Raw genomic sequence first — 57,671 nt, 5'->3', positions numbered from 1 at the left:
TGTTTTTGCCATTGAGAACGATTTTACGCTAATAGGAATTGATGGAACTCTGATAATTCATGATGATCATGAACTTGACATTGAAAATTTAGAATATCAAAAAGAACATGTTTTTATAAATCATGAATAGTAAGTAAAGAAATAAAATTTCTATTTCAATGGTCCCTTCATTTTAATTTTTCTTTACTGTATTATTGCATTATCAAAAATCAAAATAATATTTATATATGCCGCCAAGCAAAAATGCCCTCATCCGATATAAAGCTCTAGATAATTGTTTTCGAAATACTGGAAGAAGATACAATATTCATGATTTAGTCAAGGCTTGTAATTCTGCCATATCGCTAGATGGGCTCAAGGATATTAAAGTGCAAAAAACGATGGTCTATAGGGATATTATACACATGGAGAGTGAACAAGGATATAGTGTAGAATTGGAGAGGACGAAAGAAGGCACAACAACTTTTTTTCGTTATGAAAACACTTCTTTTTCTGCTTTCACAAAAGAACCCTTAAACGAAACCGAAGCAAATCAATTAAGAGAAGCATTGCTAACATTAGGGAGGTTCAAAGGATTGCCACAATACAGCTGGATAAATGAATTAAGTACAAGGTTGGAAGCCGACTTCAATTTAAAAAAAGAAAGTGATGTTATCATTAGTTTTGATGAAAACGAAAACTTAAAAGGATTAGAATTTATTCCAGAACTTTATAACGCCATCTTGTATAAAAAGGTATTAAGTATAGATTACAATAGTTTCAAAAATGAAGACGCAGTCAATATCATAATAAACCCACATTATCTGAAACAATACAATATGCGATGGTTTTTATTTGGGAAGTCAAATGATTATGAAACTATAACAAATTTAGCTTTAGACCGAATAGATAGTATTAAAATTGCAAATCAGGAGTATATCGATTCTACTATCAATTTTAATATGTATTTTGACGATATTATTGGCGTAACTAAACTAAATGCAAATATTGAGCATATTGTCCTTGATGTAGTAGATAAATCACTTGTACCCTATTTGGAAACAAAAATACTTCACGTTTCACAAGACATTAAGGATGTTGGTGATAAAATCCAGGTACATCTGGACGTCATTCCTAACAACGAATTAGAAGCACTGATACTTTCATACGGTGAAAAGGTTAAAGTATTAGAGCCACAATCACTGGTTGAAAAATTAAAAACAAGAATAGATAAGTTGAAAAATAATTATTAGTGCACATAGAGTGCACTAATGAAGTTTAAGTTTGCACTAAAATAATTTAAATCTCTTGTGTATGTTAAATAATAATGATTCAATTTACGTTAATTTTTGGAAATCACTAAATAAAATAAGTGGAAGTACAAATATAAGTAACTTAAAAAATAATATTTTAAGTTTAGTCTTTTTTAAATACGTTTCTTTAAAAAACAAGGTAGATAATCAATTTGAAATTAAAATTGAAGACCAATTTGATTTTCCGGCTTTGCTGACAATAAATGACTTTATTGAACTAAATTTTCAAATAACTAATAGGCTAAATAATATTGCTCTTAAAAATCCTGTGTTAAATGGAATACTTGACTTTGTAGAGTTTAAGAATAATTTAGATAATTTTGGATCTACTGAGAATAGATTAATGTTATTGACTGGCTTACTGCATTTGATTAATGATTTTGCTGATACTTTAGATATATCTAAAGAAGAAAATAAAAATGTATGGGGAGAATTATTCAATTATATACAAAAATCATTTGAAAATGAAAGCACTAATAGTTCAGCTAGTACTTCTACTCCAGCCAGTATTAATGATTTAATTTCTAGATTAATCGTGACCAAGGATCATGAGAATTTCCTAGTAAATAGTTCCACATGTAGGACTGGTGACTTACTAGTTTTGATTTCAAAAAAAGTAAGTGGGAAAGTTTACTTTTATGCTGAAGACAAGAATGCAAATAATGTTTTTTTTACGAAAATAAATTTAATTATTCATGGAATAACTAATTTTCAAATTGAAAAAAATGACATTTTTAATAAACTTGTTTTTTTTGAGCAGAATAATGAAATAAAAAAATTTGATTTTGTACTTGATAATTTTCCATTAAAAAAAGGCTTGTGGAATTTTCAAAAAGGATATGATAAATTTGACCGGTGGAATGCTACTACAGGTGTTCCTCCGAGCGATAATCCGTTTTATGCCTATATACTTCACATTTTAAAATCATTAAAAGATAACGGTACTGCAGTTGTTGTTGTAACAAATGATAACCTTTATGGAGGTGTTGCCTCAGAAAAAAACATTCGTAAGTATATTATTGAAAACGGTTATCTAAAGGGAATTATAGAATTGCCAACAAATTTATTTGAAAGTGTCTCTGTTCCAACTTCAATAATTATTTTGGAAAACAAACCCACTCCTGATAAAAATGATGTTTTTATGATAAATGCATCAACTGAATTTGAAACAAGCAAGTTTAGTTATTTAAATATACTTTCAGTGCAGAACATTGACAGCATAGTTCATAATTGGTTCAGTCAAAATGTAGTTGCTGAATTTTCTCATTTAGTTTCATACAATGAAATAGTTGAGAATGATTACAACCTAAATGTATCCAGATATATAAATAGTTTAGGTGATTACGAAATTCAACAAGGTTCAAAAATTATTGAATTGTCTTCAATACTGAGATCTGCACCAAAAACTAAGGCTAATAATGAATTAGGTAAATTAATAAAAATTTCCGACTTAGCTACAGACTCATTTTTATATAACATTGATATTGATTCTTTAGATCTAGGGGAGTTAAAAACTAATTTTTTTAAATTAGAAACTCCATCCTTGTTAATTTCTAAAGTTTCGAATAATCTAAAACCCACTTACTGCAATGCGAATAAAGATAACCCAGTTTTAGTCTCGCCTGAGATCGAGATATTTACAATTCAAGACGAAAGTGTTGATTTGTCTTATTTGATTTTGCAGTTAGCATCAGATTTTGTTTTAGAGCAAGTTAAAAAATATTCGCAAGGTTTAATTATACAAAGATTGAATTTAAAGAATATTTTAAAATTAAAAATTATAGTTCCAGATATGGATCTTCAAAACTCTCTAATTCGTCAAAAGGCTTTAGTTGAAGGAGCTAAAATTCAATCTGATAAAAATCAAATTGAAACTTTGCAGCTCCAGTCAACAATTGATACTTTATTAAAAGAAAGAGTCAATGATTTTCAATGGAACTTACATGATATTCGTAATGGGGAGTTGTTAAAACTTGTTGGTAAAGTAGGTGCTTTAGACTGGTTTGCTAATGATAATTCAGACTGTTTTAATCAAGTAATTGATCAAGAAGAAAATAGTACTACTCTTGCTCTTATTAAAGAGATTTCTAGTAGTGTTAAAAAAATGACAACTTTGCTTTCTGAATTGTATAACCCATCTGAAGATTTTTACATAAAAGTAGAATTCGATATTCTCGATTTTATTGAAAACTTTTGTAACAATTGGTCAAATAATAATGAAAAACTGTGTCAAATAGATTATTGTTGTGTTGATAAAGTTAAAATCGATTTTGAAATTACCGAATTAATGATTTTTTCAAATAAAAAGGATTTGGAAAGGATTTTTACAAATATTTTTCAAAATGCTATTAAACATGGAGGTTTTGATAATTCAAATCCAATTAATAAGATTAAAATAGATTTGGATATAAATGTAAATAAACAGGTAGTTATTATAACTATTTTAAATAATGGTAGATCATCGCAAATAAGTTCTTTGAATTATTTTGCTGATGGAGGTATAGCAGGGACTACTTCTAATACAGGAAAGGGAGGACATATTATAAAAACCCTAGTAGAACGAAATAATGGTAAAGTATTTCAAAATAATTATTCGCTTGAAGAAGCAGGTGGTTTTACTTTTGAGGTAGGTATTGAATTTAATTATAAATAATTTTATGAAAAGATATAAAGTTTTATTAATAGACGATAAATGTGAATCTATTGTAGCTTCTATAGGGACTATGGCTAAAATGGCTAAAATTGACCTTATAGGAGAGCGTTTCCATGTGCAAGGGATGGAAATTTTAAAAAATGATTCCAGTTTGGATTATCAAGCAGTAATATTAGACGCTAGAGGTTACAAAAAATCAGACATTGATGAACAGAAGCAAGGTGAAAGTGGTATGATTTACTCTTTGAAATTTTTAAGTGATTTAAAGTCAAGTAGAATAATTCCGTGGTTTGTTTATACTGGAGAAGAGGAAAATAAATCCGACAATCGTTTTAAAGAACTAATTTCTGAATACCAAATTGAGTTAAAATTTGGAAGGAAAGATTTAATCTATTATACTAAAACGGAGGATGAAAAAGAGCTTATAGAAGATATTAAATTTGAAATAGATAAGCTTGAAATAACTAAAATTGAATACCAATATAAAAGGATATTTCAAATCGCAAAAAAAATAGATATTCCAGATGAAGAAATTAGTCACCTTGTCTTCATTATTAAATCTATTCAATCAAATGCTATTAATTTAGAACCATCTTTACATTTTACGCAATTGAGGAAGTATGTGGAATATGTTTTTAGAGGTGCTGCTAAATACAATATTTTACATGAAAAATGTATTCGTACTAATGGAGAAGTTAACTTGACTGATTCTAGTTTATTTTTAGCTGGAGAATCGACCAAACGCTCTATTCCAAACAATGTCAGATGCAGTAAAGCTCATTTTTCCAAAATTATGAGTGAAAACGTAAAAAACTTTTTATTCATTACGGGAGCTGCTTCGCATACTTCTGCTGTGGATGCCTCAACAAACATGGATTATGAGAGATATCGAGAACAAATAAAAACGCCATATTTATTATACAATTTAACATTCCAAATGATGGATGTTCTGATTTGGTTTGATGAGTATGTTAAATTAAACCCCGATCCCGAAGAGAATAAAAAATTATGGAATAAAGATGAGGAACCCGAGCAGATTGATGATAATGCTCCTTGGATTAAAGGAAAATTAGAGAGTATTAATACGTTTAAATATGGAACTTTCATGCCAAATGATGGCTTACCAACTATTAACATGCATCCCATTTTTCATATTGAAAAATATAATTTAATTGTAGGCGATTGTTTAAAAGTTATTACAGAACCAAGTAATGATGGTAAAAAAACTCATATTAAGCACATTCAAAAAATAAACATAGAATAAACAAACTGAACACCCCAAACCTAAATATTATGTTTGGGGTGTTTATGTTTGATCTACTTTCTAAATCGGCTTAACTTCAAAACTACCAAATGCAGAACTTGCAGAAACATTAAAAGTCACACCAAGTGAGAACAGTATGCCGAAGGAACCTGATAAAACTAGCACTAACCCGCCAGTTATCAAAAGTCCGAGCTTAGTTGTAGGTTCTGGATCAAGTATTGCTAGTCGTATGATATAAATACCCATGGTGCTAATCCCTATTCCTGCTAAAACACCAGCAATGCTTTTCCAAGCGGTTAGAGATTTTGATAATGCACCTTTCATACAATGTACAGCCGATTTTAAGTCGTTTTCGTCAATCCCAATACCTGCGTCATCTACAAATGTAAAACCAGTTTTCTCGGTATAGCACTTCACTGCTCTTTCTAGCCAATTTTCCTCGGATGTTTTAATTGTCATATCCATCTTTTTTATTTTAGTATCTGTTTTTGTTAACAGATAACTGTTAGTTAATTAGTTCTATTTCTCGAAATTTGTTAAACGTCGCTATGCATTGAAGAGGGGTTAAATCTTCATTTTTTATTCTTGTTATCAATTAGATTCCTAATTCTTTTATTCTCTTTATTTTCGAACTTTTCATCCTTTGTAAGTTCTCTGTGTGTTGGTTTTGGAATATCACCTAATAACCAATCTAAAAAGCTTTTGCTTGCCATATTTTAAAATTTTTATTGAATAATGTACTTACTGATTTCAGTACATTATTCAAGTTTATACTTGCCATTTTTATAAAAGGAATACTTTTATAAATAGCTTACTTGTTAAAAATCGAAAAAATAGATTTTGCAGCTTCTACTATTACATCCATTAAATCATTGAAGTCAGAATCGCTCATAAAAAAAATATTAGGTTAAAAATTAGTTGTCTTGATTTTACTATTGCAAATGTATCTTGGGTTTGTGCACTCTATGTGCACTCATTATTTTTATCGACTGAATTTTAAATTTTATTGAATAATGTACTCACTGATTTAAGTACATTATTCAAGTTTACACTTACCATTTTTATAAAAGGAATACTTTTATAAATAACTTACTTGTTGAAAATCGAAAAAATAGATTGTGCAGCTTCAGCTATTACATCCGTTAATTTATTGAAGTCAGAATCGCTCATAAAAAAAATATTAGGTTAAAAATTAGTTGTCTTGATTTTACTATTGCAAATGTATCTTGGGTTTGTGCACTCTATGTGCACTCATTATTTTTATCGACTGAATTTTAAATTTTATTGAATAATGTACTCACTGATTTAAATACATTATTCAAGTTTACACTTACCATTTTTATAAAAGGAATACTTTTATAAATAACTTACTTGTTGAAAATCGAAAAAATAGATTTTGCAGCTTCAGCTATTACATCCATTAAATCATTGAAGTCAGAATCACTCATAAAAAAAAATATTAGGTTAAAAATTAGTTGTCTTGATTTTACTATTGCAAATGTATCTTGGGTTTGTGCACTCTATGTGCACTAACTTTTCTTGTTTTAATTCATCATATTATAGAAGTCAAAATCTCCCCAATAATGGCTCATATTGATAGAATATGTTAGTGAAATCTGTATGTAAATGTCTTGTATTTATATGCCTTTTGTAAGATTTACAAAGTGTTATTTGATAAACAGGAGTATTATTTTTAAGAATTATTTGCATCGTATCTCAGTAAGTGAATGGAAGTGATTGTATTAATTGCTGGATTCAAGTTATAAATACAACTTTTTGGTTAAATATATAATGTGTATTGCGACACAAAAACTTTACAACAAGCAATTTTCATTATCATGCAAGATATTGTAGGAGAAAAATCCCTATACCAAAACATCAATTTTATACAATTGGCACAAGCACCAGATAACAAGGAGGGATTGATTAAATTGTACGATTTGCAGTTATACATAGATGGGAAAAATAAATAAAATCGAATAACAAAGGGTTACCTTTTCATGTATCTGTTATTAATATTAAAAGAAGCATTAATTTTTTAATATTAAAATAGATACATCATGGCTTATATCACAAATCATACTAATAAAAAACTTTGTCAAACTTTAGATATTAAAGAAGAAATAAAACTGAATTTGTTCCTTGAACACATCTACAATAATCCCAAAGTATTTTATTTTTTCAACAAAGTAGATATGAAATATCTTTTTTACACAAAAAACATTCTTCAAAATGAGGTGAATTATAAGGTAGAACATTATCAATCTGTTCCAGCAAAAGAAGATTCAAAAACTTTCGTTTTTGAACGAGCTGAAAAGTTAAAATATCATTTAGACCCTAATTGTCCATTATTAAAAAAGGATTACCAAAACTATACTACACCACAAGAACTAAAACAATTAGGAAATAAAGCTGTTGAAAGCTATCGAAACTGGTTCATTGAAAATAATTTTAAAGAAAGATTTGAAAATGGAGAATTAGATAAAACGGCAATCATTTTCAGATACAATGCTAAATTTCCACAATTATTTAATGTGCCAGTATTAAACGAAAAGTATGAATTAATTAGAAATATTGATAATTCCGGTCATGTTTATGTAGAAGAACAGTTTGATTTCCAATAATTTTTAAAAACAATAGAAACATGCATTAAATTAAAAGAAAATAAACTCTAATGTGAAGTAAATCGAAAACTAGCAAAATTTGATTATTTAATTAACAGAAGTGATGCTGAAATTAGTGAAAAAATGAACATATTTTTTCTTCTGTATTTACAGATAATTATGGCGTTGACAACATTCGAGCGTTCTTAAAAGAATATCTAGTGATCAAATTTGAAGTTATGCAAAGTCTCATCAATTATTTCAAATGGTCATACAAATCAAATAATCGAGAATTCGACAATGAAACGCTAGAAGATTTTGGCTTGAAATGTTGTGGTTCATGTCAAAGAAATAATAGTTAATACTACAAACTAAACAGAGGCCAACTTACTGATAAATTGGGACATATAAAATAAATTTTTGAAGGTTGTTTATTTCAATTCGCAATGCCTGCTTCATTAATTTAGAAAAACTATAGAAGTCAATAAATGGTAGTATCAGTACAAAAAAGATAGTACTCTCAAGTATTCATTTATTCATAGTAGCTAGGTAGCATTCACTTTCGAAATAAAAGAAAATCAACTCTTCGACTTTGTTTTTTGTAATGTGTATTTAGATAAAGAAGAAACAAACTTCCTAAATCGTTTGGTGATTGATTATTTTTAGCAATAGATGTTATTCTAACAAAACAATCCCTGCCCAGTAATATGGCGTATATTTTTCTTTCATAATCCTTTGCGTCTTTCTAAATGATTCATTAACACTAAATTTTTCTTCTAATAAAAAATTATAAAAATAGCCAAAGAATTCAACCGTTTCCCTATCAGGAATTTTCCATAAACTCATAATTAATTTATTAGCTCCTGCCAATTTAAAAGCTCTTTGCAAGCCGTTAACTCCTTCTAAATTTGAAATTTCCCCTAACCTAGTATCACAAGCGCTAAGAACTATTAATTCAACCCCGCTCAAATCCATAAATGAAATCTCCTCAGATGTTAATATTCCATCATTATTAGAATCTATAAGTGAATTATTGTTCCAATTCTTATTTGCTCCAGAAAGTATCAATCCAGATCGTAATAATGGATTTTTATGATTAGAAAAAACATTTTTATTTTCAGATTTTAATTCATCTGGGAAAAAATATGCATGAGTGGCTACATGTACTACATTAGTTAATTTTGGATCTATTATCATCTTCTTAAGATTAGGTTCAGTTACCTCAACATCTCTTAAAACAGAAACATTAATTTTATTTTTAATTCCTAATTGTTTTATCCGTTCAATCTCTTGCTTTGTTCCAGGTAAATATCCCCATATTGGAATACTTGAGCTTTCAATAGAATTAGCTAATTGAATACCTCTAGTTTGGTTTGTTGTAAGAATTGAAGATAAATTAGGCATTTTATTATAGTCTATATCTCCGATAAGAATTAAGTTGTCTATTTTTTTTTGTCTTTCATTTTTAATTTTAGGAATATCTGCTAAAGAATTAATAACATGAAGTTTAACCTTTTTATTAAGTTTTTCTTCTAAATAAATAGAGAGTGCGCTAAAATTAATGATATTAGATTTTCCAGAAGGAATTATATAATAAGTATCTATTAAATTTCCATTAACATTTTTAGCTTTAAGTATATCGCTATAAATAAAATCAAAAAAATATGAATTGATATTTTGTTTTTTGTCTAATTTGTAATAATCGTCAAAACCTATTTTACTTAATGAAAGGCTTCTGTTTTTAGACACAAAATTTACAGCAAAATCATTAAACCCTGTTTTCTTATTATTATAACCAATTATGTCAATGATTAATTCATTTTCATTAACACTATTTAAAATTTTATTAAAATCAATAGCACATAATCCTTCATAATTTGATAATAAAGACATTATTAATTTTGTTTTAACCTGTCCGATTTCTTCGTTTAGAAGTTTACTTGGATTTTTATTAAAATCATTTTCTAAATTTTGCAGCTTTATGGCATCGGGATTATTTATAGCTTTTAATTTTTGGATATCTGAATTAATTTGCGAATAGTAGTCTAGCCTTCCTTTGTATAGATTTGAAATAAATTGCACATTAGCTGAAAGCTTAGAATTATAAAACTCACTGTTATTTAATGAAAGTATATTACTAATTGTTTCATCATGTAAAAGCTTATCAATTTTGTTATCATTATCGCTGAAAAATGATTTAAAACATATCTCATCCATAATTTTTTCTGAGAGAGGAATTAGATATTCAATTGCTTTTTGATCTTGTTTATTGGTTATATACAAGTCAACTAAAATATATAATGTATTTATGTCATTAAGATATTCATTTTTAAAACTTTTCTCAAAGAGAGATAGATATTTCTTAGACTCTTCTTTATTTCCTGTCAAATTATATAGTCTTGATAGTTCCAAATATACAAGATCAAAAGTGAGCTGATTCTCTTCTGACTTTTTAATTTGTTTAAATGCAAGTATAGCTTTAGTATTATCACCAAGACAATTGTAAATTCTACCCAATCTATTTTGTAACGCATTACTGTCTGTTGTTTTTGAAATACGAGTAGTTATTTGGTCAAATTTTAAAACTTCATTACTATCAATAAAATTTAATGCCTCTGAACATTTATTTAATTGTAGAAGAATGTTAAGATAGTTTAACACAAATTGATTTCTAGAATGAATAAAATTATCATCTTCAAATTTATTTAAATTCTCTTTAGAAAAACTTAAGGCTTTATCTAGTCTTCCAGTAGATCGGAGATGTTCTTGATAGTCTCTAAGAAATTCCAAATAATATGTAGTTATGGTTTTATCATTCAATAATATTTCTGAATAATTCTCTAATTTATCTAATAGCCATTCGAATTCTAAATTGACTCCAATAAAGTTTCCTAATTCAAAATATGAAAGTCGTCTTATACTTGATATTCTAAATAACGAAGCAGGATTATCCGCATATACTAAATTCTTAGTTAACTCTAATGTTTGAATATATAGCTTATTATAATTCAGGCAATTTAAATAGGCAAACCAAACATCATCACATAACTTTAAATTTTTACAATTTATTTTCTCCTTAATTATAATGGCCTTTTCTAATAAAATCAGCCCTTTTTTATAATCCATTTGATTCAACCTAATACTATATTGATCATAAAGGAGCTGTAAGTATTCTATCGAATCTTCACTAAAAAGTTTTTTTATAATTTGCTCTCTAACTGACGAAATTTTATAGGCTTCTTCATAATCAAACATTTTCAACTTAATTATGTTTTCATATGACCATAATTCTTTTTCGTATTCAACTGAAAATTCACCATGTAAGTATTTTTGGAGTTCAGCATTTTTATAAGCATAAAACTTTGCTTTTTCATAATCCTTTCCAATCTCAAAGTACATTTTAAGTTTATGAATTGTATAGTAGAATAATTCCAAATTTATTTGCTTTAAATTTGGATAATCAGGATTGTTTAATAAGCGCAGAATTTTACTTTCATATAAATCGATATTTTTTTGATCATTAGTTATTATACTAGCTACAACAATATCTGCATATAAAGAATATATGTAATGCGGTTCTAGATAATCAGTATTTTTGACAACTGACAATAACTCTTCTGACACTTTGAGTAATTTATTAGCACTTAGAGTATCAATTATACCATAATTTCCTATATTCTGATAGTAAAAATTATTTAACCAAAACAAAGATTGAAATTTCGTGTAACTATTAAATCTAGTATCTGTCTCAGGAATAGATCTGATATTTAAAAAAATATTTTCTGCGGCTTTTTTATTATTTAAGAATTCTACAGACTTACCATATTGAAAATTTAAAGTGTCTTTTAATAATTTATTAAAATTGATTATTTTCCTAGCCGTCTTCTTAGCTTTTAATGAATCATTATTTTTTTTGGAAATCAAACTGCGGTCTATAAAAAAGGTTTTATTCAATGCTGTAGATTTATATCCATAGAACTTTTCCGGAATGCTTTCAAAATCTATAATTTTAGAATAAGCTTTTTTTGCCTTTAGGTCTTCTTTTTTATCATAATAATATTCTCCTAATAAAAAAGAACTGTAAACCATAGTATCTTCATCAGGATTTGGTGATAAATTATTTAATGAATCTGCTTTTATTAAAAACACTTCTGGATTAAGATTGTTATTATAATATACAAACCCTTTGGCATTATAATAAGCCGCTAATGACTCAATATTCAATTCGTTTTTTACAAGAAGAATACTGTCTATGCTTCTGATTAATTTCAGTGATTTACCATTATCATCAGTTTTTAAATCTGAATAAAAATCTAATAATAAAAAATTTAATTTCTTATCTAGATTTACTTCCTGTGCATTAATGTTCAGATTAAAAATTATTATAAAAAAAAGTTTTATGTACCAAGTTCTCTCCATAGTTCTTCAGCCTTTGTTTCTAATTCTAAATGATAATAAGCAATAGCTTGTATCCTTTTATCACTTGCTTGATTTTGAATCATTTTTGGTAATTCTTTAATTTTTCCAATTGCAGTTTCGGGATTATCCAATAAATCAAAAACACAAGCTAAGTTAATATAAGCAATGGTATAATTTACATCCAGACTAATGACTTTTTCCAAATCATTTTTTCGAATATTTGACATTATAGAACCAGAATACTGCTGCCATTTCTGAGAATAAATAGTAACAGGGAAACAAATAATAAACAGTATAAATGCAATGTTTTTTTTCATATTTATTTTCTTTACTCCAGCAACACAAATCCAGCCCAATAATAAGGTGAATACTTTGATTTCATTTTTATTTGAGCAGTTTGAAATGCTTCAGGGACCGATTTTCCTTCAAAACACTCACTATAAAAAATAGTGAAAAGTTCTGCAGTTTGTGTATCTGGAACTTTCCATAAACTCATAATGATATTTTTAACACCCGCCATTTTAAAAGCACGCTGTAAACCAAAAACACCCTCACTCCCTTTGATATCTCCCAGTCCAGTCTCACAAGCACTTAGCACCACCAATTGACAGGCACTCAAAACCAAATTGGCAATTTCATTTGCCGTCAAAATACCATCATCTGTAGTTAAATTGTCTATTGTCTTTCCCCAATAATTGTTTGCTCCTGCAAATAATAATCCGGAACGCATCATGGGGTCATCTGATGTTTTAAAAATCTTTGACTTATTCATTTCAGAAATTAATTTCATATTATCTTCGGGTAATTCCATTTTAGGATCTGGAAAGAAAAACCCATGAGTTGCCAGGTGTAAAACAAAAGGTGCGGCTCTTCCATCTAATTGCTTAATACTTTCTTCTGTAGCATGAGGACCATTGATAACTGTCGAAGAAAAACCATTTTGCTGACTATTATTTTTTATTTGCTCTACTTCTTTTTTGGTTCCAGCCAAATAGTTCCATTTTGTAATTCCGCTACGCTTGGATGTCTCTGCAAATTCTGGATTGTTATCAATTTCTAAATCATCATTAATTACGGTATTCAATCCTTCTCTTTTATCATAATCGATATCGCCATACAAGAGCAGCTCCAATTTTCTTTTATTGTCCAAAGTAGTTACTTTGTAATTGACAATTTCGGCGCTAGAACCCAAAATATGTACTTTATAGTTCTCTCCTAAAGTTTGCGTAGTCGAGATTGGCAAAGCCGCAAAATTAATTTGATTCCCCAATCCGGCTGGTGACAAATAAATTGTTGTTATATTTTCCAATTCCTTCATCAAAGGTTTAAAAAATAAGTCACTAATGGCTTTTTCAGTATATTGTTTATCAATAACAGTTTTTTCTTTTTCATTTTTTGATCGGGTCGATAAGAATTCCAATTGTTTTTGTTCAAACAGCGGAATGTATTTCGGAGTTTCGAAATCCTTACCCACCACAAATGCACTATACACAATGCTATCTGTCCATTTCTTATTGTAATATTTAAAGGCGACTAAATCTATGGCTATTTCATTAGATTTCAATTTCTCTTGTATTTGTTTCCAGCTTATGGACGAAGCATTCTTAGCATCTGCAAAAGTGCTAGACTCACGTACTAATTCTTTTTCTAGCGTTTCCGTTTCTAAAGAAAGTTGCTCAAAATTTGTTGGTCTTTTATATAGTGGCATCTCGTTCAGCTTATTGATTTGCCTTTTATTGTTCACGAACTTTTGGTACTTTTCTTTTAAGACATCATCATCACTTTTTTGGATACTTTTACTAATTTGTTGTTGATTGCGAAGAGTAAGATTTTTTACCAACAGTTCATTTTCATAACAGCCTATATTAATTTCGGGATATTTGGTGGGATTTTTTTGTAAAAAAGAACATGGTGTATAGTATTTTTGAGTAATCGATTCGGTTAAAAGAAGTAACTCTTTCTGACTAAAATTAGTTTCTATTTCTTCTATTTTGTTTTTAATTAATACAAAATACTTTAATAAAAAATCGTTATTGTACGAAAGAGTACCAATTTTATCATACAAAATAATTAAACTTTTTAAACTGTTTAAAGTATTTGTATTTTCTAAACCATAAATTTCAATTTTGGTTTGGTAAGATTCCAAATAGTATTTTTCTGCATTTTTATAATCATTTAAAACTGCATAAGTACTTGCTAAATTGTAACATGAAGTTGCATACTCGGAACTCTTTTCACCTGTCAGGTTTAAAATAATTTGGTGCGCCCTAAGATTCAGCTCAAGTGCTTTTTTATAATTATTTAACTTGACATAAACATTAGATAATTTATTAAGCATTATTGCTATCGCAATATGATTTTCTCCATATTCATTATAATTTGTGAGATAATTTATAAGATAACATCTTTTAGCATTTTCATAATCATTTCTTCTTATCATTACATCTCCCATATTCCCCATTAAAAGTGCATAAGCAATAGAGTTTTCTCCATATAATTGTTTTGCTAGCGGAATGCATTCTAAATACAAAATATAGGCATTTTCATAGTCACCGAGATCATTTTTTATTGACGCTTTTAAAGATAAAAAACTAAGGTATTTTTCATCATTATCTGTCCTTAATGCTGTTTCATAACCAATTTGAGCATAAAAATCTGCCTTTCCAAGGTCATTTATTGATCTGTAAAATTGGGTAATCCCGTCTATTTCATCAATATAATATTCAGTGTCGCTTGAATATATTTTTTCAATGATTTTATAACTTTTAAGTAGGTTTTCTTCTGCTTTAAATAAGTTACCTGTTCTAAGATATAAAAAAGTAATTTGCTTTAGAAGTGTTGTATATTCTTGGTCGTTTTGTGAATTTATATTGAAATCACTAATTATTTTTTCATAATAGAGAATACCTCTATTCAAATCCTTCCCTTGAGAGTAAATATCCAAACTATCAATTACTTCTTGCCCTTTCATTTGAAAACTGAAAAGAAATAGACTGTATAAAAATATTTTAAAAACTGTTCTCAAATTTTTTTTTCTAATTCTTTCCAAATTTCCTGCGCTTTTCCCTCCATATCTGCATTGTAATAAGCAATCGCCAGAATGCGTTGTGCGGCTCTCTTTTCTTGCTCTACTTTAGGTAATTCTTTAATTTTTCCAATTGCAGCTTCGGGATTATCCAGTAAATCAAAAACACATGCTAAGTTAATATAAGCGATGGTATAATTAGCATCCAGACTAATGGCTTTTTCAAAATCTTTTTGAGCGCTTTTTAGTAAAGTTGTCATTTGTTCTTGCTGTTCTTCATCACTTCCCCGAGTGCCGTTTTGGTTCAATCGGCTAGTATTGTCAACTTCGAAAGGATATAAAAACCGCTGTGGATGATGATATTCTTCACTTGTTAAAACTTTTAACTTTAGAGCTTTCAAAGTTTTCATTACTCCAATATTACTGTAGTTTTCTCTAGAGGGAAAATCTCTATTAACTTCCTCAAACAATTCTATAGCAGTATCAGAATCACTCTTTTCTTTAGCTCTTAATGCCTCTTGAAAAACAGCATATAATTTTTGAGATTTAACCAGGGCGTTTTGGGCAATTTCTTTTCGTTCTGACTTTGAAGGATACCCTTCGTTTACATCCTCTAATTTGTAGTAACTGTAAATAATGTCGAGTATTTTTGGCTGTATTTCAAATGGATTATATCCCGCAATGGCGGCATAAAACATTCCTCTATCATCGGCCTGAGTTTCATAAATTATTTTTTGGCTTTTATTAACGAGTTTTATTGTTGTTGCAAATTCTTTGCTCTTGTTCCTGATGGCAAAAGCAAAATCAGTACAAAAACTATGATCATAGTAATAGTGAGCCAATTCGTGACTTATTACAACCGATAAAGCATTTAAGCTGTCTTTCCCAAAACTTTGACACAGTGAATACAATTGAGCATCTACTTTGATTATTGGTTTTGCATATAAGGCTGGAGTGGTAGATTTTGGGATAGCTTGCATAAATTCCAGTTCTGGTGCAGCTTTTGCACTTCCATAAGCGGTCACTAATCGGTTAAACAAAGCTTTGATTTGAACCTCAGCATTTTCTTGAGCCTGTAAAGAAAAAACACAACTCGTTAAAAATACCACTAGACACACCAAACTTTTCTTTTTAAATATGTAACTTGAGCATTGTTTATTCATTTTCAAAACTAATTTTTTCTAAGATTTCGATTGTTTTCGCATCAGATACTAGATTTAAAGCCAAAGGCGAGCTACTCAATTTTACATTGTAAAATCTATCTCCTTTTTTAAGAAAATATTGTTGGTCTTCAGTTAACAAAAGAGCGTACTGTTCAGAGGTGCTTTTACTAAAAATCGTTAATATATTACCATCAAATATATACTTGTTTTTTTGTCTTTTTAATTTAGCCAAATCAGCTTTATATACATCCGTAATTTTAGAATCAACAGAACTGGTAACTTTACTTTTTTCCAAAAGTTTTTCTATTGATAAAATCCTTTTGGTGACATCTTTAAAGTTAACAATAACTTGTGGAAGATCTGCACTAGAAGCATAACCTAAAGAAGAAGATTCTAATACAGTAATTCTTCTTGAACTTGTTTCTATTTCTGCTAAAACAATAGCGTCATTTTTAGGTGTGTTCTGAGTAGGGACAGAGGTTTCTATACTGTCATTATTGTTATCAGTTGTGACAACAGTATTCTCTAACGGAACAACATCAAGATTTGTATTTTTAAAAAAGAATATCCCAGCAGCAATAATTATAGAAGCGGCAACTGCATACTTCATCCACGATAATGAAATAACTTTGGTCTCGTTTTGACTTTCTTGGTTTTGAAGAGTCCCATTTACACGGCTACCATATTTGTTAGCGAATACAGGTTCCTTAACTTCTTCCAATTCCGCATCCCATTGTTTAAATTTAGCTCTTAAATCTTCACGGCTTTTTTTTTTGATAACATTTTCCACATCGGTTTCTGAAAGTTCAAAAACAAGTCGGTCATATGATTTGGGTAAATCCGTTTTAATTCGCTTCCGCTCAACACTTTTAATGGCTTGTCGCATAGTTTTAAAAAAAACTATTTCTTTGTTAAATTTTTGGTTTTTCGTTTTTAACAAATATTCAGTTGCTCCTGAAGGCTCTCCCAGAACATAAATTTCAGCTAAATCTTTTAAAAAATTTGAATAAAGAACCGGTAATTTGGAAATTAATTTTTCAGCATCGGCTAATTCTAAACTATAAATACTCGCATGAATGGGCTTTGAATCTTCTTCAAAATGCAATAAATCTATAGTAAGTTTTTCCCATAATACAGAATAAACTTTTTGTTCAGAAAACAGAGGGTCTTCCTTTAATCTTGCAAGAAAAATATTTTTTACTATGTCTAAAGCTATTTTCATTTCTAATTGTTCAATTTGTTAAAGGCAATTTTTTCTAATCTTTTTTGGCATTTGCCTTTTTGATTTTTAGTATTATCCGAATTACTATAACCAAAATGTTGGGTCAATTCGTTCATTGATTTTTTATGATACCAAAACAAAGTCAGCAATTCATAACAATGTCCTCCAGCTTCCTTCATAACTGTCAGCGCATTTTCAATAGCCATAAATTGATTTTCTTTAGGATCTTCCACTTCATCCAAACAATCCGATATCGTCGATTTAAAACTCATTGGATTATCATCGCCATCGTCTTTGCCAATGTTTTCATCGTAATCCGAAGACCCTTTTTCTTTTCCTATTTTATTCAATAATTGAAAACGGCAAACCGAATTCAGATAGGTCTGTAATGATGCTGTTAGTTCGAAATTCCCAGCAACAATTTTTTCATACAAAACTAAAATCGAATCGTGAAAAACGTCATCCAACTCATAATCATTTTTGGAACCATTAGTCATTCTATACATAAACTTGATGCAATATGATTTACATCTTTTGTAAACTTCTCCTAAATAATCTTGATTTTGTTGAATGAGAATCACTAATTCTTGATCCGTTAAATGTCCAAACTTTGTAACTGTATTATTCGGCAGCATATCTATATTTTGTAATTGGTATTAAAAACGTCACAAAATAGGCATAAATTTCGATAATTAGGTAGATTATCATGTCAACATTTTTTATTAGCACTCCAAACAACTTTTGCTAAGTATAGAATGTTCTTTTCTAACAACTAGCCTGCATCATACTTACTAATAGGTTTACTATTTAATTATCGTTACCAGTGGCACTATGAACATCTTACTTGTTGCATTGTTAGGATCGCTTTTTATATAATATCAATAATAAAATTATCAAGCTATCAAACAGTGCTATAATGACTTGACCTTTTTGGTGATTTTAAGTCCTTTTAATTTAACTGAAATCAAGGAAGCTTTTAATATTCTAATTACGTGATACGTAGGTCTTATTCCCGTTGCTGTTGATATAATATTGTCCCCCACGTGAACCAGTGTATATTGTTTTACTTGAACTATAACTCGGTGTTGAATAGGAAGCCTTACTTGAGCTATAACTTGGTGTTGAATAGGAAGTATTATTTGTACTGTAACTAGAATTTGTAGAGTAACTATCTCTAGATTTAGTTCCAGCTTCTCCTGTGTAGGGATTAGTATTACCTACTGTACTGTAATTATCATTTCTAGTTGCATTAGGAGCTGTTCTTTGGTATGGTTGAACATAGGTTCCGTTACTACGGTAATATCCTTTTACGGAAACTTGAGCAAAAGTAACAGCAGTTGTAAATAAAAACGCGATAATAAGAAGTAATTTTTTCATGATAATAAATTTAAATGTGTTAATAATTAATTGTTTATACTTATTAATACTGTAACACTAAAAAGGTAACCCTGTATTTTTTATTATTTTTAAAATATTTCATAAAGTATTATCTAACAAGTATTTAAAGCGTTATTTTTTATTATATAATTGTTGTTTTTTATTATTTTGATAATAAAAAAGACCATCATTGCTGATGGTCTTTTCAAAAAAAACAAATAAATTTAAACAATTATATCCTATTTTTATTTTGACCAAACGTACTAGCGTAATTGTTCTACTAAATTAGAACTCATATCGGTTTTCGAACCATTCATTATAAATTTGTAACTAGCAACTCCAGATTGTTTCAGCCATTTTTCCCAGAAGTAAGTAATTTTCTCCGTTTGCAAAATATCGTTGGCTCTCTTTCCCGAAAATCCAGCTACAATCCATTTTGTTTCCTTCTCTAATTTTATAGGTAGCAAACCATATTCTTTTGTCTCCGAAATTTGTTTCCAATCAGCTGAAGTCAATTCATTTAGAAAACGAGTGCTGGTGTATTGGTTTTTATTTTGGATAACATGTGTTTGACTTTCAAAATCAAAGTAACCATCTGTAAGAACCAAAACCGTATTAATATAACCTGGCTTACTCAAACTAACTCCGCCATCATGTAAATAAGCCCAAATATCAACCCCAAAATAAGCCGTGGAAACTTTTCCGAACAAAGCTTCTTTTTTTAGTGTATTAAGTACTAGAGGCAATGATTGAGACAAAGCCAATAACGACTTGTTTTTATCTTTCACGTCGGTTTCGTCCAAGTAAATTTGCAGTAAATCTTCATAATGATCAACATTCAATGGACTATTTTTCTGTGGAATTATTTTAACAGAAAATCGGTTTTTCGATGATAAAACCAAATTACGTCTCGAATTTGCTTCAAAAACTTTAAAATATTTTTCAATCAAATAAAAATCTTTATCCAATTGTGCCGGTATAAGTATACGATCGCTTAAATCCAAAATAACAGTATAGTTGATCGGTTTTTTTTCTATTTTATTTTCCTCTTTACCACAAGAAGTGAACAACAGTGAAATGATAAAAACAAGGATGAGAGTATTTAATAAGTTTTTCATGATTATAATTTTTAGGAATGAAAGCAATTAATATTAAATTAATTAAGAATAGCTACTTGATTAAATTGAGTTTGAATAAATTCATTGAAAGTCCCTTCACATCTGTCTTTCTCTAAGCTCAAATCTGTACCGTTCAGGTATTGACGCCATCCCATATAAAAACTGGTCAGGTTTTGTGACAATGCATCAGGATTAAGCATGCGATTTTCTAAATCCATTTTTAACTGTTCTAATTGAGAAATGATAGTTTTTATTTGTGTTTCCAATTCAATAATCTTGGTTTCTAACATTTCAAGTTCACTTCTTAGGATTTTGATTTCTTCTTTCAATCCTTTGATCATTATAGCCGCCCTAACATCTCCCGTTTTTTTATTCTTTTCTTTAAGCATCATTTCAAACATATAACCCCAAACCAAATAAGCACAGAATCCAAAAAGTAATACCATATAGAAGTTAATACTGGAATAAAAATTCCATTCCGAATCGGCAACACCAGCCATTACCTTCAAATCATGTATTCCTAAATCTATTTTGTAAGCCATCAGCGAATCGGCTATGAAAGCACCAAAAATGACTAATCCAATAAATAAATTTTTATTCTTCCCTTCAATATTATGAGGGATTAATCCTATCGCAAAAAACAGGAAAGCACCTAGATAAACTATAATCAATGCTGGTGAAGCGGTAAAAATTCCTTTGACATCAAAAATACTATCCAAATACAAAGTAATATCATCACCTGCTAATTTCAGTATTGTTCCAGCGTTTCTAAAAAAAGAAGCATAAATTGCTGATGCATAGAAAAAAAGCAAGTAAAAGGACAATACTATAGTTAAACCGGCATACATAATATGCTTTTCTACTTGATATCCAGTTTGAACATTATTCTCTGCCAAATCAATTTTGGTTTGTTGAATCTCATCATTCAATTCCTTGATTCTTTTTTCAATTGAAGGTTTGCTAACTTCAACAGCAGTTCTTTTTTGTCCTTCTATTATTTCTTTCTCGTCATCTTTGGTCAGCATTTTACTTTTTACTTGTTCTTTTAAAAGATATTGCTCATTTTCGTTGTAAGTGTCATCAACTAAATGTCCATCTGTAATCCATTTTAAGTAGGTTTTCAAGGAAAGGTAATCTCCACGATTTAACCCCGCTTTCTCAAAAGCATACTCTCTAAAGCTTTTTACACGTTCTACTTTTTGAGCGGCAATAGCCTCGATTTGCGTTTGAAGATTGACATTTGTAGTTTCAACTGCTACCTGTGTTTGATTGTTTGAAAGTTCCATAGTATTTGTTTTTCTTATTAATACTGTAAATACAAAAAGGTAACCCTGCAGCTTGTAAAATGTAGAAAAAAAAAATATAGCAAGACGCAAAACACTACTTATCAGAACATATAAACCATTTTGACATTTAAATTCCTTAAACAGATTATTAATTCAATATCACTAAAAATGGGTATGGTAAAATCTTACAAAAAATCGTTTCTTTACACAAACGCAATCAAACAAAATCAAATGCTATGGAATTACTTAAAAATAAGCCGATTCTTTACGGTTGCCCTCAATTATCTTAATTATATAATAGTTACTTTAGCCACATAACATAGAACCCGATTACATACACGTTTTACAACATACCATGACCCAAGACCAAATCAAGAATTTAGAAAAAGAACTCTGGGATGCCGCAGACGAACTGAGAGGGAACTCTAAGCTTACTGCAGCCGAATACAAAGACCCTTTACTTGGATTAGTATTGTTACGCTTTGCGCAAAATCGTTACGAAGATGCCAAAATTAGTATAGCAAAATCATTACCCATAAACCCACGTACGGGTACACAACGAGAAGCTACCAAAGATGATTATGCCGGAGCAGGCGCCATCATGTTACCCGAAAAAGCCAAGTACGATCACCTAACGGCTTTGCCCGAAAGTGAAGATATAGCCGAAGCCATCAACAATGCCATGAAATTGATTGAGGCCGAATATCCCGATCTAGCGGGTATTCTCCCAAAAAGCTACCAAGAATTTGACGATAAATTATTGCGTGATTTAGTTCGTGTTTTTAATAAAGATGCCGTGCGCAATGCCAAAGGCGATGTGTTTGGACGTATTTACGAGTTTTTCTTGATGAAATTCTCTATGCAAGGTGCGGGTGCGCAAGAAGGTGGTGAGTTTTTCACGCCACCATCTTTGGTCAACTTGATTGTTAATTTTATTCAGCCCAATCACGGAATCATTCACGATCCCGCTTGTGGATCTGGTGGGATGTTTGTACAAACGGCACATTTTATTCAGGGTCACGAAAACAAAAGCGTAAACGAAGCCATCACGGTTTATGGTACCGAGCTAAAGAGCAACAATACCAAACTGGCCAAAATGAACTTAGCCATTCACGGAATTGAAGGCAAGATCATTGAAGGCAATAGTTTTTATACCAACCCACACAATCTAACCGAAAAATGTGATTTTGTCATGGCAAATCCGCCATTTAATGTGGATAAGGTCGATGCCAAAAACAAGTTCTTGGCCGAAGACGAACGCCTCCCTTTTGGCGCGCCATTGACAGGTGCGGGATCTATCGGCAACGGAAACTATCTTTGGATGCAGTATTTCTATTCGTACCTAAATGCTACTGGGCGTGCGGGTTTTGTAATGGCTTCCTCGGCTACAGATGCAGGTAACGCCGAAAAACGAATTCGTAAAGAACTGATAGAAACCGGAGCGGTAGAATGTATTGTCTCGGTGGGAAATAACTTTTTTTATACCCGTTCCTTGCCTTGCCACGTTTGGTTTTACAACAAAGGCAAAAAGCCCGAAAACAAAAACAAAATCCTGATGATTGATGCGCGAAACACTTTTAGAAAAGTGAGCACGACGATCAATGATTTTAGCGACGAACAATTACATGGATTAACTGCGATCATGCAACTTTTTAGAGGGGATGCCGTAAAAATCCCGAGCGGAGACGAGGGATGGTTTAATGAAAAATTCCCAACAGGGAAATACGAAGATGTAGAAGGACTTTGCAAGATTGTAGATCTAGAAGAAGTGGCTGCCCAAGATTACAGCCTAACGCCTGGCCGTTATGTAGGCGTGGTGGTGACGCTTGACATGGATTTTGATTACCAAGGCCGCATGACCGAAATTCACAGCGAACTAGCGACTTTGAATGAAGAAGCCAATGCCTTGATGCAACAAATTCAAAATGTAGCATTATGAGAGAGGGATGGAAAGAGGTTAGTTTAGAAGATATTTGTATAACGGTTAAAAGTGGAGGAACACCTTCGACAATTAAACCTGAATACTATAATGGAAACATTCCATGGATAAAAACTAAAGAAGTCAATTTTAATCGTATTTATGATTCTGAATTTAAAATAACTGAACTTGGTTTGAAAAATTCATCAGCCAAGCTAATACCAGCTAATTCAATTATAATTGCAATGTATGGTAACGGTGATACTGCTGGTAGATGCGCTATGAATATGATACCATTAGCTACTAATCAGGCATGTAGTAATTTTACTTTTAATGAAAATAAAGCAAATCCATTTTTTATGTTTTATTTAATATCAACGCATTACAAAGATTTTGTACATCTAAAATCAGGTGGGGCTCAAAATAATTTAAATGGTAAAATATTAAAAGAATTTAAAATCCAACTACCACCGCTTGAAACCCAACGCAAAATAGCATCCATTTTATCGTCTTATGATGATTTAATCGAAAACAACCTCAAACGCATCAAATTATTAGAAGAAAAAGCCCAACTCACTTATGAGGAATGGTTTGTGAAAATGCGTTTCCCAGGTTATGAAACAGCCAAATTTGATGCAGTTACGGGATTGCCTGAGGGGTGGGAGAAGAAATTATTAAGTGAAATATCCGGCTTTCAAAATGGGTATGCATTTTATACCAAAGGATATTCGGACAATGGTTATGCTGTAATTGATTTAGGAAATATATCTGAATATGGTGATTTAAATATAACAGGAAAAGAAAAGTTCATTTCAGAAGAATTATATCGAGGATTGCCAAAATTTCACTTAAAAAAGTATGACATTGTAATAGCTATGACCGATGTTACAAGTGCATTAAGAATTTTAGCCAAATCAGCAATTATTGATAAAAACGAGACTTATGCCCTTAACCAAAGAGTTGGTATGTTAAGGCCTAAAACTGATTTATTTGATTACTCTTTTTTATATGCTTTATTGGGTGATCCTAGATTCATTGAACGAATGAAGGCTATGTCCAAAGGTGCTGTCCAATTTTATTTCAACACAAAAGATATTGTTAATTATGAATCATTTGTGCCAACAAAGAAAATTATTAATGAGTTCACATCTATTTACAAGCCTTTGTTAGAATTGAGAATAAAGCTTAAAGAACAAAATCAATTACTCAAAGAAGCCCGATATATTTTGTTACCAAGGTTAATGAGCGGGATGATTAATGTGGATGGGATTACGGGACAAGTTGGGGAGGAAATGGAAATGATACAAAACAAAAAAGTCAGCTAAGAAATGAATAAAGTCGAGTATCTTTTTGAGAGAAATAAAATAGAAGCTTTAAATTATAAAGGAGTACTGGATTTTAAGTCTGAATATTTAAAGTTGTTGCATGATAATCCATTTCCTGAACCTCCAAAGTCGGGATCGTTTCATCAAGTAATAACTTATCTCAAAAGAAAAGATCAATCACAAGCAGTAAAAATAGGTCCTTATGGAAATATTTCGGTCTTTGAAGCCGCAAACCGCATCGCCTCAGACCTTGTTATTATTAATGGTTTACTGCAATTGGTAGAAAAAAACTTAGAATTTAAGGGAGCTTTGTTTACCCTGCGCTTAGGCACAACGCACTTAGCCGGAAAAGGAGATTTTACCATTTTTTTTAACGGAAAAGAATTAGAGGGAGAAGCTTTTAATGTTGCTCCTGCTTATTTGAAACCAAAAATGAGGAATACTATTAATAAGTGGAAGGATAATCAACAGTTAAAATATATCTTAGTTAACGATGAAGCTTTTGAATTTATAGGAAAATCAAAAATTGATGAAAGAGTTTTTAAAGTTAAAAATTGGCACGAATAAAATATGAGCGAAACAGTAGAAATTGATATAGCTAAATCGATTGATGTAGGTACGATCACCGTGTCAGATTTATTTAAGAACGACCTTACTATTCCAGATTTTCAACGTCCATACGAATGGGACGAGCATTTGGTTTTGAAATTATTTAGAGATATAGAAGATCATTTTTTTCTAAATGAGACATTGAAAACAGATACTAGTGACTTTTATCTTGGTTCTGTTTTATTAAATAAACACGAAACGCATAAAACACAAATTGTAGATGGGCAGCAACGCCTGACTACTTTTCTAATTTTGGATTATTTAGTAAGACCTACAACTAGCTTTCTCAAACATAATCAGTTTTTATTTCATAGTAATATCTCTGTAAAGAATATTGTTACAATTAAGCGAGTTATCGAACAACGTAAAAACGATTTCTATTTCACCACAGAAGAGTTATATCTTGATATCATCAGTAAAATTCGACTTAATTTGGTGATCACGTCGAAGGAAAGTATCGCTTTTCAATTTTTTGATTCGCTTAACAGCAAGGGCAAGAAGTTGGATACCATCAATATTTTAAAATCATATCATCTTCGAGAGTTAAAAAATGAAGATTTACTTCAAAAACAAATAGCTTCTAATTTTGATACCTTAAATGCCAAAATTGAAAGTAATAATTTTAAAGGAAATAAAATTTATTCGTTGAATAATTTTGTTACACTCCTATGGTTAAAGCATGCTTATTGGACTAAAGGAAAGTTCTCTCCAATTACTAAAAGCACTCTAGAATCATATTTTCGAGAAAATTCAGTTCGGTATGATGATAATGTCAAATGCATTAAGTTATTTCCGAGTATCAGAAATATGCGTAATACAAATGTTACTGTTGGTGATAAAACGCATATTTACAATTCAACTTACAGAGAGTCATTAGAAGTTAACAACTTTATCGATTTTAACCCTATGCAAGCAGTTCAAAAGGGTTTAGGTTTTTTCCTTTCCCTAGAGAAATTGGAACATTATTTTGATATCTTATTTGTAAACTGTCGGTTTAATGGTTTAAATAAAATAACTGGTTTAGTAAAAGGAACTTTTAATGATTATTTTTTGCACCTATATTATGTTTGGATATTAGGTTACTACGTTAAGTTCGAAGATTATCGTCTTGAGGAATTTGCTTTTGAAGTTGAACAGATTTTGGGCAATAAATTTTTAAAACTTCAGAGTGTTCGTGCGGAATCTCCTGTAGTCATTATGCGTACAGAATTTAATGTTTTACAACATATTTATCTTAATGTCGATCCCAATATTTTGCTAGATGAGGTTGTACAATTTAAAAATAAAATTAAGGTTCAAAAAATTGGATATTATCAAAAGGAAGGAGTTAGCATGACTACAATTGATAAAGTAGATTATCCTTCACATACCAGTAGGCCAGCATATATGAGACGAGCAATAGGAGTATATTCGCAAAAAAATGATTATACAAATATTAGTTGGAGAAATTATAAAACAAATTAATTATGTTAGGATATACAACTATAGATGAAGTTTTAGAGGTAAAAGAAGAAATCACTTCAAACTATTTTAGTTTAGAGACCCTTATAAAACATCCGACGGACATTATTCTCCAAATTCCATTATATCAACGCTTATATGTATGGGGGATTGAAGAAATTAAATTATTTATTGAAGATATTACAGAAGCTTGTTTAGAAGATCAGAACTCCTACTATATTGGTAATATGATGTTTGCTAATACTGAAAATGATGATAGAATAGTCATTGATTTGATTGATGGACAACAAAGGTTCACTACATTATGGTTAATCTCAATCATTTTAGGAGAGTATAATGAAAATTTAAAAAAATTTGCTTTTTTAAATGACAAACCTCGTTTAAGTTTTACTTCAAGGGACAAAGTTAATAGTTACTTTGCTCATTTAAGTAATTGCTCATTTAATATATTAGAAAATAAAAATGTTCACTTTGATATAGATGATGAATCAATTGAGCCGATAGTAAAAGGAATTAGGAATATTTATAATGCTATAAAAGATGTAATTGTAAAATATAATTGGGATAAAAAATCCTTGTCACTTTTTGGAGATTATATTTTTGAAAAATTAATTATGGTTCAAACCACCGTGCCAGCCAAAAATAATCTAAATCAGATTTTTGAATCGTTGAACAGTGGTGGTAAACAATTAGAAAATCATCAGATACTTAAGTCTAGACTAATTAGCGTTTTAAAAAAAGCAAAAACATCAAAAGTTGACGTTGATCTTTTGGTTTACAAATGGGATGCATCTTCTAGTATGAATCAATATTTAGAAAGAAGTATATATAGCATAACAAATGCAAAATGGGAAAATGTACTTCATGATCAAATCTGGAGTTCAGGTTTCGAGTCAAATCGATCTGAAGATTATTTTCAATTGAATAATTATATTACTAATTCTACTGAAGCAATTAGTCTACTTTCGATTTTAGAAGAAGAACCTGATGTACAGTATGAAAGTAATAAGAATGGAGCAGAGGATTGTAGAAGTATCATTAGTTTTTCACAGCTTTTACTGCACTCTTTACGGGTTTATAATCTTGTATACAAAATAGATAACGTAGTTCCTGTAGATTCAAAACATTTATTAAACTTCTTTGATACTGATAATGGTCATTTTTCAAATGCTACAAATGTTATATCATTTATAAATTTAGTATTTGATTTGAGATTTCTATTTGATAAATATGTGATTAAGTGGAGTTCTGAAGATGGAGACAATCAAGATAGTTTATTAATAAATAAGGTTTATTATAATCGTAATAATAAATCTCATTCAGTGAAACGAGATTTTGTAGAAAGTAATAGACAACTTTGTCTTGCTCAATCAACAATGTATATTGTGCAAGAATCAAAAACTCAATATTGGATTACGCCTTTTCTACTCTATTTGTATAAAAAGTACATAACAGATAGGAATATAGATAGCTATGATGATTCAGTCAATTCAGCTGTAACATTTATAGAAAAATTAGATAATAGTTTCTATAATCAGAAGAATGCTGATGACACCATGTCTAAGCTGAGTTTTAAAGATTACTCACTGATTTTTGAAAAAGAATCAGTAGGGAATTTAGAGTATGTATTGAAACAATTAATTCAATTAAAAGGAACTTTTTTCTTTCGTTACTGGTTTTACAAAACGGAGTATCTAATTTGGAAATATCGAGATGATTTTAAAGAGATTATTCCGGACAGTGAATTCGAATTATGGAATAAATACAAAATAACATTTAAAACATCTATCGAACATATCTTCCCTCAAAGTAAAGATGGTTTTGAAAATGTTACTGATCGAGGTTTATTTCCAAGTTTACAGAATCCTATTCTAAAAGATTATTTTGGAAATTTAGTTTTATTAACCGTTAACGAAAACTCAGAATATGGTGCGTCAGATGTAGACGATAAGAAGACCAAGTTTAAAAATAAGCTAAATAATAGTTCCATTGACTCTTTAAAATCATCTCTAATTTTTAAATTAGTAGATCAGCAAAACGATGAGTTTAATTGGGATAAAGGAATATGGAGCTTTAATAAAGCAAAACATCATTTAGAGCAGCAAATATTCCCCTTGTATCAAAAGCATTTAAAACCCTAACAGATGAGCTACGAATATTCAGAAGACGCCCTTATAGAACAAGCCACTCAAGATGTATTGGAAGAGTTGGGGTGGAAAGTAGTTACGGCTTGGACAAAAGAAAGCTTTGGCGAGCACGGACTTTTGGGGCGTGAAAATAAATCAGAAGTGATCTTAAAACGTTACGTTATATCGTCTTTGACCAAACTCAATGTTGATGTTCCACTTTCAGCCTATGAACAAGCGTATGAAATTCTAGCCCAAAAAGTAGCTGATAAAACTTTAGGAAGCACTAATAAAGAGAAATACGACCTACTCAAAAACGGAATTCCGATAAGTTATACCAATGACAAGGGCGAGCTGATAAAAAAGAAGCTCAAAATATTTGATTATAACAATTACGCCAATAATGATTTCTTAGCAGTGCGCCAATTAGAAATAGTTGGCGAGTTGTACAGTCGTAGACCAGATGTAATTGGTTTTGTAAATGGTATTCCGTTAGTTTTCTTTGAACTCAAAGCGCACCATAGTGATTTACGCAATGCATACAACGACAACATCAAAGATTATAAAGACACTATTGCGCGGGTGTTTCACACCAATGCTTTTATTATTTTAAGTAATGGTGTAGATAGCAAAGTAGGAACGGTAACTAGTCCGTATAAATTCTTTTTGGATTGGAAACGTATTGAAGAAGAACAAGAAGGTGTTGTAAGTTTAGACACCATGTTACGCGGAACCTGCGCACCACAGCGTTTAATGGACTTATTTGAAAACTTTCTTTTATTCGATGAAAATAGCGGCGAGGTAGTCAAATTAATGGCTAAAAATCACCAGTATATTGGCGTAAACAAAGTTTTAGAAAACGTTAGTAACATCGAAGATCTTCAAGGAAAATTAGGAGTGTATTGGCATACGCAAGGAAGTGGGAAATCCTATTCGATGGTTTTTTTATGTGAAAAAGTACATCGTAAATTTGGCGGTGCTTATACTTTTTTGATTGCGGTAGACAGAACCGAATTAGAAAATCAATTGTATGATACCTTCTCTGGTGCCGGAATCGTAAACGACAAAAACATCGTTGCAGGTAATAAAAAAGGAATGACGGGACGGGAACATCTAAGGGAATTACTCTCAGAAAACCACCGTTACGTATTTACCCTTATTCATAAATTTTCTATTGATCCCGAAAAAGAATCTGAATACCCGCTGATTACAGATCGTAAAAACATCATTGTAATTTCAGATGAAGCGCACCGTACACAAGGCGGAACCTATGCAAGAAACATGCGTTTCTTTGGTTTGCCCAATGCTTCTTATCTTGGTTTTACAGGAACACCAATTATAAAAGACGAAGAAGAATTGACCAAAAATATATTTGGTGAATATGTTTCTATCTACGACTTTAAGCGCGCCATTGACGATGATGCAACTTTACCTCTACTTTATGTCAATAGAGGAAAAAAACTAGGAATAGACAATCCTGAGCTAGATGATAAAATGGCTGAGGTTCTCGAAGATGAAAATATTGATGAGGATAAAAAGAAAAAGTTAGCCTATTTATTTCAAAAGAATTACCCAATTCTAACTGCCGAAACGAGGTTGGATGATATTGCTAAAGATTTGGTTTGGCATTTTAACGAAAGAGGCTATCAAGGTAAAGCCATGTATGTTGCATTGGACAAACCTACAGCCGTACGCATGCATCAATTGATCATGAAGTATTGGCCTTTGTATTTAAAAGAATTAGAAGGACGAATTGCTAATGCGCAAGACCAACAAGAAGCACAGGAATTACAGAGGAAATACAACAAGGTTGCTGAAACCGAAGTATGTGTGGTGGTGAGCAGTGAGCAGAATGAGGTTGATAAATTCCGTAAAATGAATTTAGACATTGAGCAACACCGCCGAAAAATGGTGGAACGAAATCTTGAAAAAGAATTTAAAGATGCTGAAAATCCATTCCGCTTAGCTATCGTTTGCGCTATGTGGATCACAGGTTTTGATGCACAATGTGTTTCTACTGTTTATCTTGACAAACCTATCAAAGGACATACGCTCATGCAAACTATCGCTAGAGCTAACCGTGTGTATGATGATGAAAAAGAAAACGGACTGATTGTAGATTACGGAAACGTGTATAAAAAATTAGAGCAAGCCTATTCTGTATATGGTGAAGGTGGAAAAGGAACCCAAGGAAAAGGAGCTGGTAAAGCCGTTGAAGAAATTGCTGATTTAGAAAAAGAGCTAAAGCAAGCTATTAAAGAGGTTAAGGATTATTTGAAAATATTAAGGTTTAAGCTTTCTGATCTGTTTGATGTGAAACCGATGGAAAAAATTAGTTTGCTGAAGAAAGCAGGAGATTGTATTTGTTTAAATGAAACCACCCGCACGAGTTTTGAAATAATGGCGCGCAGCGTTTTTAGGAAGTACAAAGCCTTGTTTCCTGAAGAACAGGCCAAATCATACATCAGAGAATTTAATGCTATAGATGCTATTTACAATTTGCTTAATCAAAATGTGAAATCGGCAGATGTAACAGAGATTATGATGCAACTGCAAAGTATTGTTAACGCAAGCGTGCATTTAGAAGAAGACGGAACAAATGAGTCAGAAGAGGAAATATACGTCGATTTAAGCAAGCTTGACTTTGAAAAACTGAAAGCTGCTTTTGCAAAAGCTCCTAATAAAAACACTCTAGTGTATGACTTACAACAAGCCATAGATCAAAAACTAGAGCAAATGCTCAAAGAAAATCCGTTACGACTTGATTTTTATGAAAGGTATAAAGAGATTGTAGACGAGTATAACAAAGGGAAATCCTTAGAAGATACTGTGTCCACCTTTGAAAAATTAAATAAATACGTTAAAGAATTGACTTTTGAGGAAGAACGAGCTATTAGAGAAAATTTAAAAGATCAGGAAGTTTTGGCCATTTTTGATTTACTTAGAGAAGGTAAAGAATTGGAAGGCAAAGACATTAAACAGGTAAAAAAAGTAGCATCAGAAACCTTAGAAAAATTAAAAGCTGAAAAACTAAAAATCGATCACTGGAGAGAAAAAAGAGAAGTAACTGCACAAGTTAAAAGTGAAATTTACAATCAATTGTTGTGGCTCCCTCAAGAAGTGTACACCGATGAAGAAGTAAGCCTTAAAACAGTGGCGATATACCAACATATTTATAGCAACTATTATGGTGCCGGAAATAGTGTGTATCAGTCACGTTAAAACAAAAAAGGATTGATTTTATGAAATCAATCCTTTTTTGTTTGAAAATCAAATATTGTTATTTAAAAAATTTTTGGATGTTTTTGCTGCAATTGACAACTTTAGGGACGTTTTTTCACCATGCATTTCTTATAAGCGTCAACAACTTCGGAATACGATGTCCTTAATAAAATACTGGAATAGCGTTTTGTGTAATCTCCTTTATAGTATTTTCTAAAATTTTTTCTGTTTGGTTCCTCACGTTGTTCTTTTGTTAAGTATCCTGAACACGAAATTATTTGCTTTTTTGTTTTTTGTTCGTATAATAATCCTGTTGCCTCACGATGCATAAAGGTCATTTTGTGATAATAAAGTTTCCTGCAACGTTTATTCGTAATGGGGCAAACTAAATATTTCACAAAACCATTACCTATGTTTGAGGGAATCGATGCTACATTGATTTTATGATTTACAGTTTTGTCTATTGCTTTCTCTTTTGGATGTGTAATATTTATAAACTTTTCATTGTCACTTACAATAAACTCTACACCAACGGTTAAAAACTGCTCATCATTTTGTGTCAAATTTAGTAATGTAACTGTTTGTTGTTTTTTAAAAACACCTTTTTTTGTCAAATCTGTAATACTTATTGTTAAGCAACTTTCTAATGTCATAATGTTGTTCTTTTTTAGATAAAATGAGTTGATTTTTTTTTATAATTAGTAGAATCTAAATTATTAAGGTATATACTCTTTGTGAGCATGCATTTTTTATTGCAAAGTTGATTTTTGATTAATAACCTCTAGTGATAATTTTTTTAAATTGTCTGCTTCTATTGATTTGGTAATCAATAAAGCGTCTAACTGTGTTAATAAGCTGTTTAAGCGTTTCAATTTTATTTCGTTGTTCCTGTATATATTTGCGAGCATTTCTAATTCTTTGTTCATCTGTTAAGTTTGTTTTGTCCATATACTATTCATTACGTGTTATACCCTCCAATAGATAGGCATCAGCCAAATCAAATCCCTTTTGGCAGTCTGAATACATTTCATTTGTTTCAATCGAATCACTAAGCATAATTTTAAATCCTAACTTATTTAAGACTTTAGCTTTATCTTCCCAACTTTGAAATTCGCCCTTGTCAGGGTAAGCTAAAATTTTACGATTTTTAATAGGCTCTAAATATTCTGCTTTGAAACCATTTAAACTTCCTGTAGCCAACCAAATCAATTCAGGAACAAATAAGCTCATTATTATTGCTGTCTTTTCACTCTCTACTAATCCAATTGGTTTATTCTGATTATCATTGGTTAAGTGTAGCCCAAACAAGCATTGTTTCAAATTAAAGTTTTCCAGATGTAATACAGAGCGTATGGTACTCATTTGAGCTTTACCGTCTTTATTCTTTACTCTTTTGCCTGTCTTTGAGTTGTATTGCATTATTTTTCCATGACGGATATTTTCCTGTTTATCAATTTGCCAAAAGACTACTGACCCTATCCAAGGCTTATCTGTTCCTGTTATGAAATAATTTTGACAGGCTGTTAAAACCTCAGTATCTGAAAAATGTTGTTTCAAAAATTCTATGAAATTGCATTTGATATTATTGTTATAATACATTTTGTCAAGTAATTCTAATTCGTGAAAACTTGGTGGTGTTTCAGGCAGAAGTTCTTTAGTAATAACTAAAGTAGATACACCATCGACTTCAAACCTTTTGCACTCATTTGTTAGGTATTGAATTTTTGAATTTTTTAAATACCATTCAGCAATAAAGCAACTTTTCTGTAACAGTTCGAGTATTGCGGATTTTGGTATGAAATGAATAAAACCATTTAATGTAGTTAGTTTGTATGCCTTATCAGAATGATCAATTAGAGAGATATGAGGAATTGAATAGGCTATCTTGCCTTGTGGTGGTCTGCTATGGTAACCACATTTACTTTCTCGGTCACATCTACCAAATCCATCTGCAAGATAGTTTTGGGATTCAGTATCAATGTATTTTACGAAAGTGCTTTTTCCACATTTGGGACAAGAAAACTTTCCTTTTGAAGATAATATATATTTAAAATTCATAGTGTTTAATTTAAATTTTGAAAAAAAATGTTTTGTTAGGAATACATTTTCTACACTTTTTGCACTAAACAAAAAAAAACAATTATTAATTTTTAGGTTGAGTGTAAAAAATGTAAAAAGTGGGATAAAAAAAAGACAATTATTTTTATTGCAGAAAATCTTAATCTAGGGTTAAGTTTACAACGTTTCCAATGCTCTTGCGAAATACATACATTTTATGATGGTTGAGTCTTTCTATAAACCCTTTTTTTCCAACAGGACGATAACCATCTTCATAGCAAAAAGACTTGTATAACGGATATAATTCGGAAATTAAAATAGTTTCAGAATCAGAAGTTACGTATCCATTCTCATCAATGAATAATTTAACACTGTCACTTTGACTTTCGTAATCGCTTCGGGCATTATCTACTGCTTCGCATTTACTGAATCTTCGTTGTTCAAGTATTCTATCTAATCCAGACAAAACCCAATTAAAAACTCCAGCTAATTCATTGTTGATTATCTTGGTATGCAATTCTCTATCTTGCTTGTTTTCAGGAATTGTAACATCAAAATTAATAATCATAAAACGTCTAAAAAAACCATCTGTGTGTTCTGTGTCACTAGGTAATTTATTGCAATTGAAAATCATCTTAGCATAACTATCCAAAGTAAAAGGTTCTCCATAGGGAAGTCGTGCTTGAATTGGTTCACCTGAAGCTATTTGTTTAAAGAAGCCCGCATCAAGTTTACCATTTATCTCACTTGAATAATTCACAAGCTTGTTACCTATTTTAGCTCTAAAATATCCATTTGAATCTGTCAAACTTTCCAAAGAAAAGTTACTTGTGTTTTCTCTACCTAATAAAGCATTTATAATTTCAAAAAGTACACTTTTACCATTTGCTCCAGTACCATATAGAATCAGAACTTTTTCAAGTTTTAAAACACTAGGTTTGACGAAGATGTATCCTAGATATTCTGCAAGTACTTTTTGTTTACTCTTATCAGGGAGTACCTCATCTAGGTACTTTTGAAACATTGGACATTGAGCATCAGGGTCATGAAAAAATGGAAGTTGATGTGTTATAAAGTCTTGAGCTTGAAAGTCCCGTAATAATCTGCCAGTTGTAGTAATTTCAAAAGTTCCGTTTTTTAGATTAATTAATATGTTTTCGTTCTTGTTTTCTGGTTCAGGTAGATAAGCCTCGGAAAGGAATTGTTTATACAATTCCTCTCTAAATGTGTGAATTTTAGCTTTGAATTTTTCAACTCCCATTTTTAAAGCTACATCGCCCAAAAAAGACTGAAAACGCTCTTTATTGACTTCGATCCAGTAAAAACCGTTGAACAGAAATATGGAATTGTTTTTTTTACACAATCCCCATTTATTGTCTGTAGCAATTTTCATAAGTTGCTCTATACAAAGTATCAAATAATGATTTTTTGTAAGTTTGTTCTTTTCTAAAAGCTTTTTGAGTGTAATTAATTCTTCATGCTTGCCTTTCATTCCCTTAAGTAGGGTAATACCATCAACGTCAAAAACAATTTTAATTAATTGCTCAACTTCTTTTTCGTATTGCTCATCTTGAGGATACGCCAAAATTCTAAAGTTTACGGGAGAAATATTATCTAAAAGTCTATTTATAATATTATTTTCAGCGACTTGAAATCTTTTATCTTCTTCGATAAGTCTATTAGTGTCAGAAAGAATTAACTGTCTTAATTCACTAGTTTCATTTTTGTCACTTCGGTTTATATTAATGCTTTTCATATTCTTATTTTTTTGAATTTAAATAAGCATCTGCATCTGCACTTAATTCTTTAAGTGTCTTTTGTTTTCCTTCTTTGAGCCATTGTATTAGCTCACTTTTAAAAAAGAAAGTTTTACCACCTTTTTTTGAGTGTGGTATCTCGTTCCTTTGGCAATAACCATATAGAGTAGGCTTTGAAAATCTTGTAAAATAGCACGCCTCCTCAATATCGAAAATGATTTCTTCGGGAGGCAAACTCTCTTTAGATTGCACTAAGGTTGTAAGAACTTCAAGTGAAGTTAGAATTGCGACGGCTACGCTTGGTAGTTGGTCAAAAGTTGGGATCTTTAAATTTTCCATTACACTATAAATTTTAAAATTATAGTGCAATGGTACAGGAGGTTTATAAGGAAAAAATCAAATACGTACTATACGTACAATAGGTACTATTTCTGTATTACTTCTGTATTATTTGCTGAAATTAGCTAGTACTTTTTGGGTGTCAAAGCCCATGAAAAATTCGCCTAACAACGTTGCATAGTTGCGCTGTTCGCCATGTGGTTTCCCTGCAATTTCTTTGTAGAATTTGTAGAAAATTTTACGAATTTTATCATCTGTAGGTCTTTTGTTAATCGTAAATTTAGCCTTAGGAGGTTCTTGTTCTTGAAAAGCACATAATAAATACTTCTGTAAATCTTTTTCTGATAAGTGTCCCTTGTCTACTAATTCTGTTTTGAAATAGTTGTATATAAAAGGTTCATTTGTACTATCAAAATTGTTTTTAAATTCAAAAGTCTGTTGTTCAGGTTGATTTGCTATTGGAGAAGGAAGTATTGTTTTAATGAACTTTTCTTCAATTTTTATCCATTCCTTTAATACATTGATAGTAGAGATTAATTCTTTATTACCCGCTAAAGTTGAAACTGCTACATCGTAAGAAGCTAAATTTAAAGAACGTTTTATTTCTTCAAGATTTATTAGTTCCTCCTTTTCATAGGAAGTACGAGCATTATTTTTGGTTAAAATTTCAATTGTTATTTCTTTAAAATATAGATCTAAAGAACCTTCATAACGGTTTGCTTTTTTGGTGTCAAACTCTTTTGACATTAAAGTATTGTAATTCTCTTTCAATTCTTTATAATATGTAATTCCAAATGGGAATACTTTTACCCAGTTTACATAGCAAAAAACTAAATAACTAAAAAAAGAATCTAAATCCTCCTTCGTTATATCAATGCTTATATCAAATTTTCTGATTAAGTGTGTAAGTGTTGCATAATTTTGTAAATTATAAAGTATTTCAAGTTTTGGGGATAATTCTTCGTTACTGTCAACCTCTTCATAACTCATAGATAGAATTATTGAAACACATTTTATTATTTCAAGCAATTCAATTGTGTTATACTTCTTGTAAAGTACTTCATAACTATTGACTATGTTTTTAAACCAATAATCTTCCGTGATGTATGCTTCTACATTATTATAAAAAAGTATAGTTTCTTCTGAGTGAAAAACAATTTTATTAATTTCTATAATTGAAGCATTTTTTGTCATCAATAAAGATGAAACTTCTTTAGGTGAAATTGCTTCGTAAATATCTTTATTCATTGAAAGTGATGTTTATTTTATTGGTTGCTTTTCGCTTGGTTTCGTCCACAATCTTAGCGTAAATCTGGGTAGTTTTTTGATTCTTATGTCCTAACATTTTAGAAACAGTAAATAAGTCCGTACCTCCTTCTAGTTGAAGTGTAGCATAGGTGTGCCGGAAACAGTGAAAAGTGATGTGTTTTAAAATTCCTGCATCAGTAGTCCATTTTTTTAAAATCCTATCACGTGCCAGTTTTTTAGTAAGTCCTGAAAATATTTGTTGATTTAGTTCCTGTGGTTCTCCTAACACTGCATAGGCTTGGTTAGATATAGGTAAATTGTACTCATTGTCATCAGTTTTTTGATGTCTGAAACATATTGAGTACCCTTTGTCTTTAGTATAAAATACATTTGTCCAGTTGAGGTTTATTACATCTGAAAACCGTAAACCTGTTAAAATTGAAAACAAAGAAGCTTGTTTTAAAATTGGATTGCTACACTCTGTATTTGCTAAACGATTAACTTCATCAGCTGTTAAGAATTGTTTAGTAGTCTCCTTTTCTTCTATGGTAGCTATTCTACTGTGTAACGGTATGTTTATAATCTCATCTTCAAAAGCTTTCTTTAAAGTCGTTTTGAATTTTCCAAAGTAACTGTATGCGGTGTTATTGGATATTGTTCTACCTCCTTTTTTTGCTTTAGCTTTGAGTAAATAGTCTTTATAATCGCTACAAAAAACTTTAGTAAGTTCGTTAAATTTTACATCAACTTTAGAGAATTGTTTGAAGTGGTCAAAGGAATATTTCCAAACACCATAATTAGTGCCGTATCTTTTTTCTGCTTGTTTTTTGAAGTAATCAGTAAAGGAAAGTTCGCCTCTAGCTTTCTCCTTTAATTGCTCGATTTCAAATTCGTTATAGATTTCGGGTTTGTTAAGTTCGTTTTCTCTTTTCAGTCGTATTTGTTCAGCCAGTATCAAAGTTTGATTATTGCTACTTTTCTCCATTGGATTTTTAGGCTTCAATATGATATGAAGTTTTAAAAATTCCCTACGTGTTAATTTTTTTGTAGTAGGTACGAAAATTGGAGGGTAGAAGTCAAGGTAAAGACTTTGCATTCCTTTGGTCATTGCTTTTTGTCGTAGTGTAACTTTTATCATTTTAACTAAGTATTTTTTCTATTACTGCAATTGGCACATAAACAAATTTATGTTTCTGAATTTTGGGTACATTGTGTTTAATCAAAAGATTTCTCAATCCACTGGGCGAAATTCCAAATCTTATGTGCGCTTCTCCAATTGTGCAACATTCTGAAATATCATACTCTTTTTGTTGAGGTGGTTCGGGTCTTGGTCTGTTAAATAATTCGTCAAGGTCTGAACGCTTTACAATAGTTTTTTTTTCTAAAATATTAGTAGCTTTTAATTTACCAGCATTAATAAGCTTGTAAACATTCCTACGAGAACAACCTATTAATTTTGAAGCTTCCGTAACGCTTAAAAATTCTTTTACTTTCAAATCTTCAATAGGAATAGTTTTTATAATTCTTACTTCGCTATTACTTACTTCAATTTTCGCATCTCTTACCTTTTTTTTGTTCCAACGGCTTGCACAAGTAAGCGAACAATATTTTGTAACGGTTGTTTTTGCTACGAACTCATTATTACAGAAAATACAAATCTTGGTTATCCTTATATTTGAACTCATTTTTGTGTCAAAGTGTATCAAAGTGTATCAAAGTGTATCAAAGTGTGAACTTTGTGAACTCTCATCGTTATGTTTCGGCTAATTTATTCAAAGATATGATAAAAGGTACAAGTAAGGTACAAATAAACACATAATAAACCACTATTTGCAATTAAATCAAAAAGGTGCAAGTAATAAAAAAACCTATAAATATTGAATTTATAGGGTTTAGAATATGTTTTGTGTTTGTTTATTTATGCGTGTTATTTGCCGATACAGAAATTAGCAAATATATTACCAAGTAATTCATCATTTGTAACCTGACCCGTAATCGTCCCAAAATGATACAAGGCTTCCTTGATATCGATGGCTATTAAGTCACTAGGTAGATTCGTTTCTAGTCCGTATTTTACTTTGGTTATTTCCTCCAATGCTTTCAGCAAAGAGTCATAATGTCTTGTGTTCGTAACTATCGTTTCGTTATTTCTTAATGCTCCGGTATTGACAAAAGATAGTAATTGGTTTTTTAATTCTTCGATACCTAAGTTTTGTTTGGCAGAGATCATTTCGAGAATCACGTTTAGGGGTTGGAGTTGATTTTTGATTTCGGCAACTTCGTCATCAGTCAGTAATTCGGTTTTATTGATCACTACCACTAATGGTTTTAGCGGAAATTGATTTTTCACCTTCTCGATTTCTAGTATATATTCAGAACTTTGAACTTTGAATTTTAAGCTTTCAAACAGATAAAGAACCACTTGTGATTGTTCGATTTTCTCGAAAGTTTTACGAATACCGATGCTTTCTACCACATCCTGTGTTTCACGGATCCCTGCGGTATCAATGAATCGAAATCCGATTCCGCCAATGACTAGTTCGTCTTCAATGGTGTCACGGGTTGTTCCGGCAATCTCCGAAACGATAGCGCGTTCTTCGTTCAATAAAGCATTCAGCAATGTCGATTTTCCCACATTGGGTTCTCCCACAATGGCGACTGGAATTCCGTTTTTGATTACGTTTCCTACTGCAAAAGAGTCGATTAGTCTTTTTAGCACAAACTCGATTCTGTTCAGCAATTCGTGGAATTGGGTACGATCTGCAAATTCCACATCTTCCTCTGCAAAGTCGAGTTCGAGTTCGATGAGCGAAGCAAAATTCAACAGTTCTTCTCTTAATTTAGCTATTTCATTAGAGAAGCCACCACGCATTTGCTGCATCGCGATTTGGTGCGATGCTTCATTATCAGAAGAGATTAAATCGGCTACGGCTTCAGCTTGCGACAAATCTAGTTTTCCGTTTAGGAAAGCGCGAAGCGTAAATTCTCCCGGATCAGCCATACGGCAGCCTTTACGCAGTAGCAGCTGTATAATTTGCTGTTGGATATACGTAGAACCGTGACAGGATATTTCAATCGTATTTTCGCCAGTATAGGAGTTGGGGCCTTTAAAAAGGGATACCAATACTTCGTCGAGCGTTTTTTGGTCGTCGATAATATGCCCTAAATGTAGGGTATGTGTTTTTTGCTTGGTTAAATCTTTGTTTTTAATAGATTTAAAAACACTATTACCAATAGTAATTGCTTCAGCGCCTGAAATTCGGATGATTGCAATAGCTCCAGCTCCAGAAGGGGTTGCCAAGGCTACTATAGAATCGTTATATAACATAGTTGTTTTGTCTAAGTTGCAAAGGTACTAAATCTAAAGAAGTATCTATTTTAATATTGAATAGTGGGTTGAAAAGTGCTAAAAAAAATGAAACTGACTGATATTTATCATATTATAATTGTAACTTTAGGTGTAAATTTGATTATTGTACAACTTTAAACCATTCAAAATGAAACGTATATTATTTCCAACCGATTTTTCTGAAGCCGCCACTAATGCATTTGTACACGCTTTAGAATTTGCAAAAATAGTACAGGGTGAACTGGTGTTATTGCATACTTTTGATTTGCCAGTATTTGACAATCAGTTTTTTCCTGAAAATTATATGGTTATATATGAATCAGTAGAGTTGTCACAATTTGAAATGTTTAAAGAAGAAATTCCAAAACTTCGCGCCATAGCAGCAGAGCACAATCTGGATAAAATTAAAATGACGCATCGTCTTATGGATGGTAATTTGCTTTATAATATTAACAAATCAATCAAGGATGATAAAATAGATTATGTGATTATGGGTACTGAGGGCGCCTCCGGGTGGTCAGAGTTTTTTTCTGGTACTAATACCGGTAATGTTTTGGCTGATATTGATGTACCGATGCTATGCATTCCCGTTGATGCCAAATTCAAAAAAACAGAAACCATAGGTTTTACAACTCGATTTAGAACTAAAGATAAAAAAGCGCTTAAAAACACTATAAAATTAGCCAAAATGGCTAATGCAGTTGTAAAATGTCTTTATGTGAAAACTAGCAAATCTGATGTTGAAAAAGCGACAATTAAGAAATGGGAAGAGGCCTTTGAGAATGATCCTATTGAATTTTTTGTCATAGACAGTGATGATGTAAAAGAGACTATTTTAGATTTTATCTTAATTCAAGAAATTGATATACTGACAATGGTGACGTATAAAAGAACGTTTTTTGAAGGTTTATTCCATCCCAGCCTGACTAAGAAATTTGCAAATAATTTTGACGTTCCCATTTTGGCAATTCCTATGGAAGACTAAGTTCAGAGTGTTCTTATTATTGTTCCTGATTCTAATAGTTTATTTATTGCTGGAGACCTATATTTGTATTTCAATTAAATCGAAATATGGATTCATACAGTGCTAGGAGTAAAAGATATTCACAAGAATTAAGCAAAATCAATAGAAAATACAATACAATCAGTTTATTTAGACTGTTGTCAGTTGTTCTTTTTTTAGGATCTCTTTATTATTATATAAAAAACAGCGAAATTATTTTTATAGTTTCTGCTGTTTTCTTTTTTGCGGGATTTATCATTTTAATGCGAATTCATTCCAAGTTACTTGTCGAAAAAAAGATAAACTTCGCTCTGGTGGAAATTAATGAAAATGAAATTTCCTATCTAGAGAAAAAAGCCATACCATTTGAAAACGGACAAGAATTTAATGATTTTCATCATCCCTATGCGTATGATTTGGATATTTTTGGAGAGCATTCTTTGTTCCAGAACCTAAATAGAACGGCCACTTTTATAGGAAAAAAAAAGTTAGCCAATCAATTACTTACATTATCCTCAAATGACGAAATTATTAAAAACCAAAAGGCTGTCAAAGAGCTTTCTGAAAAATTGGATTGGCGTCAGAATTTCTTGGCTTTGGCCAAAATAAGTCAGGATTCTAAAGCCAGTTATGAAGGATTAATGAAATGGAGTAAGTTTCAAAGTGCACCATTACCGAAAGGAGCAATCGTACTTTCTTATATAACGCCGTTACTATTTCTAGGTATTCTTATTTCGTATATAATTACTAATGAGGCAATTTTACTATCCTATCTATCCTATGTGTTTATATTGAATTTGGTAATTATGGGTGCCTTTTTTAAACGGATCCAAATCGAAATTGCCAATGCGGAAGATATCGATAAGGTAATCAGTCAATATGGTTTATTGCTTAAAAAAATAGAAGAGGAATCGTTTCATTCTGAGAAGTTGATGGATTTACAACAGAAACTGAAATTTAAAACAGAAAACGCAAGTCTTCATCTTAAAAAATTATCAGAGTTGTTTTCTAATATGGATACAATTGGAAATCTATTGACGGCTTCTTTGTTCAATGGTACCTTCCTTTTTAATCTTCATGTATTAAATAAATTACTCAACTGGAAAAAAGAGCACGCTGAGACAATGGAAGACTGGCTGGATGTTATTGGCGAATTCGAAATGCTGAATAGTCTCGCTAATTTCGCCTACAATAACACCGAGTTTGTATACCCTACCTTAAATACCGAATTTAAAATCAATTTCTCAGATTTAAGTCATCCCTTATTGAATGCCAATACTAGAGTAGGGAATGAAGTAGCTTTTCATCCCCAGTCGTTTATGATATTGACTGGATCGAATATGTCCGGAAAAAGTACTTTTCTACGTAGTTTGGGGATAAATATGGTTTTATCGGGAATGGGATCAGTCGTTTGTGCCAATGAAGCAAATGTACATCCTTTGCCGGTACTAGTTTCGATGCGTTTGTCGGATTCCTTGTCAGACAGTGAATCTTATTTTTTCGCCGAAATAAAGCGCTTAAAACAGATCATGGACGAATTAGAAGGCAATGCCGCTTTTGTATTATTGGACGAAATCCTAAGAGGAACTAACTCTGATGATAAAAGAAACGGAACCATAGAAGTCGTTAAGAAAGTGATTGCGCATAAAGCAATTGGCGCAATTGCAACGCACGATATAGAAGTATGTCTGACCACAAACGAGTATCCGGATACTTTAACTAACAAATGCTTCGAGGTAGAAATCGTTAATGACGACTTGCATTTTGATTATAAACTCCGTGACGGTATTTGTAAAAATAAAAGTGCTACGTTCCTAATGAAAAAAATGGGAGTGATTTAATACCAAACACAAGTACAATATAGTCCGAACTAATTTTTGTCACATAGAGCGTAGTCGAGATGCAATAGTGGTTCTCGACTCCGCTCGAACTGACAATTGGGCTGTTTTATAAATAGCATCGGAATAGAAAGAGTATAGAAAATAGACAAGAGAAGTTAGAGCAAAAAAAATAGTAAATAGAAACTAAGAAATAAAAAACAGGAAATAAAAAACACAAAGAAAAAAACACAAAGAAAAAAGTAAAAAACACAAAGTAAAAAACACAAAAAATTCTATTTCGTCTCCCCCTCCTTCGGAGGGGGTCGGGGGGAGGACCCCAAAAAAAAAACCGCATATCCTGGTTAGGAAATAGCGGTTTTTTTAAATATAAAAAATGGTTTGGTTAATAGCGTAATCGTTTTACAATGATAAGTATTATATTTTAATATCAAAAATTAAATACAACAAAATCACAATTTATTGTTAACTATTCAGCATTACAGGCATTACCAGCATCGTTACCGTTTCACCTTCTTCTAGTCCGTCAACGGGTGTAAGAATTCCAGCTCTGTTAGGTAATGACATTTCTAGCATGATCATATCTGATTGTAAATTAGTCAACATTTCAGTAAGAAAACGAGAGTTGTATCCTATTTGCATATCGTCTCCTTGATAATCACAAGTCAATCTTTCCTCTGCTTTGTTAGAGTAATCAATATCTTCAGCCGAAACATTCAATTCAGCACCTGCAATTTTTAAACGAATTTGGTGTGTTGTTTTATTAGAGAAAATAGCAACACGACGTACTGAACTCAAAAATTGAGAACGGTCAATCATTAATTTATTTGGATTCTCTTTTGGGATAACCGCTTCGTAGTTTGGATACTTCCCATCGATTAAACGACACATTAAAATATAATTGTCAAAAGAAAAAGTAGCATTCGAATCATTATATTCTATTTTCACTTCAGCATCTGAAGTAGAAAGAATATTTTTTAGAATAGTCAAAGGTTTCTTTGGCATAATAAAATCAGCTACTTGAGACGCTTTTACATCAGTACGCGCATATTTTACCAACTTGTGTGCATCAGTTGCCACAAAGGTTAATCCTTCTGGAGAGAACTGAAAAAATACACCAGACATTACTGGACGTAAATCATCATTCCCAGCAGCAAAGATTGTTTTGCTTATGGCTGTTGCCAATACATCGGCAGGAACTAAAGTTACAGAAGGCTCTTCTAAATTAACAGATTTTGGAAACTCATCGCCAGGAGCATACGCCAACGCATATTTACCCGAGTTTGAACTAATCTCTATCGTGCTGTTTTCTTCAACAGTAAAAGTTAGAGGTTGCTCTGGAAAAGTTTTAAGGATCTCCAATAGTAGTTTTGCCGGTACAGCAACACTTCCTTTACTCGTGGAATCAATAGCTAAACTAGCAGACATGGTAGTCTCTAAATCACTTGCCGAAACCGTTAATTCGTTATTGTCTAATTCAAATAGGAAGTTGTCCAAAATGGGCAAAGTATTGCTACTGTTGATAACATTACCTAAAACCTGTAATTGTTTTAATAAGTACGAACTCGATACTATAAATTTCATCTGTTTTATTTTATTTTTTGGGTATCTATTTTAGTTTAATTTTTAAAATACAATACATTTTACAAATATATCGTAAACTATGCTAGTATTGAAACTTTTTTATTAACATCTACTGCCCGTATTTCCTTTTTCGAAGGTACGTAAATAAAGCGCCAAATAACACTAAGATAAGGAGTGGCAGCCCGATAGTTATGATTTGCGTCTTAGTATAGTTTTCAAAAACTTTTTCTTTATCTAATAAAGGTAAATCTAAATCCTTGCTTCGAATGTTAATAAGTCCCGTATCGTCTAATAGATAATTGACACAATTCAGCATGAAATCTTTGTTGTCGTATAAATTTCCGGAACGTTGATCATAACCCAGTTCCACCGGTTGAAAGTTTTTATCCAATTGGTTTTTTATCAAATCTCCATCAGAAATCACAATCATTTTATTCTTTTTTCCTGTGGATTCAAACGCTGTTTGTTTAAAAGGCAAAACCCTATTTTCAAACATGGAATGAAAGGAACCTTCAAGTAAAACAGCAAGCGGAATATTTCCGGTTTTGATATAATGATTCGGGCTAGTTTCTTCAGCAACAATATCCAAATTTACTTCTACCGGAGCGCCAATTTTTTTAGAATATTGGGTCGAATGTAACAGTATCGTTTTCTTAATTCCGTTTTTCAAGGTGTCTATAGGATTTGCAAAATCAAATTTAATTCCGCCTAAGTTTTTCACAATCGGATGCGTACTTTCTGGATAAACCAATGGAGCAAATTTCCAGTTGAATTCCTGGAACTGAGCAGCACTTCCTTGTTCGCCGGTCGCTAGTTTTATAGGAGTTCCTTGTTCGTCTTTTACAATATCGGGGTTAATACGAAAACCATATTTAAAGAACATATCGTTTAAATTCAGAGCCCTTGGGAAAGCTAATGTCGATCCAGATTCATTATAAAGACTGTCCATTTCCACATTTACCTGATCCACTAGCCACATTGTCTTTCCTCCGTTAATGATGAACTGGTCTAAGACTTGCTTTTCGGCATCAGAGAACATTTCGGTCGGTTTAACGATGATCGCCAAATCATATTTTTCTAGAGCATTTAAGCTACCTGTAGGGTCTTTTGCAACCGAGTCTAAAGTAAATGGACCTATGTGGTAACTTTCTCTCATCTGTAAGAGGAATTTAGCCATTAAGACATCCTGAAGTTCACCATTACCTTTGATTACGGCAATCGTTTTTTGCTTTGCAGTTGTCACTTTATGAAGGGCGTCTGAAATTGAATATTCAAGATGTTGAACCGAACCAATGACCATTTCAGTGGTCGAAGCGCCCATTCTATTTTTTAACAAAGGAATATTGACTTCTTTATTTTGGTAAACTGCTATAGCCCAAGGAAAAACCATCGCTTGTGATTGTTTTCCTTTGTCATCAACTGTTATATTTACAGGCGTTAATCCTTTTCGATACAACTCTTTGATATTGTCCATACTGGTATCTTCGTTTTCCAATGGATCGATGAATTCGAAAACTATATTTTTATTATATGCTTGAAATTCCTCCAGTAGTTGCTGCGTTTCTTGCTGCAGTCTTTTAAACTCAGCAGGCAAATCTCCTTGCAGATATATTTTGATGTACAACGGTTCTTTTACTTCTTCGATTATATTCAAAGAAGTAGCAGAAAGGGTGTATCTTTTATCTTTTGTTAAATCAAAACGATGAAAGAAACGATTTCCTATTATATTTACAATCAGTAAAATTATGATTGTTATTAATACTGAATTCAGGTTGCTTTTTTTAATTGGTACCATTACAATTTAAAAGATTTAAGTTTATAAACAGTAAACGAAAGAAACAACAGCGTTATACTTGCAAAATAGAGTACGTCTCTAGTATCAATCACGCCACGCCCCATACTTTTAAAATGGTCTTGCATTCCAAAAGCAGATATTAAAGTCGAAAAAGACGGCGTTAATGATGCGAGGCCTTCAAATCCAAAATAGAAAAAGAAACATAAAAACACTGCCACGATAAAAGCGACAATTTGATTATCAGATAGGGTAGAAGCGAAAACGCCAATGGAAGAATAGGCACTAATAAGGAATAACAGTCCTACATAAGATCCGATGGTACTCCCCATATCAAGATTTCCTTCCCGCATACCCAAACTGGAGATTACTTCGACATAAATAAATGTTGGAATAATAGCCATTACAATCAGTAGTACTGCGCCAAGAAATTTTCCGTTTACGATTTGCCAAAGACTCAATGGTTTTGTTAAAAGCAATTCAAGGGTTCCCTGCTTTTTCTCATCCGAAAAACTGCGCATGGTAACCGCAGGAATCAAGAAAATCAATATCCAAGGCGCTAAAGTGAAAAATGGGGTCATATCCGCAAAACCAGTGTTCAAAATGTTGTAGTCTCCTTCGAAAACCCAAAGAAATAATCCGTTGAGAATGAGAAAAAGAGCGATGACTAAATAACCTATGGGCGAACCAAAAAAGGACTTAATTTCTCTTAATAATATGGCTTTCATTAATTTTTTTTTTTTTAAAGTTTCAGATTTTCGGTTTCAAGTTTAATGTTTAGCAACATTAAACTAAACAAAATTTAAACTAAAGAAACTAATTTATCGACGCTCCAAGCCTCAGGTTTATCATTGAATAATTTTTTGGTAAAACTCCAGACTTCATTAAATAATGGAGACTTTCTGTAATTTTCTAAATCATCTTCGGTTTCCCAATAACTGTAAGTAAAAAAAACACTTTTGTTGTTTTTATCCTGATACAATTCTAAAAAACGATTCCCAGCTGTATTTCGAATTTTTTCTTTATTAGCCTCAAAATTTTCCAAGAATGTGGCAATATTTTCTTCGTGAAAACTCAATTTTACTATTCGTACAAACATTTAGATTTTATATTAACGATTGATAATTTAGGTACTTTTTTAATTCTTAAATTGGATAGAAACTACATCTCGATAATTCAATCCTAACAGGCTATTAGCTGAGCCTACTTTGGAAGGGTTGCTTCTAAAAATGGCAATTTCGAGGAAACCGGCTTCATTAAAAATCGCCAATTTTTCTCCTTCATAATTCTTGATCGGATATTTATCAGAACTTGCAATTGCCGAGTAATTCGGCAAAATGGTTTTGATATTTTTAGTTTTCATTATAATCTCGTAGGGTCTGCCTTTGGCAGCTTCCACGAATTGTCTTTTACTGATGTTGGTCACCACATTACCAAAATGGTCGATATAGATAACATGCCCTTTTAATATATTATTGTCATCAGAAATAACGGCTTTTAATTCTGTTATTTGCTTGATGCTATTAATTTCTTTTCCAATAACGTTTAATAATCCTCCCTTTGCAATATGACAAGCGACCATAACAAAAACATCCATACCAGTAGCTTCGCTCGACAGTCGATCGTGAATATTGATAGCAACCATTTTTTGCGGAACAATTTTTTGCGAAAGCATGCTCAGAATGCCATTATCGGCAGCAATAAAGTAAGAATCATTCCATTGCATAACAATATGTTGGTTCTCTTTATTCAATTCCATATCGACCCCTATCAAGTGAACGGTACCTTTTGGGAAACTCGAATAGGCCGCGCTAATAATGTAACTTGCTTCAACTGTGTTGAATGGGTCGATATGATGCGAAATGTCGATAATGGAAGCTTCAGAATACTCAGATAATATTTTCCCTTTCAAAGCACCTACAAAGTGGTCTTTCAAGCCGTAATCGGTAGTAAGGGTAATTATTGACATATTTTTTTTATAAATATTGGTGGATTCTAAAACTAATTTTCATTAAATTTGAGAAATGCAAATCTAATAATAGTAAATTCAAAAAAGCAAAAAACGAAAAACAAATTCCAAATAATAAGACAAATAATACTGAGGTTTAAAACCAAAACGCATTAGATTTATTAATTGATTAATTTTAATATAAAACTACAACTTTTGAACGAAAGAATAATCGAGCTCATAGACATCGCTCCAAAAGAATTTTGGGGCGCTCAAGACACTCATCTTGAAATGATTAAAAAATATTATCCAAAGCTTAAGATTGTTGCTCGAGGAACTACTTTAAAGGCATTTGGAGAAAAGGAAATCTTAGACGAGTTCGAAAAACGTTTTCAGCGGTTAATGCTGCATTTTACACGTTACAATAACATAGATAATAATGTTATCGAGCGTGTCATTTTAGGCGAGAAGGAGGACGATCGAAGAACCGTAGTTAACGATAAAATTCTGGTACATGGTGTTGGTGGTAAAATTATCAAAGCCATGACGCCTAACCAACAATTACTGGTTGATACGATAAATAAAAATGATATGGTTTTTGCGGTAGGCCCAGCAGGAACAGGGAAAACCTATACTGGGGTCGCGATGGCCGTAAAAGCGTTGAAGGAAAAACAGGTAAAACGAATCATTCTTACTCGCCCAGCAGTAGAAGCAGGAGAAAATCTTGGTTTTCTTCCTGGAGATATGAAAGAAAAACTAGATCCTTATATGCAGCCGTTATACGATGCATTACGGGATATGCTTCCTAATGAAAAACTGGAAGATTATATTTTGAAAGGAATTATCCAAATTGCTCCACTTGCCTTTATGCGAGGCCGAACGCTAGATCATGCTTTTGTGATTTTAGACGAGGCGCAAAACACAACCCATTCCCAAATGAAAATGTTCCTAACCCGTATGGGGAAAAGTGCGAAATTCATGGTAACCGGAGATCCAGGGCAAGTTGATTTACCCAGAAGAACTATTTCAGGTCTTAAAGAGGCACTGTTGGTTTTAAAGGATATTGAAGGAATTGGAATTGTATATCTCGATGATAAAGACATCGTAAGACACCGATTAGTTAAAAAAGTATTAGATGCCTATAAGTATACCGAGAATCCAGACTAAAATAATTACTGAGTACGACCCCGATATGGGGTCGTACTTTTTAAAATAATATTCAACTTTTTGTTGGATGAATTTCACAACTTTGCTATTATCATAAAAAATAATAGCTTAAAAAAATAAATATTGAAGAACGTAATTATTACGGGAGCTTCCGGAGGTATTGGGAAGGAAATTGCCTTTCATTTTGCTGAAAATGGATGGAATGTTATAGCTACTATGATTCATCTAGATCATGGTAAAGAACTGCAAGGAGTAGAAAACATCAGCTGTTATTTGCTGGATGTGACTTCAACAGAAAGTATTGCTTCCGCTAAGAAAAAAATAATTGAAGATTTTAAAACAGTCGATGTTGTAATAAATAATGCCGGAGTAGGATACCGCAGTTTTGTAGAATTAGCTGAGGATACTGAAATCAATACTATTGTTGATGTAAACTGGCTTGGAGTGGTAAAAGTATGCAGGGCATTTATTCCTGAATTTAGAGCGCAACAGAAGGGGCACTTTATAAACATAACCTCCATTGCGGGTTTAGTTAACTTACCCTTAGGTAGTTTTTACCATTCGACGAAACATGCCGTTGAGAGTTTTTCTGAATGCATGGCTTATGAATTAATTGATTTTAAGATCAGCGTTTCTACGGTTCAATTTGGAAATACACCTTCTAATTTTCAAAAAAATGTAGTTAAATCGTGTCGATCGTCTTTGCCTTCGTACAATAATTTAATGGAAAAAATAAGTCGTATATTAGAAAATAAAACCAAGAAAAATACGGATTTAAAACCGCAAATTATTAAGGAAATTTTAAAGATAGCTGAAAACCCGCCTAAAAATTTTAAGAGGTATACGATTGGTTTTGATGCCAATAGTCTTAGTTTTCTCCGATCTGGAATTGGTTATCGTTTATTCGGTAGGATAATCAGACAAACTGTTTTTAGATGATTTTGGATATACCTTTCTAATGCCTATCTAGAAAGATTAAAGTTAAATACATGTTATTTTTAAAGACGAACTTTCTTTTTACTAGGTGGTTTATTTATATCGAAGTAAATTTGCGCACGAATTAGAATAACGATACTAGATATGCAGAATACAATAAAAGTAGTAATAACTGATTTAGACGGGACATTGCTAAATCAGTATCATAAAATATCAGAATATACCAAAGCAGTTTTTCAAGAGCTTCACAATCAAAATTACTTGATTATTATCGCTACAGGTCGTCATCATCTCGATGCTATGCCTATTGTTAAAGGCTTAGGATGTCCGGTCTATTTAGTAACATCAAATGGAGCTAGAATTCACTCGCCAGAAAATGAACTTCTTTTTTCGCATAATATTAGTAGCGAGGCGATAAAATCAGTTTTATCAATGGGAATAGATGAAGAGTTTACCACAGTAGTTTTTAAAGAGGATGTTTGGTTGACTAATAAACATAATGAGGCTTTAAACAGTTTTCAGACGGAATTGAATTATTTGCCTGAGCTTGTGAATTTTGATACTGTAAAAGATTTGAGTGCCATAAAAATGTTTTTTACTCATGAGCGTCATTCGAGATTAATGGAGCTGAGAGATAAAATAGTAGAAAAGCATTCAGATGTTTTTAGTCACGCATTTAGTTTACCGCTTTGTTTGGAGTTTATGGACAAGACGGTCGATAAAAGTTTGGCTATTGCCAAGATTTTAGAAATAGAAAGTCTAAGTTTTCATCAGTCCATTTCCTTTGGTGATGGATACAACGATGAAAATATGTTAAATGCTACAGCCAAAGGATTACTAATGGGAAATGCTCCTGATAGTTTAAAGAACAAGCTTTCTCACCTTGAAGTAATAGCAACTAATTACGACAATGGCGTAGCTACTTATCTATCTGAAAAACTACTGAAGCATACTATTTTAAGTATTTAAGTATTCTAAAGTCACGATATTTTTTTAAATACGATTCAAAGTGTATTTTTTTTGGAATAAACCATACAAAATGATCAGAACTATTTTTATCGTAGCATTTATATTTTTCTCCTTCACGTCGCAAAGTCAAGTTCTTCAGCTTGAAGACATCATGAAAGGAGACACTTTCATTGGAGAGCAACCTTTTTATGGCAGATGGTCTTTAGATAGCAAAAAAGTGTATTTTGAATGGAATCCTAATAATGAGTTGGGAGCCAGTACTTATTTCTGGGAAAAAGGAATGGCAAAACCTTTATTAGTTGTCGCGCCAGAAGCTGCATTCTCTAAATTAGATTTTAAAGGAAAACCGAATGCAGATATCGTATATTATATTGATATAGGTGCTTTGTATTCGTATTCTATCCAAAATAAAAGGAAGAAAAAACTATTGCAACAATCTAATCCAGTTTCTAACTTAGAATTAGGAACAGATTCAGGAATGTTGTTTTTTGTGCAAAATGAAAATATCCTTAAATTGGATACGAATCTAGGGACATTGGTTCAACTCACGAATTTCAAACAAGGAAAAGAAAAGGAAAAGGAAGAGGAGAAAGACAGTTTTTTAAATTCCCAGCAAAAAGAATTATTTCAATATATTAGAGATCGAGAGGCAAAGAAAGATTGGAATAAGGCAAAAGCTGATGAAAACAAATCAGACTTTCCTAAGTCTTATTACTATGGTAAGGACTCGTTTGAGAGTCTAAAAATGAATCCTAGAGGGAATTACGCAACGTTCAGATTAGTAGAAGTTACTGAAATCAAGAGCGAAGTAATGGAAAATTTCATAACCAAAGACGGCTACAATCAATCCGTAGATACAAAGAGAAAAGTATCGGTAGCAAATTTAAATAAATCAAAATTCGGAATTTATTCGGTTGCTAAAGATTCCGTTTATTTTGTCAATTTTTCCTCATTAAGTCATATTCAAGACAAACCTGCCTACTACAAAGAATACGAGAATTTAAAAAATAAAGAAAAGGAAGATAAGTTGGTTTTTGTTCAAGAACCTACCTATAGTGAAGATGGCGTGTATGCCATTACAGAGATTAGAAGTCACGATAATAAAGACAGATGGATCGTTGAATTAAACTTAGAAAAAGGAACTTTCAAGGAATTAGAGCATCAGCACGATGAAGCTTGGATTGGAGGACCTGGTATTCCTCCATATGCTAATAGTTCAGGAACTTTAGAATTTTTGGGAGATAATGAAACTATTTATTTTCAATCAGAAGCTACGGGTTATTCTCATTTATATTCTTATAATTTGAGAACAAATAAGAAAATCCAACTCACAAAGGGAAATTGGGAAGTAAGAGAAGTGATACTTTCTAGGGATAAGAAAGCTTTTTATTTAACTACAAATACAACGCATTCAGGAAATCGTGGGTTTTATAAGTTGGGAGTTTCTGGCGGTGAATTACAACCCATTCTGACTAAAGATGGAGCGCATGAAGTAAGTCTTTCTCCTGATGAAAGTACAATGCTTGTTCGTTATTCCTATAAAAATAAACCTTGGGAATTTTATATAGCTGCGAATAAAAAAGAAACAGCATTAACTGCAATAACGCATTCTACTTCGAAAGCGTTTGAATCTTATTCTTGGCGAACTCCTGAAGTCATGACCTTCAAAGCACAAGATGGGACTAATGTAAATGCAAGATTATACAAACCAGAATCGAGTAAGGCGAATAAAGCAGCTGTTGTTTTTGTTCATGGCGCGGGTTATTTACAAAATGCCCATAATTACTGGAGTAGTTACCATAGAGAATATATGTTTCATAATTTATTGAATGACTTAGGTTACACCGTTTTAGATATCGATTATAGAGGCAGTGATGGTTACGGACGAGATTTTAGAACTGGAATTTACCGATTTATGGGAGGGAAAGATTTATCAGATCAGATAGATGGTAAAAATTATTTGGTTCAAAATTTAGGTATTGATGCAAATAGAGTAGGAATGTACGGTGGATCATACGGCGGTTTTATAACGTTAATGGCAATGTTGACAGAGCCTGCCGAGTTTAAATCGGGTGCAGCTTTGCGTTCAGTTACAGATTGGGCACATTATAACCATGGCTATACAGGGAATATTTTGAATTTCCCAGAAACTGATCCTGATGCTTACAAAAAAAGTTCTCCAATCTATTTTGCAGATAATCTTCAAGGAAACCTGTTAATGCTTCACGGAATGGTGGATGACAATGTAGAATACAAAGACATTGTGCGTTTGTCGCAACGTTTTATAGAACTGGGTAAGAAAAACTGGAGTCTATCCTCATTTCCTGTTGAAGCGCATGGCTTTAAAGAAACCTATTCATGGGTTGATGAGTATAGTAGAATACTAAATTTATTCAATACTACACTTTTAGAAAACAAGAAATAAATACCAACAGAAACACTTAATAATGTGATAACTATTTTGTGTATTTCTTTGAAAGAAACTACTTTTGCAAAAACACAACACAACTAAAAAAATGAATACTATAACAACTACAAATTTTAATTTTCCAAATCAAAAATCGGTTTATCGAGGTAAAGTAAGGGAAGTGTACAATATCAATGATGATCTTTTGGTGATGGTAGCTACAGATAGGTTATCAGCCTTTGATGTTGTTTTACCCAAAGGGATTCCATACAAAGGGCAAATACTAAACCAGATTGCTACTAAATTCATGGAGCTTACGCAAGATATTGTTCCGAATTGGTTGATTGCAACTCCGGATCCTAGTGTAGCTGTGGGACATTTATGCACGCCTTTCAAAGTAGAAATGGTAATTCGGGGTTATTTGTCAGGTCACGCTGCTCGCGAATATGCTCTTGGTAAAAGAGAAATTTGCGGTGTTCCAATGCCTGAAAGATTAAAAGAAAATGATAAATTCCCAACTCCTATAATCACACCAACTACAAAAGCAGATAACGGAGAACACGATGCAGATATTTCTCGTGAGGACATTTTAGCAAAAGGAATTGTTACAGAAGCCGATTATTTAGTTTTAGAAAAATATACCAGAGCTTTATTTCAAAGAGGAACTGAAATTGCTGCAAGCCGCGGATTGATATTGGCGGACACCAAATATGAATTTGGCAAAACTAAAGACGGAGTTATTGTTCTTATTGACGAAATCCACACGCCTGATTCTTCTCGTTATTTTTATTCAGAAGGATATCAGGAAAGACAAGACAAAGGAGAAGAGCAAAAGCAATTATCCAAAGAGTTTGTTCGTCGCTGGTTGATTCAAAATGGTTTTCAAGGTTTAGAAGGACAATCAATTCCTGATATGTCTGATGAATATATTGAAACCGTATCGGAAAGATATATTGAGTTGTATGAAAAGATTCTTGGTGAAAAATTCATAAAAGCGGATATTTCAAATATCAATGAAAGAATAGAAAAAAACGTCTTGGCTTATTTAGAGAATAGGTAGTAAGAGGTAAATAAAATAAAAGAAAAAACCGCAATCCTTGATGGAGTTGCGGTTTTTTTAGCCCTGATAGAAGCGATATCCTTTTTCTGGTTTCGTTTTAGAAACCAGAAAAAGATAAAGCAGATAGCAGGAATAGCTACTAACCCTATTTAAAATAAGAAAACGTTTCGTTGTTCTCAATCTTCAATAGCGTTTCATATATTAATTTAATAACATTTTCTACGTCATCACGGTGAACCATTTCAACAGTAGTATGCATATAACGCAAAGGAAGTGAAATCAATGCCGAAGCCACACCACCATTGCTGTACGCAAATGCATCCGTGTCTGTTCCAGTAACTCTTGAAGAAGCTAAACGCTGGAAAGGAATTTTCTTTTCTTCGGCAGTGTTTAGAATTAGTTCTCTTAAATTATTTTGTACCGCCGGTGCATAGGTCACCACTGGTCCTTTTCCTATTTTAGTATCTCCTTCAATTTTTTTGTCAATCATCGGAGTTGTAGAATCGTGACATACATCAGTAACGATAGCTACGTTTGGTTTAATGGTTTGAGTAATCATCTCAGCACCACGAAGACCCACTTCTTCTTGAACAGAATTGGTGATGTACAGTCCAAAAGGTAATTTTACTTTATTTTCATGCAATAAACGCGCAACTTCGGCAATCATAAAACCGCCCATGCGGTTGTCAATGGCTCGACAAACAAATTTATTTTCGTTCAAAACCATAAATTCATCAGGGTAAGTGATTACGCAACCCACATGAACTCCTAGTTTTTCAACTTCTTCTTTAGTCTCACAACCTAGGTCAATGAAAATATTACTTATTTTAGCATTTTCTTCTTTGTCTCTATTACGAGTATGAATAGCGGGCCAGCCAAATACTCCTTTTACAATTCCTTTTTTGGTATGAATATTTACACGTTTAGAAGGTGCAATTTGGTGATCTGATCCACCGTTTCTAATTACATAAACCATTCCTTCATCAGTAATGTAGTTTACATACCATGCAATTTCGTCGGCATGCCCTTCAATTACTACCTTATATGGAGCATCAGGATTAATAATCCCTACTGCTGTTCCGTAAGTGTCCGTTATAAATGTATCAACATAAGGTTTTAGGTACTCCATCCATAATTTCTGTCCTTCAGCTTCAAAGCCAGTAGGGGAGGCGTTGTTTAAATATTGCTCTAAAAATGTAATAGAGGATTCTTTTAATATCGATTTAGTGCTCATAAAATATATTTTTTGCTAAATTATAGAATTGGCATTACACTTGCGTATATAATGTATAATTTTACGCTAAATTTTTTTTTATGCATTTTATTAAATTTTCGATTTTCTTTCTTTTTTTAACGGCAGTGGTTCATGGACAAGTGATTTCTAGAGACACTACAAAAATGGGTTATGTTTTGAGGGATACAGACGAAGCGCTTAATGACACTATTCAACTAGAAGAAATTATTGTTTCAAAAGAAAGATTGGACCCCGATGCTAAGAAGCAGTTTCTGATTTTGCAAAGTAGGGTCTATAGAACTTATCCTTATGCTAAATTAGCTTCCGAGAGATTAACGCTTTTAAATAAAGGAATGGAAAGGCTTACAACTAATAAAGAAAAGAAGAAGTATTTCAAGATAGTAGAAAGTTATCTCAATGATGAATTTGAAGCAAAACTTAAAAAATTGTCACGCAGTCAAGGACGAATTTTAGTAAAGTTAATCCATCGCCAAACCGGATCAACAACTTTTGAACTGGTAAAAACACTAAAAAGCGGCTGGAAAGCTTTTTGGTCTAATACTGCAGCAAGCATGTTTGACATTAATTTAAAAACAGAATATGCGCCTTACGTTTCTAATGAAGACTTTTTGATAGAAACGATACTTACAAGAGCATTTGAATCTGGGAGATTGCAGAACCAACCACCGGCGCATTCAGTAGATATCGATAATCTAAATGATTTCTGGGAAGCTAAAGCACAGCAACCAAAACCATAAAGATCATTTGGGCGTTTCCCATTATAAAAAAAGAGGCTATACCTACATATAAGGAGTAGCCTCTTTTTTTTTTAGGAGCTATTTCCCGCTATTCGTTACAATCTACTGAGCCAATCCCGATGTTTCGGGACTGGCTCAGTA

At 31.8% G+C, this 57,671-nt stretch carries 46 protein-coding genes (1 of these 46 running past the window's edge); 20 read left to right on the top strand and 26 right to left on the bottom strand.

The genetic code is table 11. From position 1 onward, the window contains the following. From AC4PRO_RS14545 to AC4PRO_RS14530, 4 genes are all read left to right on the top strand, one after another. Positions 1 to 130 carry the end of a YDG/SRA domain-containing protein gene (locus AC4PRO_RS14545; RefSeq protein WP_492117849.1) on the top strand. 749 nt of this gene lie to the left of the window's left edge, so 130 of the gene's 879 nt are visible here — the last part of the coding sequence; the start codon falls outside the window, past its left edge; the stop codon is at positions 128 to 130. 97 nt (positions 131 to 227) lie between these two features. Further along, entirely contained in the window at positions 228 to 1,232 is a 1,005-nt protein-coding gene (locus AC4PRO_RS14540) for a helix-turn-helix transcriptional regulator (RefSeq protein ID WP_492117848.1), read from the top strand. Between the two features lie 61 nt (positions 1,233 to 1,293). Beyond that, positions 1,294 to 3,945: an N-6 DNA methylase gene (locus AC4PRO_RS14535; protein WP_492117847.1), complete on the top strand. Its 2,652-nt coding sequence runs from the start codon at positions 1,294 to 1,296 to the stop codon at positions 3,943 to 3,945. A gap of 4 nt (positions 3,946 to 3,949) precedes the next feature. Continuing rightward, on the top strand, positions 3,950 to 5,209 hold the full coding sequence (locus tag AC4PRO_RS14530) for a hypothetical protein (protein ID WP_492117846.1): 1,260 nt from the start codon (positions 3,950 to 3,952) through the stop codon (positions 5,207 to 5,209). A 60-nt stretch (positions 5,210 to 5,269) separates the two neighbouring features. On the opposite strand, the gene AC4PRO_RS14525 is transcribed toward AC4PRO_RS14530, so the two are convergent. Further along, positions 5,270 to 5,674, bottom strand: a complete 405-nt coding sequence (locus AC4PRO_RS14525; RefSeq protein WP_492117845.1) for a hypothetical protein — start codon at positions 5,672 to 5,674, stop codon at positions 5,270 to 5,272. A gap of 107 nt (positions 5,675 to 5,781) precedes the next feature. Further along, positions 5,782 to 5,922, bottom strand: coding sequence for a hypothetical protein (locus AC4PRO_RS14520; RefSeq protein ID WP_492117844.1), 141 nt, complete (start codon positions 5,920 to 5,922; stop codon positions 5,782 to 5,784). Positions 5,923 to 7,047: 1,125 nt separating this feature from the next. Here AC4PRO_RS14520 and AC4PRO_RS14515 point away from each other — a divergent pair. Together AC4PRO_RS14515 and AC4PRO_RS14510 are read left to right on the top strand one after the other, a co-directional pair. After that, positions 7,048 to 7,182 carry a hypothetical protein gene (locus AC4PRO_RS14515; protein ID WP_492117843.1) on the top strand — a complete coding sequence of 45 codons (135 nt, stop codon included), beginning with the start codon at positions 7,048 to 7,050 and terminating at the stop codon, positions 7,180 to 7,182. 87 nt (positions 7,183 to 7,269) lie between these two features. Next, entirely contained in the window at positions 7,270 to 7,833 is a 564-nt protein-coding gene (locus AC4PRO_RS14510) for a hypothetical protein (RefSeq protein ID WP_492117842.1), read from the top strand. 654 nt (positions 7,834 to 8,487) lie between these two features. Here AC4PRO_RS14510 and AC4PRO_RS14505 read toward each other — a convergent pair. The 9 genes from AC4PRO_RS14505 to AC4PRO_RS14465 all read right to left on the bottom strand — a co-directional run bounded on the left by AC4PRO_RS14505 (position 8,488) and on the right by AC4PRO_RS14465 (position 21,422). Then, positions 8,488 to 12,231, bottom strand: coding sequence for a CHAT domain-containing tetratricopeptide repeat protein (locus AC4PRO_RS14505; RefSeq protein WP_492117841.1), 3,744 nt, complete (start codon positions 12,229 to 12,231; stop codon positions 8,488 to 8,490). Next, positions 12,210 to 12,548 carry a tetratricopeptide repeat protein gene (locus tag AC4PRO_RS14500; protein ID WP_492117840.1) on the bottom strand — a complete coding sequence of 113 codons (339 nt, stop codon included), beginning with the start codon at positions 12,546 to 12,548 and terminating at the stop codon, positions 12,210 to 12,212. Before AC4PRO_RS14500 ends, AC4PRO_RS14505 begins: the two co-directional genes overlap by 22 nt. 11 nt (positions 12,549 to 12,559) lie before the next feature. Beyond that, on the bottom strand, positions 12,560 to 15,202 hold the full coding sequence (locus AC4PRO_RS14495; RefSeq protein WP_492117839.1) for a CHAT domain-containing protein: 2,643 nt from the start codon (positions 15,200 to 15,202) through the stop codon (positions 12,560 to 12,562). Positions 15,203 to 15,252: 50 nt separating this feature from the next. Beyond that, positions 15,253 to 16,419 (bottom strand): hypothetical protein, encoded by a 1,167-nt coding sequence (locus AC4PRO_RS14490; RefSeq protein ID WP_492117838.1) that lies wholly within the window; start codon positions 16,417 to 16,419, stop codon positions 15,253 to 15,255. Further along, on the bottom strand, positions 16,412 to 17,641 hold the full coding sequence (locus tag AC4PRO_RS14485) for a hypothetical protein (RefSeq protein WP_492117837.1): 1,230 nt from the start codon (positions 17,639 to 17,641) through the stop codon (positions 16,412 to 16,414). Before AC4PRO_RS14485 ends, AC4PRO_RS14490 begins: the two co-directional genes overlap by 8 nt. A 2-nt stretch (positions 17,642 to 17,643) precedes the next feature. Further along, the gene (locus tag AC4PRO_RS14480) at positions 17,644 to 18,276 is read right to left on the bottom strand and encodes a sigma-70 family RNA polymerase sigma factor (protein WP_492117836.1); all 633 of its coding nucleotides are present in this window, start codon (positions 18,274 to 18,276) and stop codon (positions 17,644 to 17,646) included. A gap of 349 nt (positions 18,277 to 18,625) precedes the next feature. Continuing rightward, entirely contained in the window at positions 18,626 to 19,018 is a 393-nt protein-coding gene (locus AC4PRO_RS14475; protein ID WP_492117835.1) for a hypothetical protein, read from the bottom strand. Positions 19,019 to 19,281: 263 nt separating this feature from the next. Beyond that, on the bottom strand, positions 19,282 to 20,136 hold the full coding sequence (locus AC4PRO_RS14470) for a hypothetical protein (protein ID WP_492117834.1): 855 nt from the start codon (positions 20,134 to 20,136) through the stop codon (positions 19,282 to 19,284). A 38-nt stretch (positions 20,137 to 20,174) separates the two neighbouring features. Further along, entirely contained in the window at positions 20,175 to 21,422 is a 1,248-nt protein-coding gene (locus AC4PRO_RS14465) for a hypothetical protein (RefSeq protein ID WP_492117833.1), read from the bottom strand. 355 nt (positions 21,423 to 21,777) lie between these two features. Between AC4PRO_RS14465 and AC4PRO_RS14460 the strand changes: the two genes are divergently transcribed. Genes AC4PRO_RS14460 through AC4PRO_RS14435 form a run of 6 tightly spaced genes read left to right on the top strand, consistent with a single transcriptional unit; the run spans position 21,778 to position 32,083 of the window. Further along, positions 21,778 to 23,361: a type I restriction-modification system subunit M gene (locus AC4PRO_RS14460; protein WP_492117832.1), complete on the top strand. Its 1,584-nt coding sequence runs from the start codon at positions 21,778 to 21,780 to the stop codon at positions 23,359 to 23,361. Then, positions 23,358 to 24,665 (top strand): restriction endonuclease subunit S, encoded by a 1,308-nt coding sequence (locus AC4PRO_RS14455; RefSeq protein ID WP_492117831.1) that lies wholly within the window; start codon positions 23,358 to 23,360, stop codon positions 24,663 to 24,665. The genes AC4PRO_RS14460 and AC4PRO_RS14455 overlap by 4 nt, the downstream gene beginning before the upstream one ends. Before the next feature lie 3 nt (positions 24,666 to 24,668). Then, a complete protein-coding gene (locus AC4PRO_RS14450) occupies positions 24,669 to 25,232 on the top strand; it encodes a hypothetical protein (protein WP_492117830.1) in 564 nt (187 codons plus the stop codon). A gap of 3 nt (positions 25,233 to 25,235) precedes the next feature. Continuing rightward, positions 25,236 to 26,738, top strand: a complete 1,503-nt coding sequence (locus AC4PRO_RS14445; protein WP_492117829.1) for a DUF262 domain-containing protein — start codon at positions 25,236 to 25,238, stop codon at positions 26,736 to 26,738. A 2-nt stretch (positions 26,739 to 26,740) separates the two neighbouring features. Beyond that, on the top strand, positions 26,741 to 28,876 hold the full coding sequence (locus AC4PRO_RS14440) for a DUF262 domain-containing protein (protein ID WP_492117828.1): 2,136 nt from the start codon (positions 26,741 to 26,743) through the stop codon (positions 28,874 to 28,876). A 3-nt stretch (positions 28,877 to 28,879) separates the two neighbouring features. After that, positions 28,880 to 32,083, top strand: a complete 3,204-nt coding sequence (locus AC4PRO_RS14435) for a type I restriction endonuclease subunit R (protein WP_492117827.1) — start codon at positions 28,880 to 28,882, stop codon at positions 32,081 to 32,083. 101 nt (positions 32,084 to 32,184) lie between these two features. Here the strand turns inward: AC4PRO_RS14435 and AC4PRO_RS14430 are convergent, their stop codons facing one another. The 9 genes from AC4PRO_RS14430 to mnmE all read right to left on the bottom strand — a co-directional run bounded on the left by AC4PRO_RS14430 (position 32,185) and on the right by mnmE (position 40,813). Continuing rightward, on the bottom strand, positions 32,185 to 32,736 hold the full coding sequence (locus tag AC4PRO_RS14430) for a hypothetical protein (RefSeq protein ID WP_492117826.1): 552 nt from the start codon (positions 32,734 to 32,736) through the stop codon (positions 32,185 to 32,187). A 96-nt stretch (positions 32,737 to 32,832) separates the two neighbouring features. Further along, on the bottom strand, positions 32,833 to 33,009 hold the full coding sequence (locus AC4PRO_RS14425) for a hypothetical protein (protein ID WP_492117825.1): 177 nt from the start codon (positions 33,007 to 33,009) through the stop codon (positions 32,833 to 32,835). A gap of 25 nt (positions 33,010 to 33,034) precedes the next feature. Further along, entirely contained in the window at positions 33,035 to 34,141 is a 1,107-nt protein-coding gene (locus AC4PRO_RS14420) for a DUF6371 domain-containing protein (RefSeq protein WP_492117824.1), read from the bottom strand. Positions 34,142 to 34,301: 160 nt separating this feature from the next. Beyond that, positions 34,302 to 35,897, bottom strand: a complete 1,596-nt coding sequence (locus AC4PRO_RS14415; protein ID WP_492117823.1) for a DNA primase family protein — start codon at positions 35,895 to 35,897, stop codon at positions 34,302 to 34,304. A gap of 4 nt (positions 35,898 to 35,901) precedes the next feature. Beyond that, positions 35,902 to 36,237 carry a helix-turn-helix domain-containing protein gene (locus AC4PRO_RS14410; protein WP_492117822.1) on the bottom strand — a complete coding sequence of 112 codons (336 nt, stop codon included), beginning with the start codon at positions 36,235 to 36,237 and terminating at the stop codon, positions 35,902 to 35,904. Between the two features lie 108 nt (positions 36,238 to 36,345). Next, positions 36,346 to 37,485, bottom strand: coding sequence for a hypothetical protein (locus AC4PRO_RS14405; RefSeq protein WP_492117821.1), 1,140 nt, complete (start codon positions 37,483 to 37,485; stop codon positions 36,346 to 36,348). Next, the gene (locus tag AC4PRO_RS14400; protein WP_492117820.1) at positions 37,478 to 38,623 is read right to left on the bottom strand and encodes a site-specific integrase; all 1,146 of its coding nucleotides are present in this window, start codon (positions 38,621 to 38,623) and stop codon (positions 37,478 to 37,480) included. The genes AC4PRO_RS14405 and AC4PRO_RS14400 overlap by 8 nt, the downstream gene beginning before the upstream one ends. Before the next feature lies 1 nt (position 38,624). Continuing rightward, complete coding sequence (locus tag AC4PRO_RS14395; protein ID WP_492117819.1) at positions 38,625 to 39,170, bottom strand: helix-turn-helix domain-containing protein; 546 nt, start codon at positions 39,168 to 39,170, stop codon at positions 38,625 to 38,627. Between the two features lie 242 nt (positions 39,171 to 39,412). After that, positions 39,413 to 40,813 (bottom strand): tRNA uridine-5-carboxymethylaminomethyl(34) synthesis GTPase MnmE, encoded by a 1,401-nt coding sequence (gene mnmE, locus AC4PRO_RS14390; protein WP_492117818.1) that lies wholly within the window; start codon positions 40,811 to 40,813, stop codon positions 39,413 to 39,415. A 169-nt stretch (positions 40,814 to 40,982) separates the two neighbouring features. Between mnmE and AC4PRO_RS14385 the strand changes: the two genes are divergently transcribed. Further along, positions 40,983 to 41,819: a universal stress protein gene (locus AC4PRO_RS14385; RefSeq protein ID WP_074724709.1), complete on the top strand. Its 837-nt coding sequence runs from the start codon at positions 40,983 to 40,985 to the stop codon at positions 41,817 to 41,819. 86 nt (positions 41,820 to 41,905) lie between these two features. Beyond that, the gene (locus tag AC4PRO_RS14380) at positions 41,906 to 43,678 is read left to right on the top strand and encodes a MutS-related protein (protein WP_492117817.1); all 1,773 of its coding nucleotides are present in this window, start codon (positions 41,906 to 41,908) and stop codon (positions 43,676 to 43,678) included. Positions 43,679 to 44,140: 462 nt separating this feature from the next. On the opposite strand, the gene dnaN is transcribed toward AC4PRO_RS14380, so the two are convergent. The 5 genes from dnaN to AC4PRO_RS14355 all read right to left on the bottom strand — a co-directional run bounded on the left by dnaN (position 44,141) and on the right by AC4PRO_RS14355 (position 49,020). Further along, a complete protein-coding gene (gene dnaN, locus AC4PRO_RS14375; protein ID WP_074724707.1) occupies positions 44,141 to 45,259 on the bottom strand; it encodes a DNA polymerase III subunit beta in 1,119 nt (372 codons plus the stop codon). A 109-nt stretch (positions 45,260 to 45,368) separates the two neighbouring features. Further along, on the bottom strand, positions 45,369 to 47,054 hold the full coding sequence (gene gldG / locus AC4PRO_RS14370) for a gliding motility-associated ABC transporter substrate-binding protein GldG (RefSeq protein ID WP_492117816.1): 1,686 nt from the start codon (positions 47,052 to 47,054) through the stop codon (positions 45,369 to 45,371). Next, positions 47,054 to 47,779, bottom strand: a complete 726-nt coding sequence (gene gldF / locus AC4PRO_RS14365) for a gliding motility-associated ABC transporter permease subunit GldF (RefSeq protein ID WP_492117815.1) — start codon at positions 47,777 to 47,779, stop codon at positions 47,054 to 47,056. Before gldF ends, gldG begins: the two co-directional genes overlap by 1 nt. 74 nt (positions 47,780 to 47,853) lie before the next feature. Next, complete coding sequence (locus AC4PRO_RS14360) at positions 47,854 to 48,150, bottom strand: putative quinol monooxygenase (RefSeq protein ID WP_492117814.1); 297 nt, start codon at positions 48,148 to 48,150, stop codon at positions 47,854 to 47,856. A 39-nt stretch (positions 48,151 to 48,189) separates the two neighbouring features. Then, positions 48,190 to 49,020, bottom strand: coding sequence for an SAM hydrolase/SAM-dependent halogenase family protein (locus tag AC4PRO_RS14355; protein WP_074724703.1), 831 nt, complete (start codon positions 49,018 to 49,020; stop codon positions 48,190 to 48,192). Between the two features lie 195 nt (positions 49,021 to 49,215). Here AC4PRO_RS14355 and AC4PRO_RS14350 point away from each other — a divergent pair, with 195 nt between their 5' ends. The 5 genes from AC4PRO_RS14350 to AC4PRO_RS14330 all read left to right on the top strand — a co-directional run bounded on the left by AC4PRO_RS14350 (position 49,216) and on the right by AC4PRO_RS14330 (position 55,538). Then, entirely contained in the window at positions 49,216 to 50,166 is a 951-nt protein-coding gene (locus AC4PRO_RS14350) for a PhoH family protein (protein WP_074724702.1), read from the top strand. 123 nt (positions 50,167 to 50,289) lie between these two features. Then, the gene (locus AC4PRO_RS14345) at positions 50,290 to 51,105 is read left to right on the top strand and encodes an SDR family NAD(P)-dependent oxidoreductase (protein ID WP_492117813.1); all 816 of its coding nucleotides are present in this window, start codon (positions 50,290 to 50,292) and stop codon (positions 51,103 to 51,105) included. Between the two features lie 141 nt (positions 51,106 to 51,246). Further along, the gene (locus AC4PRO_RS14340) at positions 51,247 to 52,071 is read left to right on the top strand and encodes a Cof-type HAD-IIB family hydrolase (RefSeq protein ID WP_492117812.1); all 825 of its coding nucleotides are present in this window, start codon (positions 51,247 to 51,249) and stop codon (positions 52,069 to 52,071) included. A 70-nt stretch (positions 52,072 to 52,141) separates the two neighbouring features. Next, positions 52,142 to 54,496: an alpha/beta hydrolase family protein gene (locus tag AC4PRO_RS14335; protein ID WP_492117811.1), complete on the top strand. Its 2,355-nt coding sequence runs from the start codon at positions 52,142 to 52,144 to the stop codon at positions 54,494 to 54,496. Between the two features lie 91 nt (positions 54,497 to 54,587). Then, positions 54,588 to 55,538, top strand: coding sequence for a phosphoribosylaminoimidazolesuccinocarboxamide synthase (locus AC4PRO_RS14330; protein WP_492117810.1), 951 nt, complete (start codon positions 54,588 to 54,590; stop codon positions 55,536 to 55,538). 145 nt (positions 55,539 to 55,683) lie between these two features. Here AC4PRO_RS14330 and AC4PRO_RS14325 read toward each other — a convergent pair whose 3' ends face one another. Further along, positions 55,684 to 56,772, bottom strand: a complete 1,089-nt coding sequence (locus AC4PRO_RS14325) for a M42 family metallopeptidase (RefSeq protein WP_074724695.1) — start codon at positions 56,770 to 56,772, stop codon at positions 55,684 to 55,686. An 80-nt stretch (positions 56,773 to 56,852) separates the two neighbouring features. On the opposite strand from AC4PRO_RS14325, the gene AC4PRO_RS14320 reads away from it, so the two are divergent. After that, a complete protein-coding gene (locus AC4PRO_RS14320) occupies positions 56,853 to 57,530 on the top strand; it encodes a DUF4294 domain-containing protein (RefSeq protein ID WP_492117809.1) in 678 nt (225 codons plus the stop codon). The last annotated feature ends 141 nt before the right edge of the window (positions 57,531 to 57,671 follow it).

The organism is Flavobacterium sp. DW-iso2, assembly GCF_058725285.1.
This window is presented reverse-complemented; position numbering and strand designations above follow the sequence as displayed.

What these genes read in the sequence shown, in the direction of transcription:
- AC4PRO_RS14540 (WP_492117848.1), top strand. Translation starts at nt 228, where the DNA reads ATGCCGCCAAGCAAAAATGCCCTCATCCGATATAAAGCTCTAGATAAT.
- AC4PRO_RS14535 (WP_492117847.1), top strand. Translation starts at nt 1,294, where the DNA reads ATGTTAAATAATAATGATTCAATTTACGTTAATTTTTGGAAATCACTA.
- AC4PRO_RS14530 (WP_492117846.1), top strand. Translation starts at nt 3,950, where the DNA reads ATGAAAAGATATAAAGTTTTATTAATAGACGATAAATGTGAATCTATT.
- AC4PRO_RS14525 (WP_492117845.1), bottom strand. Translation starts at nt 5,674, where the DNA reads ATGGATATGACAATTAAAACATCCGAGGAAAATTGGCTAGAAAGAGCA.
- AC4PRO_RS14520 (WP_492117844.1), bottom strand. Translation starts at nt 5,922, where the DNA reads ATGGCAAGCAAAAGCTTTTTAGATTGGTTATTAGGTGATATTCCAAAA.
- AC4PRO_RS14515 (WP_492117843.1), top strand. Translation starts at nt 7,048, where the DNA reads ATGCAAGATATTGTAGGAGAAAAATCCCTATACCAAAACATCAATTTT.
- AC4PRO_RS14510 (WP_492117842.1), top strand. Translation starts at nt 7,270, where the DNA reads ATGGCTTATATCACAAATCATACTAATAAAAAACTTTGTCAAACTTTA.
- AC4PRO_RS14505 (WP_492117841.1), bottom strand. Translation starts at nt 12,231, where the DNA reads ATGGAGAGAACTTGGTACATAAAACTTTTTTTTATAATAATTTTTAAT.
- AC4PRO_RS14500 (WP_492117840.1), bottom strand. Translation starts at nt 12,548, where the DNA reads ATGAAAAAAAACATTGCATTTATACTGTTTATTATTTGTTTCCCTGTT.
- AC4PRO_RS14495 (WP_492117839.1), bottom strand. Translation starts at nt 15,202, where the DNA reads ATGAAAGGGCAAGAAGTAATTGATAGTTTGGATATTTACTCTCAAGGG.
- AC4PRO_RS14490 (WP_492117838.1), bottom strand. Translation starts at nt 16,419, where the DNA reads ATGAATAAACAATGCTCAAGTTACATATTTAAAAAGAAAAGTTTGGTG.
- AC4PRO_RS14485 (WP_492117837.1), bottom strand. Translation starts at nt 17,641, where the DNA reads ATGAAAATAGCTTTAGACATAGTAAAAAATATTTTTCTTGCAAGATTA.
- AC4PRO_RS14480 (WP_492117836.1), bottom strand. Translation starts at nt 18,276, where the DNA reads ATGCTGCCGAATAATACAGTTACAAAGTTTGGACATTTAACGGATCAA.
- AC4PRO_RS14475 (WP_492117835.1), bottom strand. Translation starts at nt 19,018, where the DNA reads ATGAAAAAATTACTTCTTATTATCGCGTTTTTATTTACAACTGCTGTT.
- AC4PRO_RS14470 (WP_492117834.1), bottom strand. Translation starts at nt 20,136, where the DNA reads ATGAAAAACTTATTAAATACTCTCATCCTTGTTTTTATCATTTCACTG.
- AC4PRO_RS14465 (WP_492117833.1), bottom strand. Translation starts at nt 21,422, where the DNA reads ATGGAACTTTCAAACAATCAAACACAGGTAGCAGTTGAAACTACAAAT.
- AC4PRO_RS14460 (WP_492117832.1), top strand. Translation starts at nt 21,778, where the DNA reads ATGACCCAAGACCAAATCAAGAATTTAGAAAAAGAACTCTGGGATGCC.
- AC4PRO_RS14455 (WP_492117831.1), top strand. Translation starts at nt 23,358, where the DNA reads ATGAGAGAGGGATGGAAAGAGGTTAGTTTAGAAGATATTTGTATAACG.
- AC4PRO_RS14450 (WP_492117830.1), top strand. Translation starts at nt 24,669, where the DNA reads ATGAATAAAGTCGAGTATCTTTTTGAGAGAAATAAAATAGAAGCTTTA.
- AC4PRO_RS14445 (WP_492117829.1), top strand. Translation starts at nt 25,236, where the DNA reads ATGAGCGAAACAGTAGAAATTGATATAGCTAAATCGATTGATGTAGGT.
- AC4PRO_RS14440 (WP_492117828.1), top strand. Translation starts at nt 26,741, where the DNA reads ATGTTAGGATATACAACTATAGATGAAGTTTTAGAGGTAAAAGAAGAA.
- AC4PRO_RS14435 (WP_492117827.1), top strand. Translation starts at nt 28,880, where the DNA reads ATGAGCTACGAATATTCAGAAGACGCCCTTATAGAACAAGCCACTCAA.
- AC4PRO_RS14430 (WP_492117826.1), bottom strand. Translation starts at nt 32,736, where the DNA reads ATGACATTAGAAAGTTGCTTAACAATAAGTATTACAGATTTGACAAAA.
- AC4PRO_RS14425 (WP_492117825.1), bottom strand. Translation starts at nt 33,009, where the DNA reads ATGAACAAAGAATTAGAAATGCTCGCAAATATATACAGGAACAACGAA.
- AC4PRO_RS14420 (WP_492117824.1), bottom strand. Translation starts at nt 34,141, where the DNA reads ATGAATTTTAAATATATATTATCTTCAAAAGGAAAGTTTTCTTGTCCC.
- AC4PRO_RS14415 (WP_492117823.1), bottom strand. Translation starts at nt 35,897, where the DNA reads ATGAAAAGCATTAATATAAACCGAAGTGACAAAAATGAAACTAGTGAA.
- AC4PRO_RS14410 (WP_492117822.1), bottom strand. Translation starts at nt 36,237, where the DNA reads ATGGAAAATTTAAAGATCCCAACTTTTGACCAACTACCAAGCGTAGCC.
- AC4PRO_RS14405 (WP_492117821.1), bottom strand. Translation starts at nt 37,485, where the DNA reads ATGAATAAAGATATTTACGAAGCAATTTCACCTAAAGAAGTTTCATCT.
- AC4PRO_RS14400 (WP_492117820.1), bottom strand. Translation starts at nt 38,623, where the DNA reads ATGATAAAAGTTACACTACGACAAAAAGCAATGACCAAAGGAATGCAA.
- AC4PRO_RS14395 (WP_492117819.1), bottom strand. Translation starts at nt 39,170, where the DNA reads ATGAGTTCAAATATAAGGATAACCAAGATTTGTATTTTCTGTAATAAT.
- mnmE (WP_492117818.1), bottom strand. Translation starts at nt 40,813, where the DNA reads ATGTTATATAACGATTCTATAGTAGCCTTGGCAACCCCTTCTGGAGCT.
- AC4PRO_RS14385 (WP_074724709.1), top strand. Translation starts at nt 40,983, where the DNA reads ATGAAACGTATATTATTTCCAACCGATTTTTCTGAAGCCGCCACTAAT.
- AC4PRO_RS14380 (WP_492117817.1), top strand. Translation starts at nt 41,906, where the DNA reads ATGGATTCATACAGTGCTAGGAGTAAAAGATATTCACAAGAATTAAGC.
- dnaN (WP_074724707.1), bottom strand. Translation starts at nt 45,259, where the DNA reads ATGAAATTTATAGTATCGAGTTCGTACTTATTAAAACAATTACAGGTT.
- gldG (WP_492117816.1), bottom strand. Translation starts at nt 47,054, where the DNA reads ATGGTACCAATTAAAAAAAGCAACCTGAATTCAGTATTAATAACAATC.
- gldF (WP_492117815.1), bottom strand. Translation starts at nt 47,779, where the DNA reads ATGAAAGCCATATTATTAAGAGAAATTAAGTCCTTTTTTGGTTCGCCC.
- AC4PRO_RS14360 (WP_492117814.1), bottom strand. Translation starts at nt 48,150, where the DNA reads ATGTTTGTACGAATAGTAAAATTGAGTTTTCACGAAGAAAATATTGCC.
- AC4PRO_RS14355 (WP_074724703.1), bottom strand. Translation starts at nt 49,020, where the DNA reads ATGTCAATAATTACCCTTACTACCGATTACGGCTTGAAAGACCACTTT.
- AC4PRO_RS14340 (WP_492117812.1), top strand. Translation starts at nt 51,247, where the DNA reads ATGCAGAATACAATAAAAGTAGTAATAACTGATTTAGACGGGACATTG.
- AC4PRO_RS14335 (WP_492117811.1), top strand. Translation starts at nt 52,142, where the DNA reads ATGATCAGAACTATTTTTATCGTAGCATTTATATTTTTCTCCTTCACG.
- AC4PRO_RS14330 (WP_492117810.1), top strand. Translation starts at nt 54,588, where the DNA reads ATGAATACTATAACAACTACAAATTTTAATTTTCCAAATCAAAAATCG.
- AC4PRO_RS14325 (WP_074724695.1), bottom strand. Translation starts at nt 56,772, where the DNA reads ATGAGCACTAAATCGATATTAAAAGAATCCTCTATTACATTTTTAGAG.
- AC4PRO_RS14320 (WP_492117809.1), top strand. Translation starts at nt 56,853, where the DNA reads ATGCATTTTATTAAATTTTCGATTTTCTTTCTTTTTTTAACGGCAGTG.